This is a genomic window from Spongisporangium articulatum, from assembly GCF_044465595.1.
Lineage (GTDB): Bacteria > Actinomycetota > Actinomycetes > Actinomycetales > Kineosporiaceae > Spongisporangium > Spongisporangium articulatum.
On sequence record NZ_JBITLV010000004.1, the window covers coordinates 1 to 56,052 of the forward strand.

Genomic DNA, 56,052 nt, shown 5'->3' on the forward strand with positions numbered 1-56,052 from the left:
GGGCCCGGGGGCCGGGCCGCCGGTCGGGGGGGGGGGGGGGGGGGGCGGGCGGGCCCGGGGGGGGGGGGGGGGGGGGGGGGCGGGGGCCCCCCCCCCCCCCCCCCCGCCGCCGTGTCCCGGCATGTGCCCTAAAATCGCAGGGCCCGCCCGCGTAGCTCAGAGGCCAGAGCAGCTGATTTGTAATCAGCCGGTCGCCGGTTCGACTCCGGCCGCGGGCTCCGTTCGGTCACGGTCCATCAGGGCTCTGACCTGCTAGGACTCGGCGCCTCCCTTCCCGCTCTCGGAGAGGGAGGCTGCTGATTCGGCCTCCTTGCTCACGGATTGCTCACGCCGGTGCTTCGTGACGGCCTCCGAGGCGGCCTCCACCTGAAGCGCCGTGGCCTTCTTCAGGACGTGCGCGTACACCTGGCGGGTGATCGCCGGCGACGAGTGGCCGAGGATCATCTGGACGATCTCGATGGGCACGCCGCCCGACAGCAGCAGCGAGCAGGCGCCGTGCCGGGTGTCGTGCAGCCGGATCCTCGGGAGCTCGCAGGCCTTGATGTGGGCCTCGAAGTCACGGCTCAGGCTGCCGGGCCGCAGCGGGTTCCCGTCGACCTCGCAGAACACGAGGTCGTGGTCGGCATAGTCGTCGCCGAACGGCTTGCGCTCGGCGAGCTGCATCACCCGGTGCGCGGTCAGCGCGGCCTGGGCGGCGCCGACGAGCGGCACCCACCGGCGGCCGGCCCGGGACTTCGGCTCCTTCAGCAGTCGCCCGCCGTGGTCGCCGCCGCAGACCTTGCACTCACGGTCCTCGGGGCGGATCGCCTTGCTGCTGACCTCGATGAGGGTCTGGCCGATGGTGATGCCGGCGCCGCCCTCGTCGATGTCCGACCAGCGGAGCCCGCACAGCTCGGCCCGGCGCAGCCCGGCGTAGGCGGCCACCTCGTACAGGGCGGAGAGCCGGTCCTCGGAGACGTGGTCGAGGAACCGGGCGGTCTGCTCGGGCTCCCAGACGGTGAACTCGTGGTGCTCGGCCTTCGGGATCGAGTCCATGCGGCCCTGGGCCGGGTTGACCGTGATGAGGCCACGGCGCTGGGCGGCGGCGAGTGCGGCGCGGAGGGTGCGCCGGTAGGCCGCGACCGTCGACGCGGAACGCTTCTCGACGCGCTGGCCGACGTTGCCCTTCGGGCGCTCACCCGTGATCGGCTTCGCCACCTCACGGATCGCGTTCTCGACATGGTGCCGGCGGACGGCGCGTAGACGCATGTGCCCGAGCAGCGGCTTCCACACGTCCCGGACGTGCCCGGTGTAGCTGATCATCGTCTTGACGGCGAGGCGCTCGCCGGACTCCTCGAGCCACTGGTCGAGCCACGCCCCGAGAGTCATCCCCTGGTCGTTCGACCATGAGCCGTCCTCGATCTCGGAGAGGACGACGTGCATGGCGGCCTCGGCCTCGCGGCGCGTGGAGAACCCGCCCTGGGTGGTCTGCTTGCGCTTGCCGGTGGCCTGGTCGCGGCCGGCATCGACTGTGTAGCCCCACGAGCCATGTGCCTTCCGGCAGTCCTTCACCCTCTTGCCGTCGGCGTCGCGGCACTGGCACCTCTTGGAGACGCTGCCCTTAGCCATCAGTCGACCTCGAGCCGACGTGGTAGGCCAGCGAACATGCGCCTCTGCTGGGCGTTGGGGGAGTCTGACGTGAGCCAGTGGTTCGGTAGGTCGGTCGCTTCGCGCTCGGCTAGGTCATCGGGCAGGTCGGGCAAGGGGTCGCCTGCTGCGCGCATCTGTGCGCGCACTACCAGCAGCTGCTCCCACGCGGCCGTCCGAATCTCGGGGAGGCTCATGAACTGCTGCACGAGGAAGTCCTGATGCCGAAGCAGCCGCGCCAACCGGCCGGCGGGTTCGTCCGGCTCCGCGTCGTCTGACCACGGGGATCGCGACTCCGGGCTGGACCACCAGGCCAGCGCTTCCCCGGTCGTAACCCGACGTCCGGGAAGAACCTCGACCGACAATCCTGTCTCGTCCTCGGCCGCCCACTCTGTGATGGGAGAACCGTCCAGGGCCGGAGGGTACGGCAGAAGGAGGCCGGTCGGCGGGACACGCAAGATCGCAGCGAAGAGCATCAGCTCGGAGACACTTACGTGGGGGCGACGGCCGGTCTCGAAGTTGGCGAGGACCTGGCGCGTGATTGGAACGCCGGCGGCGCTCATGGCGTCGGCCAGGGCTTGGGCGCTCATCTTCCGATCGAGCCGCCAGTATCGAACGTTGCTGGCCACGACACGCGCAGTGTCTTCGCTCCACGTCGCGTCATCCGCCATGAAGCAGAACTGTAGAGCCGTCGTGCCGTTGTTCTCCACAAGAACAGATAGTTGCATCAGTTGACAGCATCACGCAATACCGAGCACGCTTCAGTCTGTTCCTGTAGAGCGCGGACTAGTACGGAAGGTGTTCTCCATGAGCACAACCCGCATCACGCAGACCTTTCCGGACCAGCCGTTGATCCCCGTGCTGGCCGCGTTCTCACATCTTGGGATCAGCAGATCGACGGGATACGAGCTGCTCCGGACCGGGGAGTTCCCCTTGCCCGTCGTCAAGGTCGGCAAACGGACGAAGGTCCGTCGCGTCGACCTGGCGCGGTACCTCGGCGTAACGGTTGGTGGTGACGCGGTGTGAAGAAGTCGCGAGAGGCAGCAACTTCAGCGGGCGCTCCAGCAAACGAACGCCGCCCACAGCCTGGCAGGGCTGGGGCGGCCGAGGAGGTCGTGCAGCTGGGTGGCGGCGCGGACTCAGAACTGAGCATAGACGCCGACCGGATCGGCTGGCGGGCGGACATCGACGCCCTGATCGAGGCGAGGGCTCGGACCGGCGTGCCGTTCACCGCGGATGACATCCGGACCGACGCCCTCAACAGCGGAATCCCGCTGCCGTCGCACCCCTCGGCATGGGGTACCCGCTTTCGGCTTGCCTGCGACCGTCACGTCATCGAAGCCGTCGGGGTCGGCGTCTCCTCGCGCCCCGTCCGGCGAGGACTGCACCACCGGTGGGTAGGCACCAGGTTCTGGCGTGACCAGAGGTCGGCGGGATGAGCGTCGAGGCGATCTCCCTTGCACTGCACCACTCGCGTGCCACGGGGACGGTGAAGCTCGTACTGATCGGCATCGCCAACCATGAAGGCGACGGCGGCTCCTGGCCGTCCATCGCGACGCTGGCCCGCTACGCCAACGCCTCCGAGCGCACCGTCCAACGAGCCATCCGGCAGCTCGAAGAACTAGGCGAGGTCGTCGTCGCCATCCAGGCCGGCGGACTGGCCGATCTTGACCACCGGTACCGGCCGAACCGTTACGAGGTGACCCTCCGCTGCCCACCCGACTGCGACGGCACCACACGCCACCGGATCAGGGGTGACGCAGGTGTCACCCCCAGGGGTGACGCTGGTGTCGCGGCGGGGGTGACGCTGGTGTCACCCAAACCGTCCTTGAACCATCCTTCTGAATCGTCCATGGCCTCACGGCAGGGCTCACCCGCTCCGCGGCCGAGCGCGATCCAGCAAGACGACCGCGAGTTGCTGGCCGAGATCGCCGCGGCGCACGGCCTCGAAGACGACCTCGGCGACATCGCCGCCTGCCTCCGCAGTTGCTACGGCGCCCGCTTCCCCGGGCGATGGCTCGCAGCACGCCACGATGCCGGTGAGCTCGACGGGCTACTTCACGCCCAGGGCATCGCATCAACCTGCTGGCGCCACGAACGCCGAGCCTGAAAGGACACCACCTTGGACGAGCCCACACCCATCGGCCCCCTCGTCGAGTTCCTCACCGCCGCGGCCCTCGAGCGCGCCAAGCTCCGGGACCAGATCATCGACGGCGACCCGAACCACCCCGTCCAGCGTCAGATCCTCCACTGGGCGACCGAGCGCGTCGAACGCGCCCGTGAGGCGCTCCTGGCCGTCGGTTACCCGGCGGCCAGCGTCGACCAACTCATCCGAGACGCCGACCCCCGAACATCGACAGCTGACACCGCAGAGGACGTCGACACCGAAGGGCAGCTGCCCGACTTCACCGACTGGGTCGAGCAGGAGGCAGAGAGGAATACCGCCACCGTCACCCCGCTTCGGCGGCCTACCCCGTCGACGGACCCCATGGAGGAGCCGCATGGCCAGTGACCCCATGGAAGGCGCTCGCTGCGGCGCCACGACCCGAAATGGCGGTGCGTGCGGTAGACCAGCCGGCTGGGGCACCGGGCACAACGGTCAAGGCCGCTGCAGGCTGCACGGTGGGGCAGCTCCCCAGGTTGAGGCCGCCGCTGAGCGGCGACGCCAGGCCGGGGAACTCGAACAGGCGATGGTCACGTACGGGCTGCCGATCGAGACCGACCCTGGAGACGCGCTCCTGCAGCTCGTCGCGCTGTCCGCCGGGCACGTTGCCTGGCTGGCTCAGGAGATCCGCCAGCTTGCCCCTGAGGCGTTGACCTGGGGTGCATCCAGGCGCTCGCACGAAGCTGGGTACAACAGCGAGGGGCGCGTGGACGTCACTACCGAGATCGAAGCCTCGGGAATCAACGTGTTGCTGGAGATCTATCACCGCGAGCGCGACCTTCTGCGGCGCACCGCCACCGACGCGGCTCGTCTTGGGATCGCTAAGAAAAAGCTGGAGCTAGCGGAGCAAGCTGGGGAACGTGCGGGCGAGTTCCTCAGGCTTGCGCTGGCGCCACTCAGGTTGCCGCAGGACCAGATCCGGGAAGTCATCCGGGCCGGCGCCCCGCACCTTCATTTGCTGGCCGGTGGATTCTCTGCGGGGTAGAGCGCCTGTTCGGCGGCCCAACTGCTACGGAAATGGGCACCTCCTACGACAGAGCCCCTTCGGTGACCTAGCGTTGAAGGGTTGGCGAAGCCGCCCAGGTTCCCAACTCGGGTGATGCCCCCGGGCATCGAGAAGTGAACCTGCTGGCGGCCCGCCAACCTCACTGCCGGCGAGCCGACGCCGCGCTTCTGCCGTTCCAGGCGAGGCACTACCAGTTCTTGGAGGTCAACGGTTGGCCCGACGGGGGCGTCGGCGGATCCTGCGCGGGTCGTCCCAAAGCCCCGGGGCCATTCCGGTAAAGGCGCTGCCTCCAGGTCTGCTTGAAGGCGCCATCGGAAACTCTGCGGAGGCGATAGTCGGTCTGCTGCACGATCCACTCGCCTCGGCGGACCTCGCCCGGGAAGCCGTACTCTCGGCGGCCTTCCAAGGCTTGGTCGACGATCAGCAAGTCAACGAGCCGGCTACACGTCACGCCCGTGGGTAGCCACGCCGCGATGGCAGCGTCGTTGTCTCCGGTGAATTGGATAGCGGCGAGCGCCCCCATGACCATGCCGGAACAGTACGCCGCGAGGAGTGGTGGTTGAACATTCCGGACCGAGTACGAGAGGTGACCGGTTCATGCGCCTTCGGGCAGCGGCGGCTCGTTCTTCGGCTGCTTGCCAAGCCAGTCGTCAGGTCGATCAGCAACGCCGAGTTTCACCGGTTTCAGGTCTAGCTGGCGGGCCTCGAAGGCCATGTTCGTGTCGAACGTAACCAGCTTGACGTTCCGTCCAGAGCGGCCCTGCAGGCGCACTGCCTCAGCCAAGATCTCCGGGTCGCCTTCGGCGGTCGCGCCTGCGACCGGCGACGGAAACACGCGAACACGGACGTCTTTCGTTCCAGGGAGATCCGGTACGTGTTCGGTTACCTTGCTGGCGCCGAAGAGACGCTCGATGCTGCTGAGGGTGTAGGCGGCTCGCCATCGTTGGTCGCGGCTTCTCTTGCGGCGGTCGAGTTCTCGGATGACGGCCATCGGAATGCCGATGATGACGGGCTCGTACTCGCGGGCTTCGACCATGGCCCTCCAGTCGATCTTGTCCCATGTACGGCGGTGGCCGACGAAGACACTCGTGTCGGGCAAGACCAAGTGTCCGCTCATGATGCTCCAGAGCCCGAACTCGACCCTGAGGTCACGGTGAAGACCGTCGAGGATGCGCTGCTGACTGGCGACCTCGTGGTTGATCATTAGGCGCTGGGGTGCCGGTGTGTCTTGCGCGAATGACCAAGCTGCCGCCGACTCGATCGCGTAGTACCGCCGCGTCATGATCAGCTGCTCGACGTCTCCGCTGTCGAAGCAGTTGCTCAGCAGGCCGACTTGCTCCAGTGCCCACTGCAGGTAGGCGATGTGGCTGCCGTTGACCGTGGTCAACTTGGCGGCTGCGTTGGCCACCGCCTGCAGCGCCTCGTCGGGCTCGACTCGCGGGCGTACCGAGATCATCACGCCGAGAAGTCTGCTCTGTTCCGGCTGCCGCTTTCCAATCGATTCCGAGTCTCGCGTTGCTTCGCAAGGTCGGCCGCGATGGCTTGGCCGGGTAACATGTACTTGGGGTCGGGTATCGAAAACTACTGATACCCAGGGAGATCCCGTTGACTGGTGAAGGTCGCGACCCGATCGCCCGCGCCTACATCGAGATCAAGGCCCGCCGCGACCATCGGATGCGGGACGAGCTGCGGCGCGAGGGCCAGCAGGCCGGGCAGGCCGCAGGCCAGGCGGCCGGGCAGTCCTACGGCGAGCAGTTCTGGCGCTCAGCGGACGGCCGTTTGCGCGACAGCAAGGGCCGGTTCGTCAAGGTCGGCACCGAGATCGGCGCCGACATGGGGGCGGCCGCGGGGAACAGCTGGAGCCAGAAGTTCTGGACCGCCTCGGGCAGCGGGCTGCCCGGCGCCAAGGGACGTCACGTCCGGTCCGCGGCGGCCATCGGCGGTGACGCCGGGAAGGCGTGGTCGCAGTCGTTCAACGACTGGGCGTCGAAGGGGACGTCGAAGGTCGGCGGGCTGATCGACGGTCTCGGCACGAAGATCGGGAAGATCAAGCCGCTCTGGGCGTTCGGCGGCGCGGCGGCGGTCTCCGGCATCGGTCCTCTGGCTGGGGCTTTCGCGACCGCCGCCGTGAACGCCGGGCAGTTCGCGGTCGAGGTCGCTCCGCTGGTGGCCACCCTGCCGGCGGTGGCGGCCGGCGGATTCTTGATCAGCAAGGCTCTCGGCGCGATCGGCCCTGCCATGTCGAAGGAGTTGTCGCCGGTCACCAAGGGCTTCAAGGCTGCGACCGACGAAGCTGCACGGCTGGCCACGGTCGGAATCCGCCCGCTGGCCACTGAGTTCGACCGCGTCAACATGCCGTTCGTCGAGAAGGCGATGCGCCGCATCGGCTTGGCCACGAACTTCGCCACGTTCTCGTACCTCGACTTCCTGAACAGCGTCGAGGGGACGAAGGCCGTGAAGGAGGTCACCGGGGAGACCGCGGGGTTCTTCGAGCGGCTGGCCCCGGACATCGAGGCGGTCGCCGAGTCCGCGACCCGGCTGGCCGAGCGCGTGGCAGGGGTGACGTTCGACAAGCTGGGCGACGGCGCCGACTGGGCCGCCGAGAAGATCACGAAGTTCTTCGACTCGATCACCGATAAGGACGTCGAGAACGCCTTCGACCGCGTCGGTGGCGTCGTCGGGGACGTGCGCGACGGCGTGCTCGGCGTCGTCCACGCCCTGCAGTGGCTGGACGACCACCGCGCCGAGATCAGCAAGGCCAGCGACGTCATCTCGCTCGGGCTGATCGGGATCGGTCTCGCCACCGGCAACCTGCCGCTCGCGGCCGGCGCCGCCGTCACCTTGACCATCCGGCACTGGGACGACCTGAAGGAGGCGTGGCGGGGGGTACAGGACGAGTTCGAGGGCAACAACTCGCTCACGGACACAGCCGACTCGCTCCAACGACTCTGGGGCCACGCGAAGCAGGCATGGAACGACTTCAAGGACGACGTCGGCCCAGAGATCGGCCCGTTCCTCGACCGGCTGGCCGATGCCTTCCGCGACATGCAGCCCGCCATCGTCGGCTGGTCCGAAGTCCTCGGGCCGGCCGTCGAGGTCCTCGGCGACCTACTGGCGTCCGACGCGGGACACATGCTCATGTCCCTCGGCCTGCTTGCCACCGCGATGGGGAAGGTCGCCTACGCCAGCGCGTCCATGTCTGCTCAGGTCCTGGACGCCTTCGCGGCCATGACGGAGCCCCTGGCCGCGCAGGCGCAGAGACTTCACCTGCCGTTCGCCGACTCGATGGCGGCCTTCGCGCAGGACGCCCGCACGGCCGCCGACCGGGTGCAGATGTCCCTGGACGACGTGAAGGCCGACCAGGCCCGCGACGAGATCAAAGATCTCCAGGGCACGATCAACCGGCTGAAGGGGCGAAAGGTCAAGACGGAGGCCGACAAGCAGCTGCTGGCCGACTCAAAGGCTCGTATCAGGGAGCTGCGTCGTGAGATCGCGGAGTTACCGGCCAAGAAGGCGGTCGGGATCGTCGCCACCTACCGGCTGAACATCATCGCCGCGCTGAAGAACGCCGCGAGGGAAGCCGGGTACGGCTTCGGGTCTGTGCCGTCGTACAAGCGGGCCGCGGGTGGCCTGATGGAGGGACCGGGGACCGGGACGTCGGACTCGATCCCGGCGATGCTGTCGCACCGCGAGTACGTGCAGAGCAACGCCGCGGTCGAGCACTACGGCGTGGCCGCCATGGACGCGATCAACCAGCGGCGCGTGCCCAAGGCGGCGCTGCGGCTGGCCAGCGGCGGCCTCGCCTCCCTGACCCGGGACGCGACGATCGCCATGGGCGAGCTGTCCGAGTCGAAGCCCGCCCGGATCGCTCGCGCGGCCGCCGCCATGCAACCAGCCGCCGGAGGCATCGATGCCGACGCGCTTGGCGCGGTCATCGCCACAGCTGTCGAACAGGGGATCAAGCGGGGCATGAAGCGGATGGCGATCAACATGGACGGTGCGCCCGTCGCTCGCGTAGTGGAAAAGTACAGCGGAAGGCTCTTATGAACTGCAGCAGTGGTTTTCACCCGCCAAGGGAGCGCCAGTACGTCGTCGACTCGGGTGCGCTCGCGTCTAGCCTCGACGAGGCCGGTGAGCTGATGAGCAACGCGCTGGCCCTGATCCGACGGGGCCTCGGGGACGAAGACGGTGAAGTCCTCGTCCCCGAGGCAACCGCACGGATACAGGCCATGCTCGACGTGCTGGCCTTGTGCCCGGATTGCTCGACCAGGGCCATGACTCTGGTCGCCGGAATGCTCGTTTCAGCCTTGACGGACCGGATCGCGCTCCGCGCCCGCATTGAGGCCAGGCTCCTGGACCTAGCCCAGAACGGCCTCCAGGAGGATTGAGCCCCGCTACCCGCAGGTCCAGGCCTCGACGGCCTGACGCACGTGATCCGACCGGAACCGGCGCCGTCGTCCGGCGCTCGCTGACTTGTCTCGCTCCACGCCGACTTCCGACGGCAGGAGCACGTAGGGCAGCTGGCCGCTGTAGGCCAGGTTGTGAACGTAGTCCGGGCTGCAGCTGAACCGTTCGGCTACCTGCCTCGCCGTTAGCAGCGGGAACATCTCGTCGTCTTCTCCGTCCAGCTCTACCGGTAGAGCCGGCTGCTTCGATCGGGGCATATGCGCCTCCAGGTGATCGAGGTCCGCTGGCGGTCGCGGCGGACTTCCAGATGCCCGAGACGTTGTCCGGGGCTCGTAGGCTCGAGGATGACTTACCGGACCGGGCATGCCCGACCCCGAGCGCCTCCGCCCGGTCCGGTAGTCACGTCAGGTCAGGGCTCGGACCTGAGCTCGGCGACCGCCCACGCCGTCCGGCGCTGCCGGGCCTCGATCTGGTGGCGCTCACCCACCGCGCTGCGACTCCCCGCGGTCCAGCGCAGGGACTGTTCATCGTCGCCGCGTGAGGTCTCGATGCCCGCGTAGGCCAGGCGTTCGGCGCGGGAGATCAGCGGGCCGTGGATCACGTGGGGCTCGACCTCATCGGCGCAGATCTCGAGAGCGCGGACGGCCTCGCGCACGACACGGTCGGGAAGGTCTGACACCCACACCGCCCGCTTACCTGCTGGGGTCATCGTGGTGAAGTGTGCGAGGACGTCGCACGATCGCTCGACAGGGTAGATCTTGATGACGGTGGCGACAGTTGCCACAGTGGCCTCCTCGGGTTTGTGAGTAGCCAACTTGTAGTTGGGCGGACCCCATTGCGTCGCGGGGTGCTGTGTGCGTCCGGTCCGGAACGGGCTCGCTGCTGTGGACCTGTCGTTGGCCCCGTTGGTCGGGCCTGTCATTGGACCCGTGGTTGGGCCTGCTAGTGGGCCTGGGCGGGGCCACCGACTGGACCTGGCCGGGTGTCGCGAAGAAGGACCATCCGATCCTGACCGACCTCTTCGATGTCCCAGCCGGGCACGGTCCCATGGCTCCCGAGGGCCCTAGGTCCCCGGCGCGGAGCAGATCTCAGCTCGCCATGGATGGGCCAGCCCGCCAGACGAGGCTGATTTGATGGCCGGCCCGGAGCGGCCCCCATGTCGGTATCGCCGGAGGTCTGCGATGGATCCCGCAACAAGGTGCTTTCTTCTCAGCGCGGAGCGTAGTGAGCGACATAAGCGAGTGGCGTCTTGACTCTTCGGAGTACTAGAAGCAATGCTGTCGGCACCGGTCAGATGCTTGACGACCGGTCGAGAAAATTCCTGAGTAGGCACCGAGGGTCGCACCTGGAGCACTCAGAGCGGGGCCCTCTGGCCGTCGGCCAGGGGGTCCCGGCCCGTTTGGACCGAGACGCGATTGTGCTCTGTGACATAAGGCGTTCGTCGTGCGTGCCAACGTCGGCGACCTACACTGCAAGAACCGGGGTGCCTGACGACGCCGATTGGGGGTTTGGGATTGAGATACCTCCAGACCCTGCATCGAGCGGCCGAAGGCACTACACGGAACGCTGTGTATCGGCACCGGAGAGGGACGAGTGGGTACCAGGCCGGGGCAACGAACCGGAGGTTCGCGCCCCGACCCGGCAGAGGAAGACCTATCAGGCGGCCACCCGATACGGAGTCCTCAGGGCGCACTCACCCTTCCGGCCGATACACGGCGGGAAGGTGCCACCCTCCTCGTGGTGCGACGTGACACCGTACTGATCGACGTAGGTGTCGGTCTTGGGCACACGCTGTCCCGTCTTCCACTGGCCACCAGGGCCAAGCGGGGTCCTCTTCAACTTCATCACCTCCTCGGAGGAGTCGGATGTCTGCTGTGATCGACTTGGCCGCACACCGGAGTCGCGCGGTCGCCTCGGCGGCCGACAGCCTCGTGTGCAGCTGTGGATCTGAATGGTTCACCCTTGTGGGGCGGCCCTCTGATCCGGCCGGGACGCCGGCCGCCGTCACGATGAGAAGCGACGGGGCGATCACTGGGCACACCGGAGTTCCCTGCTGCACCGAGTGCGGCAAGGTTGTAGAAGAACTCTAGGAAGACGCAGGGAATAGAAGGGGCCCGGAGCGGACAACGGGTCATCCGCTGACGCAGCCCACCGTGGCGGGCGCTCGTCGGTATCTCCCTTCCTGAGTGGCATCACGGTCCGTCACATCCATCCCCGAAGGGACGAACGACTAGGCCGTCTGAGGGTCGCAGAAGACATGGTAGCGGTCGGCCCGGGATGTCGGCGTGGACGACACTCGGCTGGCGTATCGACCCAGGTCGGAGGGCGTGTCCGCCCCGACCGAACCCCACCCTTCGAACGCCTGTTCGGATTCCGGTTTCACGGGGCTGAGACCGTGGCAATGAGGGTCAGGCGAGCCCAGAACTTTGCGTCCGCCGTTCTGCCGAGGATGGGCCTGATTGACCCGAGGGGCACGCTGACGGCCCGGTCCCGGTCTCCGTCGCTGGGTTGTCCCGCGTGTCCAGTCCTGGCGCGGTCTGGCGAGCGCGCTCCTACTCGGGGCGGTGGGCCCGATCCCTGGTGGAACTGAAGGTGTTGAGGACGTGTCGGCCGAGGCGCAGCCGGCGGCCGGTGCCTTTGCAGCGCGGGCAGGTGCGGAACCTCTTGCCGCTGGGGGACGGGAGCTTGCCGGTGCCGTTGCAGCGCCAGCAGGCGGCGTAGGGCCAGAACCGGCAGGCGAACCAGTAGCCGGCGACCAGGCCGAGCGCGGCTAGGGCTAGGAGCACGTCGGTGGGCATGAGGGGCCTCTCTGGGTTCTTGGCGGGTGGCGCCGGGTGGTGTCCTAGTCCCTAGATGCCTGGTCAGAGGCCCGTGCAGGGTCTAGGGATGCTCCTAGGGCTAGTGGTGGCAGCTCCTAGGGCTCTATGGCGTCCTGGGGTTCGTCAGCGGCTGCCGCGAGCACCCTGCGGGCCCTGCGGACGTCGGCGAGTGCGTACCCCTGGCGGTTGGTGTTGTCGCGGAACACCTGGATCGAGGGGACGCCGCGGGGCTTCAACATGCGGGTGAGCGCGGCCTCATCGAGCTGCGGGTAGCGGTCGCCGAAGTGCTCGCGCAGGCGCTCCACGATCTGCCAGGCCTGGACCTTGGCCTGGTCACCCGGCCACACGGCGTCGACGTCCTCGACAACCATCGCCTCGACCACGAACTCCTCCCGCTCGCCGGCAGCCTGGCCCCGCAAGGTCCCGGCGTCGATACGCCTCTGCCGTCCGATCGCGCAGGCCTTCGTGAAGTCCGTCGGCGTGAACAGGTCCGTCCGGGCCACCTGCAGGTCGCCGCCGCGGCCGGTCGAGATCCCGCCGATGACGGCGGCGCCCTTGTGGGCCTCGTCGAAGCGGTCGGTCCGGAACCCGGTCGCGGAGATATCGGTCCCGAGGATCGCGTCGGAGTTCTGTCGGGTCCGGGTCCGTAGGGCGATCCGGACCGTCATGACGTCGCGGAGGTCCGCAGGGATGACCTCGGCCGCCGGGCGCTGGGTGATGGCCACGAGGCTGAAACCGGCCGCGGGCGCCGACTTGGCGAGCCAGGTGAGAACGTCGAGCGACTCCTGCCGGATCTCCTTGCTGGCCGCCCTCAGCAGGTTCTGGATCTCGTCCACGATGATGATATGCGGGCGCATTCCGGCCCGAGCCAGCTCGCGGGTCAGCTTGTCCTCGGGCATCTCGAGGTCGGACAAGTCCCGGAACTGAGCGAACCGGGCCCGGGCCGCCTGCTGCAGCTGGCGCAGGATCGCGACGGCCCGCGCTAGGTCCTCCTCGTCGTCGCCGGTCTGGAAGTGGGTAGCGACCTCGGACAGGGCCAGCCAGTCCCGCCCGCCCTTGCAGTCGATCCCGGTGACGTCGCAGTAGGGGTCCAGCACGGCCGGGGCGGTGAGGCATTTCGCCGCGAAGCTTTTCCCGGCCCGGGGGACGGCGCCCACGAGATAGGAGGCGAACAGCAGCGGCGCCTTCACCTCGCGACCCAGCGGTGTGCGAGCGATCGGGTGCTGGTCCCAAACCGACACCTTCGGCATGCGGGCCATCGGCGAGCGGTGCGGGGTCCGCAGGAACGGGTCGTCGTCGGCGACGTAGATCGCTACCCGACGCTCGCTGCCCTTCACCGGCTCGACGAACACCTGAGCCGCGGCGACGTCCATCGCGGACGCGAGCTTGCCGAGGTTCTCGGCCGCGTCGCCGGCGGTCTTACCGTACGTGACGTCGACGAGGATCTCTGTGCCACGGCCGTTTGCCGAGCGTGCGATCGGCGCCGCGAGGGTGGCCAGGGTCGACTCGGCGGTCACGTTGCCGTCCTTGTCGACCTTGGCCGGCTGCCCGGCCAACCCGGCGGCACGCAGAGCCCGCATCACGATCGTGTCGGTGATCTCCCGGTGCCCGGGGGTCGCCGTCATCGTCTGGCCGATGAGCGGCTTGCCCGGGTCGGAGCCGATGATGGCCAGCACCAAGAACGTGGCGACCGAGACAGCTGCCTGAACAGCTGGCTCCTGGCCGCGGTAGATGATCACCCCGCTGGTAACGAGGATGCCTAACACCACGGCGACGACGAGGGACCGCCACTTGATCCGGGCGGAGCGGTTCTCGCGCAGCTGCCGGAACTCCTTGGAGTCGGCCTTCGTGCCGGTGGCCAGGTCCTGCTCCAGTCCGTCGGCGCGGGTGTCCAGTGCCCACCGGACCGTGCCGGCCACGACACGGCAGGTGCCTCGGGGCGCTCGGATCAGCGCGCGAACGGCGTACGTCGGAAGCCGGAACATGTGGAAGCGGAAGGCGTGCCACTGCACTCGCAGCCACCACCGGGTGGTGCCCTTCCAGCCGTCCCATGACCGCATCCAGCCGGGCACGATCGGCCGCAGTTCGCCAGCGCCTATGGCCGGCGGCCCGGTCACGACGGTGGCGGTCACCGTGTCCATACCGGGTCCTGTGACCGCCTGGGGCGGGTCGTACGGCTCAACAGGACGGGCCTCGCGCTGGGCGACCTCGCCGCCGTCTCCGGTCTTGGCCGCGGGCTGCTCGATGCGGTCGACGACCCCGTCACCGTTGACGTCCAGGTGAACGACGCCGCCCTCTGCACGCCGGGCCGTGGAGGTGTCGGGATGCGAGGTGCTCTGGCTCATCTCGATCTCCCTCCTCACGCGGCGTTGAGCTGGCGGAGCAGCTCCTTCGCCTTCTCCGTGCCACAGCCGTGACCCCGAGCGCGCAGCCCGTCGATCAGAGTGCGACGGCTCAGACGCGAGCCGTTGCGGGCGAACTCGGCCTGCACCGCCTGCGCGGCCAGCAACAGGTCGCCCGCGTCGACGTGCGGTCGCTGGCGGTTCGGGCCCTTGGACCGGCCGCCGCCCTGGCCGCCGCTCTTGGCGTCGCCGCCGTCGCTAGACGACGGGACGGTCTCGGCACGTGATGCCGGTCGGGCCCTGGCCGGGCGGGCCGGGGAGGTGATGTCGAGGACGTGCTTGCGCCAGGCCCGGAACGTCGAGGCTGGCGCCAGAGCCAGCCGGATCAGGCGGGGTGCCGTCACGACGACGGGCGGCTCTTCCCCGCGGCGGCGGTGGACGCCCTTGCGGAGTTCGGCCAGGAGCGTCTCGAAGGCGATCGCCGAGGCGAGTGGGACGCCGGCGGCCAGGACAACGGTCACGACGTCGCCGCCGGTGCGCGAGGCCGCCCAAGTCGCGTTCGATGTTGCCGACGCGGTGATCGCGCCGAACGTGCCGATCCGGGCCAGGCCGGCGGCGCGGCCGTCGAGGGCGGCGGACCAGGCGACGACGGCAAGCGACAGGGCGAGACCGTCGAACGTCAGGGGCAGCAGGATCGGGATGTCGAAGTGCTTGGCCGCGGCGAAGTCTCGCTGCTCGCTGAACGACCACACGGCGCCGGCGAACCACACGCCTGCGACTAGGAGCAGGCCGACGGTGATGGGCAGGGTGCGGGCGAGGCGCTGCATGGGCGTGACCGTGGCCAGCGCCTCGTCGGGCGTCGTGGTCGTGTCCATCGGGGTCTCCTCGGGTCAGAGGGGCGTTCGCGGGTGGGTGGGTCAGTCGCTGATCGGGTACACGGCGCCGGCCTTGCCGGTCAGCTCCCACACGCCCGGCGGCAGGTACAGCGGCCGGTGGTGCGCGGTGCGGCCCTGGTGCTCCAGACGGGCCGTCGAGCCCTCCGGGACCAGGACGGTGAACGACAACTGGCCGTCGATCAGGTGGCGACGGACGCCGACGGGCCCGGCCGGGACCAGGACGTGGAGGTTCGGGTCGGGGCGTCGCAGGAGCCGGGCGAGCACCGAGGCACGACCGCCGAACAGCGGGTCGGGCACGGTGATCGGGACGACGGCCCGCCGGCTGTCCCGGTGCCCGGGCGCCGGCGGCAGCTGCTGCGGTGGGCCGACCCGCTTCACGCGGATGTCGCCCTGGCGGCGAGGCTTCCCGAAGGAGACCGGCGCCACCAGCTGCTGGACCTCGTCGACCAGGACAAGGGGCGTGCGGGTGAGCTCGGCGGTGAGCCGGTCCAACGCGGCGTCGTTCTCGGCGGTCGGCAGGTCGAGGGTGTCGGGGTGGGCGCTGGGCTTGGTCTCGGGCCGTGCCATGATCGGGTCTCCTTCGGGTCAGGTTGCGTAGCTGGTCGCGGCGTAGTCGGAGGGGGCGTCTCGCCAGCCGGCGGCTTGGCCGGCCAGCGGGTCGGGGGTGGTGACGATCTCCCCGTACAGGGAGTAGAGGCCGCCACGTTGGGGGTCGGGTGAGGCGTCGACCATCACCAGCAGCCACTGGTCGGTGTCCTGCCAGGAGGCGGGCAACGTGTAGGTCGCGAGGATCCGGCCCGGGTTGCCGGGGTCGTCGCACGATCGGACGCGGGTCATGCCCTTCCGTGTGGCCCACGCCTCGAACTCGGTTCCGAAGGCGAATGTGTCGACGTCGACCGCGAACCGGCGCACCTCCTGTTGGAGTCGTTCCCCGCGAGGCCGGAACGGCAGATCGGCGCGACGGACCCAGACCCGGTTCGCCAGACGGACCGCGAGGTCCGCGACCCGGGCCAGCAGCAGAGCCAGGACAAAGGCCAGGGCGCCGCAGACGATCCAGGTGACGACCCGGACGTAGACGGTGGCCCACAAGCCGATCAGGGCGGCGTGGATGACGAGGAGCTGCGGCCGTGCAACGGCCGCCATGACTCCGGTCGCCGCGAAGGCACAGGCCGCGAGGAAGGCGACGCCGCTCACGAGGCGCCCACCTGGTGTTCGCGGTCGACCTCGTCGCTGGGCTCGTCCGAGTCCTCGACGCGAGGAAGGTCGAGCGTGTCCGCGAGCGAGCCGGCCTCGGCCTCTCGCCCCGGATCAGCCTCTGGTTCCGAGACTGTCTCGCTGGCCGCCGCCAGGTGCGCTCGCCGCAATGGGGCGCCGAGGCTCTCCTGCCGGGCGGTGTCGCGAACCGTGAGGAACCAGGTGCCGCCGAAGGCGGCGACCATCAGCGCGGCGGTCACCGCCCCGGGCAGGCTGTGCACGTACCGGACCGCGAACACTGCGAACATCAGGATCAGCGCGGCCCAGATGATGAGCCCCGGCGACCGCATCACGAGCCGGGCCATCAGGCCTGCTCCGCGCTCGCGTGCATCTCGCCTGCGGACGGCCGGCGGGGCGGGGCCACGCCCAGGGACACCGGACCACCGGCGGTGGCGATCAGCTCCTGCAGCGCGTTCACCAACCACACGGCGTCGGTGATCGCGAGGACGCCGTCGCGGGGCGGGTCCAACAGGACGATCCGGGTCGCCCCGTCGTACTGGGTGAGGAACACGGCACCTGCGGGGGTCTCCAGCAGACGGCTCGTGCAGTCGCTGCAGTTGCCGTCCCTGTGCTCGGCGGGGTCGCACCACGGGGCGTGGGCGATAGGCGAGTCCGGCTGGGCGTCGTCGATAATGAGGGTCATGACTCGGGTACCTCCGGGTCTTAGGCCCCGGCCGGCGTGTGGAGCGTCGAGCCGGGGCTGTTGGGTTCGGCGTTCGTGTTGCTCGCCGATTGCTCACGGACGAAGCGGTCTGCTCACGTCCTGAGCGGTCTGAATGACCACCCCGGATGACCCATGACCTGGGAAAACGCGCTATCTGCGCACGATCCGACTCAGATCAATACGCTTGGAACCCGATTTGTAATCAGCCGGTCGCCGGTTCGACTCCGGCCGCGGGCTCCCCGTCCGACGGTCCTCGCCGAACCGTTTAGGGTGCTTGTCCATGAAGGCGACCCTGCTGCACGGCGAACGTGACATCCGGTTGGAAGAGGTCCCCGACCCGACGATCAAGTCGCCGACCGACGCCGTGGTGCGGGTCGTCGCGGCGTGCGTGTGCGGGTCGGACCTGTGGGGCTACCGGGGCATCCAGCCGACGCACGAGCCGCGCCGGATCGGGCACGAGTTCGTGGGCATCGTCGAGGAGGTCGGCGCCGACGTCCGGACGGTCAGGAAGGGCCAGTTCGTCATCGCGCCGTTCATGATCAGCGACGGAACCTGCCCGAACTGCCACAACGGTGTGCAGACGTCGTGCCTGAAGGTGTCTGGCTGGGGGCACCCGGACCGCGAGGGGTTCCTGGCCGACGCCGGGCAGGGCGAGTGGGTGCGGGTGCCGCTGGCCGACGGGACGCTCGTCGCCACCCCCGAGGTACCGGACGCCGGGCTGGTGCCGAGCCTGCTGACCCTCTCCGACGTGATGGGCACCGGGCACCACGCGGCGCTCGCGGCCGGGGTGGGCAAGGGCAGCACCGTCGCGGTGGTGGGGGACGGGGCCGTGGGCCAGTGCGCGGTGATCGCCGCCAACCGGCTGGGCGCCGAGCGCGTCGTCGTCATGTCGCGGCACGCCGACCGCCAGAAGTTGGCCAAGGAGTTCGGCGCCACCGACGTCGTGGCGGCCCGCGGCGACGAGGGGGCGGCCGCCGTTCGCGAGCTCTTCGACGGGATCGGTGCCGACGCGGTGCTGGAGTGCGTGGGCACCAAGGAGTCGATGGACCAGGCGATCGGGTCCGTCCGACCGGGCGGGACGATCGGCTACGTCGGCCTGCCGCACGGCGTCGAGCTGAACGTGCCGGGCATGTTCTACCGGAACGTCAACCTGCACGGCGGCGTCGCGCCGGTGCGCGCGTACCTGGAGGAGCTGCTCAGCGACGTGCTGCACGGCAGCATCAACCCGGGGAAGGTCTTCGACCTGAACCTGCCGCTGACCGAGGTGGCCGAGGCCTACGCGGCCATGGACGAGCGCCGGGCGATCAAGAGCTTCCTGAACATCGGCTCGGTGTAACGGTTCTCAGCGGGCGCGCGACCCGCGCAGCAGCCAGAACAGCCCGACGATCGGCAGCACCAGCGGGATGAATCCGTACCCGGAGCCGTAGCCCGACCATACGGTCGCGTCGGGGAACGCCTGCGCGTCGAACAGGCTCGCGGTGCCGACGGCCAGCACGCCGCCGAGCTCGAACCCGATGGTGCCCAGCGCCACCCGCCGCGCGGTCTCGCCCGGGCGGGCCAGCGCGACGGTGGCGACGATGTAGATCACCCCGGCCAGGGCGGACAGCAGGTAGGCCAGCGGCGCCTCGTCGTACTTGGTCGAGATCTGCACCAGCGCGCGCGACGTGGCCGCGATCGCGAACAGCGCGTAGACCGCGACCAGCAGCCGGCCCGGCCCGTGCCGGCGGGCGTCGGTCGCTCCGTCGGTCGCGTCACCGGTGGTCGAGGGCTCAGGCATGTCCGCTCCAGATCTGCGCCATCCGCAGGGTCATCACGCCGACCGCGACGCAGGCGAGGGTGATCACCAGCGTGCTCGAGCGGGACCGTTCCATCGACGACCACACCGCGCCCACCGGGATGATGAACGGCAGCGCCGCGGCGTAGGAGACGAACGTCGCGACCGACACCGAGCGGTCCGTCGTGGCCACCGCCGCCACCCCCGCCACCAGCTGCGCGAGCGTCAGTACCTCGGCGACCAGCAGGACGACGAGCAGTCGGTTGCTGGGCCGCGCGTCCCGCACCGCCGTCGCCACGCTCCACCCGGCGCCCAACAGGCACGCCGCGAGCAGCGGCCAGGTCAGGACGGCGAACACGTCGCCGACCCTACGATCACCGCCCTGCCGTGAGTGCGGCGGGGCCACCCCCCTCAGGTCGTGATCATGGAAACTTCTACTCTCTCGTGCCGGAGCGGTGCGGGTGTGGCGGCGCCGACAGAGTAGAAGTTTCCATGATCACGGCTGGGTGGGGGCGCGGCCCGGCGGGAAGCCGCCCGTGGCGATCGGCCCCCACCGGGTCGGGGTGATCCGGATCAACGACTTGCCCTGAGCGACCATCGCCGCCCGGTACTCGTCCCAGTCCGGGTGCTCGCCGGAGATGCAGCGGAAGTACTCGACCAGCGGTTCCAGCGCCTCCGGCAGGTCCAGCACCTCCGCGGTCCCGTCCACCTGGACGTACGGCCCGTTCCACTCGTCCGACTGCACGACCAGCGAGACCTCGCCCCGGCGGCGGATGTTCGCGACCTTCGCGCGCTGCGGGTAGGTCGAAACGACGACCCGGCCGGCGTTGTCCACCCCGCACGTGACCAGCGACAGCTGGGGCGAACCGTCCGCCCGGTACGTCATGAGCGTCGCCCGGTGCCGCGGGCGCAGGAACTCGAGCAACTCCTCGCGCGAGACGCGCGTCGCGGTAGCGATCGTCACCATGCGGCCATCAAACCTCAGTGGGCCAGGAACGTCGCGGCCATGTCCAGCTCGCCGTGCCCGGCCTCGGCGGCCTTCGCGAAGTAGGCCCGCGCGACCGACACCACCGCCGGGTCGGCGCCGGCCTCGCGGGCGGCCTCCTCGATCAACCCGGCGTCCTTCAACGCCCCGCTCAACGCGAAGGCCGGGTCGTACGCACCGGACAGCATCGCCGCGCCCTTGAGCTGCACGTAGGGGGCGTCCATCGCCCCGCCCTTGACGGCCTCCAGGAAGAGCGCCGGGTCGACGCCGAGCGCCTCGGCCGTCCTCAGCGCCTCGGCGATGCCCTCCAGGACGGTGAACACCCACCCGTTGCAGACCAGCTTCAACCGCGTCCCGGCCCCCGCGTCGCCGACCCACATCGTGCGCGCCCCGACCGCGTCGAACAGCGGCGCCACCCGCGGCGCCAGGTCGCTCGGCCCCGAGGCCAGCACGACGAGCTGTCCCTTCTCGGCCGGCTGCTTCGTGCCCAGCACGGGGGCGTCGACGAACGGCAGGCCCTGCCGCTCCGCGTGCGCGGCCAGCTCGGCGGTCCCGGCGACCCCGACGGTGCTCGACTGCACCCACACGGTGCCGGACGCCGGGGCGGCCGCCTCGATCGCGGACCGCACGCTCTCGAGGTCGAACAGCATCGTGAGGACGACGTCCGCCCCCGCCGCCGCCTCGGCGGCGGTCCGCGTCACCTGGCACCCGTCGTCCGCCAGCGGCGCGGCCCGTTCGTAGGTGCGGTTCCAGACCCGGGTCGGGAGCCCGGCGGCGGCCAGGTTCCGCGCCATGCCGGCGCCCATCGTCCCGGTTCCCAACAGCGCAACGGTAGGAGTGCTCACCCTCCGCAACCTACGTGCGGTGTCCGTGTGCCGCGAGAGGTGTCGCACCGAGACCCGTACAGGCGCGTCGGTGTCCGGACACCTAGGGTGGTCGCGTGACCAGTGTCGACACAGGCGACGCACGACCGCCGTCCGAGCCGCCGAAGAACGGCCACCACGACCTCATCGTCGTGGCCAACCGGCTGCCCGTGGACCGGAAGGTCGCCGCCGACGGGACCACCAGCTGGGTGCCCAGCCCGGGTGGTCTGGTCACGGCGCTCGAGCCCGTCATGCAGCGCAACGCGGGCGCGTGGGTGGGCTGGTCGGGCAGCGCCGGCGAGGCCCCGGAGCCGTTCGAGGCCCGCGGTATCCGCCTGATCCCGGTGATGCTCGACGAGCGTGAGGTCGAGGAGTTCTACGAGGGCATGGCCAACTCGACGTTGTGGCCGCTGTACCACGACGTCGTCGCCCGCCCCCAGTTCCACCGCAGCTGGTGGGAGAGCTACGAGCAGGTCAACCAGCGCTTCGCCGACCGGGCCGCCGCCGAGGCCGCACCGAACGCGCTGGTCTGGGTGCAGGACTACCAGCTGCAGCTCGTCCCGCAGATGCTGCGCCGGTTGCGCCCCGACCTGCGGATCGGGTTCTTCAACCACATCCCGTTCCCGCCCTACGAGCTGTTCGCGCAGCTGCCGTGGCGCCGCCGGGTGCTCGAGGGGCTGCTCGGGGCCGACCAGTTGGGCTTCCAGCGCCCGGCCGACGCGAACAACTTCCTGCGCGCCTGCCGGCGCAACGGCCTGTCCACCCGGCGGGGCATGGTGCAACTGCCCGGTGAGCCGCGGTTCGGCAGCCCCGACCACCATCCGCGGCGCGAGGTCAACGCGGCCGCGTTCCCCATCTCGATCGACGCGCGCGCGGTCCAGGAACTGGCCGAGCGGCCCGAGATCCAGATGCGGGCCAAGGAGATCCGGCGCGAGCTCGGCGACCCGCGGGTCGTGCTGCTCGGCGTCGACCGGCTCGACTACACGAAGGGCATCCTGCACCGCCTCAAGGCGGTCGAGGAGCTGTTCGAGGACGGCGACCTCGAGGCCCAGGACGCCGTCCTGGTGCAGGTCGCGACCCCCAGCCGCGAGCGCGTCGACCAGTACCAGAAGATGCGCCAGGACGTGGAGGTCACGGTCGGGCGGATCAACGGCGACTACGGCAAGATCGGCCACCCCGCCGTGCACTACCTGCACCAGGCCTACGGGCGTGACGAGCTGGCCGCGCTGTACCTCGCGGCCGACGTCCTGCTGGTCACGGCCCTGCGCGACGGCATGAACCTGGTCGCCAAGGAGTACGTCGCCACCCGCTACGACGAGGGCGGCGCGCTGGTGCTGTCCGAGTTCGCCGGCGCCGCCAACGAACTGCCGCAGGCGTTCCTGATCAACCCGCACGACATCGACGGCATGAAGGCACAGATCATGCGGGCCGTGCACGTCACGCCGAAGGAGGCGCAGCGCCGGATGCGGGCCATGCGTCGCCGCGTCTTCGACCACGACGTCGCCCGCTGGGCCTCGACGTTCCTCAAGGTGGCCGCCTCGGCCGTGGAGCCGAACGCCGTCGCCTCGGTCAGCCCCGGCGATCTGCCGACCGACACCGGCGCGATCCGGTTACCGGTCCGTCCCGGCCCGCGCCCCGACGTCCTCGACCGCGCCCGACGGGCGCTACCGCCCGGCCTGGTGGACGACGTCGAGGGCTTCGCGATGCACCCCTCCCTGCTCGTCGCGCTGGACTTCGACGGCGTGCTGGCCCCGCTGACCGCCAAGCCCGAGCTGTCCCGGATGCTGCCCGAGGCGCGCAGCCAGCTCGGCGCGCTCGTGCACGTGCCCGGCGTCCGGCTGGCCCTGGTCTCCGGCCGGTCGCTGGCCGACCTGCGAGCCATCGCGGACCCGCCGCCGGGCACGATGCTGGTCGGCAGCCACGGCGCCGAGTTCAGCGACCCGATCGGCGGCGGCGCCGCCTCGGCCGAGCTGGACGACGACCGGCGGGCCCTGCTCGCGAAGGCCACCGAGGAACTGCAGAAACTGTCCGCCCAGCACGACCGGACCTGGGTCGAGATGAAGCCGACCGGCGTCGTCCTGCACACCCGGCAGGCCGAGGCGGAGGTGGCCGCGGCGGCCACGAAGGCCGCCCTCAAGGGCGTCGGGTCCTGGCCCGGCGTGCACGTCACGATGGGCAAGGAGGTCGTGGAGCTGTCCGTGGTCGAGGTGACCAAGGGGACGGCGCTCGCGGCCCTGCGCCAGGCGCTCGGCGTGGGCGCGGTGATGTACGTCGGCGACGACGTGACCGACGAGCGCGCGTTCGACGTGATGAGCGTCGACAGCGGCGACGTGTCGGTGCGCGTCGGTGACGGCGACACCCTGGCCCGGCACCGGCTGCGCGACCCCGAACAGGTCGCGACCCTGCTCGGGCTGCTCGTCGACCTGTGCCGCGAATAGAGCGCTCACAGGGGACAGGCCCGGGCCGATCCTGGCCAACCGGGCCCTGACGTGGTGAGATAACCCGCAACCGTTACTTGAGGGTTTGTCCTGAAGGTTCGATTCAGCCGGAGGTGGTCCGCATGCAGCTGTGGCTTCTGCTCATCGTGGTGGGTGCGGTGCTCCTGGTCCTCGGGATGATCCTCGGGATCCTCAGCACGCTCTTCGGGTGGCTGGGCGTGCTCGCGATCTCCGCGGGCGCGATCCTGACGCTGACCGGCCCGACCGGCGCCCACAGGATTTAGGGCGTGGCTCGGACACTGAGCCACGCCCTGAAACCGAGCTCGGGGGGCGTTCACCCGGTCGGCCGTCACCCGGTCGGCCTAAAGCCGTCGTCCCGTGGCGCCGATGTCCCCGGTATGCGCCGCAGCCGTCGACTCACCAGCGTCCTGATCCTCCTGGCCGCCCTCGTGGCCGGAGGGCTCGGCGCCGCGGGCCCGGCCGACGCCCGACCCGGCTACCCGAGCGCGGACGACGTGCGCGCGGCGAAGCGGCAGGCCGCGGCGCTCGGCGACGACGTCGACGCGATCCAGAAGCGGCTCGACGGGGCCCAGGCCGCCGCCGACGCCGCCGAGACCGCGGCCAGCCAGGCCGACGAGGACTACAACGTCGCCGTCATCGAACTGGCGCAGACCAAACAGGCCGCGAAGGTCGCGCAGGCCGCCGCCGACGCCGCGCAGAAACGGGTTGACGGCGCCCAGGACGAGATCGGTCGGCTGGCCGCCGACCAGTACCGGCAGGGCGGCCCGATCGCCGACCTCGACGTGCTGCTGTCCCCCGACGGCCCCGACGCCGTGCTCGAGCGGGCCACGATGCTGCAGGCGCTGGCCGCCGAGCGGAACCGCACGGTGCACGCCTACGACAACTCACGGGTCAAGGCGACCGCCCTCCAGCAGGAGGCGCTGGCCGCCCTGGAGAAGCAGCGCCAGGCCGCCGAGCAGATGGCCGCGGCCCGCGCCGCCGCGCAGGCCCGGTCCGAGGCGGCGGCGAACGCGCTGGCCCACACCCGCGCCGACCAGCAGGCCCTGATCGAGCAGCTGGCCAAGGCCCGCAAGACGAGCGTGAAGCTGGAGAAGCAGCGCCAGGCCGGGCTGGAGGCAGCCGCGCGCGCCCGCGCCGAGGCGGCCGCCCGGGCCCGGGCCGCGGCGCAGGCCCGGAACAACGCCCGGAACAACGACGGCGGCGGCAACGACGGCGGCGGCAACGACGGCGGCGGGAACAACGGGGGTGGCGGGGGCAGCTCCAGCGGGACGGCCCAGGGCGGCCGCATCGCGGTGGCCTGGGCCAAGACCCAGCTGGGCAAGCCGTACGTGTGGGCCGCGGCCGGGCCGAACAGCTACGACTGCTCGGGCCTGGTGCTGCGCGCCTGGCAGAAAGCCGGGGTGTACTTCCCGCACTCGTCGCGGATCCAGTACGCGATGACGGAGCACATCTCGTACAGCTCGATGCGCCCCGGCGACCTGATCTTCTACGCCACCAACACGTCGAACCCGGGTTCGATCCACCACGTCACGATGTACATCGGCGGCGGGCGGATGATCGAGGCCCCGCACACCGGCTCCTACGTGCGGATCGTGTCCATCCGCTGGGGTGGGGCCATGCCGTACGCCGGCCGCCCGTAGAAACGCCCTGGACGCGATCAGGCCCCGGATCCGACACGATCGTGTCGGATCCGGGGCCTGATCCGTGGGTCAGTGCGGGTAGACGCCGCCGTTGTCGGCCAGTCGCTTGCGGGACGCGACGATCTCGGCCTCGGCCGCCGCACGGTCGCCCCAGTGCGCCCCCTCGACGCTCTTGCCGGGCTCCAGGTCCTTGTAGGTCTCGAAGAAGTGCTGGATCTCGAGCCGGTAGAACTCGGGGATGTCGGTCAGGTCCTGCACGTTCTCGGTCCGCGGGTCGACCGGCATGCACAGGATCTTGTCGTCGCCGCCCTTCTCGTCGCGCATGTGGAACATGCCGATCGCCCGGGCGCGCACCAGGCACCCGGGGAACGTCGGCTCCTCCAGCAGGACGAGGGCGTCCAGCGGGTCGCCGTCCTCACCGAGGGTGCCGTCGATGAAGCCGTAGTCGGCCGGGTAGCGCGTCGCCGTGAAGAGCATCCGGTCGAGCTTGATCCGCCCGGTCTCGTGGTCGACCTCGTACTTGTTGCGCTGACCCTTGGGAATCTCGATGGTGACGTCGAAGTCCAACCTGCTGCCTTCCGGTTCCGTTGTGGCTGCTCAGACTATTCTCGTCCCGGTCGACTGAGGGAGCGGTATCGGCGTGGCAGGGCTCACCAGCAGGGCGAGCAGGAGAGTGGCGATCGTCACGGCCTTGGCGACCACGGTCGCGGTGGCCGGTACGGCCGGATTCGTCCTGACCCGCCGCGTCGCGCCGCCCCCGACCGTCGCCGACTCGTTCGACCTGGCGGCCGACGTCCCGGGCGCCGTGCAACCCGGCCCCGGGGACACCGTCCTACCCACCCCGGCCACCGACGCCTCGGTCCCCACGGCGGCGGCGCTGGACCGCGCGCTCGGCCCGGCCCTGCGGGCGGCGGGCCTGGGCAAGCAGGTCTCCCTCGACGTCCTCGACCCGGCCTCCGGTGAGCACCTGCTCTCCCAGGCCGTGAACACGGCCCGGGAGCCGGCCTCCACGGCCAAGCTGCTGACCGGGGCGGCCGCGCTCAGCGCGTTGGGCGCGGACACGACGCTGCCCACCCGCACCGTGCAGGACGACGGGGGCACCGTGTACCTGGTCGGCGGCGGGGACGTGCTGCTCGCCAAGGGTTCGGGCGACCCCGAGAAGGTCGACGGCCGGGCCGGCCTGCGCGACCTGGCCGTCGCGACCGCGGCCGCGCTCACCGCGCAGGGCCGCACCACGATCGCGTTGACGCTGGACGACGACCTGTTCGGCCCGCAGACCCGCTCGCCGAAGTGGTCGCCGGGCGACGTGGGCGACGGGTACGTGGCGCCGGTCCAGCCGCTGGAGGTGGACGCCGGACGGGTCGAGGCCGAGCACTACGGGCGCCGGGCCGCCGACCCCGCGGCCACCGCTGCGGCGGCCTTCGCCAAGGAGCTGAAGCGGGCCGGGGTCACGGTCACCGGCAAGGTGAAGCGGGGGGACGCCCCGAAGACGTCGACCGTGCTGGCCGGGGTGAACTCGGCGACCGTGGCCGAGCAGGTCGAGTACGCCCTGACCGAGAGCGACAACACTGTGGCCGAGGCCCTGGCGAGGCTGGTGGCCCGGGCGACCGGAGGCAGTCTGACGTTCGCCGGCTCCGGGAAGGCCGTGCTGGCCCAGGTGCAGGAGCTCGGCCTGGGCATCAACGGGGCCACCCTCACCGACGGCAGCGGCCTGGGCGACGGGAGCCGGCTCCCGGCGTCCCTGCTGTCGGGTGTGGTGGCGCTGGCTGCGGGCGGCGACCACCCCGAGCTGCGGCCCCTGCTCACCGGCATGCCGGTGGCGGCCGTCTCGGGCACCCTGGCCGACCGGTTCCTCGACCGCGACGAGCGCGGGGCCGCCGGGCTGGCCCGGGCCAAGACCGGCACCCTGACCGGGGTCACGTCACTGGCCGGGACGGTCGTCGACGCGGACGGCCGCCTGCTGGTCTTCACGCTGATGGCCGACAAGGTCACCTCGACGCTGGGCGCCCGCGCCGCCATGGACGCCATGGTCACCACCCTCGCGGCCTGCGGCTGCCGCTGACGCTCCCGTACCGTAGGGGGATGGCAGCCCAGCCCGAGACGCCGCCCGGCTCGAATCCGGCCGCCCCCGTCGACCAGGTGGTCGACTGGGACTTCGCGGCGCGCACGGCCGCCCGACTGGTCAGCCCCGGCCCGCAGGTCTCCGCCGACGAGGCCCTGGAGATCGTCGCGGCCCTGCGTCGGGCCGCCGCGACCGCCCACCCGCACGTGCAGTCGGTGACGGGTTTGAGCACCGAGGCCGGGCAGGGCGTGCTGGTGGTGGACCGGCCCGGCTGGGCCCGCGCCAACGCGATGGCCTTCCGCACGCTGCTCGAACCGGTGATCGCCGAGTCGTTCCAGAAGCGCGGCGTCGCGGGCACCCGGTTCGGCCCGGTCAACTTCGGCGCGATCGGCTCCCGGGTGACCGGTGCCGAGGTCGGCGCCCTGCTGTCGGTGCTGGCCAGCCGCGTGCTCGGCCAGTACGACGCGTTCGCCGCCACCGGCCCGCACGGGCAGGGTGGGCGGCTGCTGCTGGTCGCGCCGACGATCGTCTCGATCGAACGCGAACTGGCCGTCGAACCGGCCGACTTCCGGTTGTGGGTCTGCCTGCACGAGGAGACTCACCGGGTCCAGTTCACCGCCAACCCGTGGCTGGCCGAGCACCTCCAGGGCGAGGTCCGGGCGCTGGTCTCGGAGCTGATGCTCGAACCCAGCCAACTGGCCGACCGGCTGGCCGCCACGGCTCGATCGCTGCCCGAGCTGTTGCGCCCGGGCCACGCGGCCGACCCCGACAGCCCGAACTCCGGGATGCCCCTGCTGGACGCGATCCAGTCGCCCGAGCAGCGCCGCCGGCTGGCCGGGGTGACCGCGGTGATGTCGCTGCTGGAGGGCCACGCCGACGTGGTGATGGACGAGGTCGGCCCCCAGGTCGTGCCGACCGTGCAGGTCATCCGGCAGCGGTTCAACCGGCGCCGCTCGGGCCGCGGCGCGCTGGACCAGCTGCTGCGCAAGCTGCTCGGCCTGGACGCGAAGGCCCGGCAGTACGCCGACGGCGCCAAGTTCGTCCGCGGGGTGGTCGAACGGGCCGGGATGGACGGCTTCAACGCCGTCTGGTCGTCGCCCGAGACCCTCCCGCGGCCCGCCGAGATCGCCGACCCGCAGGCCTGGCTGCGCCGGGTCCACGGCTAGGCCCGAGAGGAACGGTCGGGGGCCGGCATGGACGCCGTCGCTCAGGTGGTCGTCGCGGTGCGCGACGCGCTGCTCGACCTGCCCGACGGCTCCCTGGTGCTGGTCGCCTGCAGCGGCGGCGCGGACTCCCTGGCGCTCGCGGCGGCCACGGCCCGGGTCGCCTCCCGCGGCCGGCTGCGGGCCGGCGCGGTGGTCGTCGACCACGGGTGGACGACGTCCGCCAGCCGCGCGGCCCGGCGCGCCGCCGTCCAGCTCAAGGACCTCGGCCCGGACCTCGGGCTCGACCTGGTGGAACTGGTCCGGGTCGACGCGCACGGTCCCGGTGGCCCCGAGGCCTCCGCGCGCACGGCCCGGTACCGGGCGCTGGACGAGGCGGCCACCTGGCTGGGGGCCGACGCCGTCCTGCTCGGCCACACCCTCGACGACCAGGCGGAGACCGTGCTGCTCGGGCTCGGCCGCGGGTCCGGCGCCCGGTCGCTGGCCGGGATGCCGGCCGTGCGCGGGCTGTACCGGCGGCCGTTCCTCGGGTTACGCCGTGAGCAGACGGCCGCGGCCTGCGCCGCGCTCGGGCTGCGCCCCTGGAACGACCCGGCCAACGCCGACCGCCGCTACGCGCGGGTCCGGGTCCGGGAGCTGCTGCCCCAGCTGGAGCGGGCCCTGGGGCCCGGCACGGCGGAGGCGCTGGCCCGCACCGGCGACCTGCTCCGGGAGGACGCCGACGTGCTCGACCAGCTGGGCGTCGAGCTGGCCGGGGCCCCCGTCGACGCCCTGCTCGCGGTGCCGTCCGCGCTGCGCCGCCGGGCCCTGCTGGCCGAGGCCCGCGCCGCGGGCTGCCCCGCGGGCGCCCTCACCCACCGGCACGCGCTGGCGCTGGAGAAGCTGCTGACCGCCGTCCCGGGCACGAGCACCGACCTGCCGGGGGGAGTGGCCGCCCGGCGGGGCAATACGCTGGTGGAGTTCCTGCACAGCCCAGCGATCGACCCGGCGTAGAAGGAGTCGCGTGGAACCGTCCGACATGGGGTCCGACCTGGAGAGCGTCCTGCTCACCGAGCAACAGATCCACGACCGGCTGGCGGAGCTCGCGGCCGAGATCGAACGCGACTACGCGGGCCGTGAGGTCCTGTTCGTCGGCGTCCTCAAGGGCGCCCTCATGGTGATGGCCGACCTGAGCCGGGCCATGACCCACAGCGTCGAGACCGACTGGATGGCGGTCTCCTCCTACGGCAGCGGCACCAAGTCGTCGGGGGTGGTGCGCATCCTGAAGGATCTGGACCGCGACATCTCCGGGCGGGACGTGCTGATCGTCGAGGACATCGTCGACTCGGGCCTGACCCTGTCGTGGCTGATGGCCAACCTGGCCTCGCGCGGCCCGGCCTCCGTCGAGGTCTGCACCCTGCTGCGCAAACCGGACGCCATGAAGGTGGATCTCAAGCTTCGGTACATCGGATTCGACATACCCAACGAGTTCGTCGTGGGGTACGGGCTCGACTACGCGGAGCGCTACCGGAACCTGCGCGTGGTCGGCACGCTCGCACCGCACGTCTACGCTACGTAAGAGGACGCTACGTCCGTGCCGGGCCACGGAACACCGGGCCCGGCGCGCACGTTGCCCATCGCAGGCGGGCGACGCCGCGCCGGAGGGCTTTGTACCACCCGGTGTACGGTCGTCCCATTCGGTGCTAGCAGGAGGGTCGGGGCCTTGTGGGCCCCAGGTGAACACACGGCATGGACGTCAAACGACTGACCCGTGGCCCCATCGTCTGGGTGGTCCTACTCGTCGTGCTCCTCCTGGTCTTCGCGAAGATGCTCGACAGCAACGAGTACAAGAAGATCGACACCAGCGCGGCGCTCAGCCTGATCGAGACCAACCAGGTCAAGAGCGCCACGATCGTCGACCGCGACCAGCGGGTGCAGCTGACGCTGACCAAGGCCTACGACGGCTCGACCCGGGTCATGGCCTACTACGTCGCCCCCCGCGGCGACGACATCGTGCAGCTGCTCAAGCAGCACACGCCGACCGACGGCTTCGACGACTCGGTGCCCAGCACCTCGTGGTGGAGCAGCGTGCTGTTCACGGTGCTGCCGCTGCTGCTCATCCTGGGCGTGTTCTGGTTCATGATGGGTCAGATGCAGGGCGGCGGCTCCCGCGTCATGAACTTCGGCAAGTCCCGCGCCAAGCTGGTCAGCAAGGACACCCCCAAGGTGACCTTCGCCGACGTCGCCGGGGCCGACGAGGCGGTCGAGGAGCTCCACGAGATCAAGGAGTTCCTGGCCGAGCCCGCGAAGTTCCAGGCGGTGGGCGCCAAGATCCCCAAGGGCGTGCTGCTGTACGGCCAGCCCGGTACCGGTAAGACGCTGCTGGCCCGTGCGGTCGCCGGCGAGGCCGGCGTGCCGTTCTACTCGATCTCCGGGTCCGACTTCGTCGAGATGTTCGTCGGTGTCGGCGCCAGCCGCGTGCGCGACCTGTTCGAGCAGGCCAAGCAGAACGCCCCGGCGATCATCTTCGTCGACGAGATCGACGCCGTCGGCCGGCACCGCGGTGCCGGTCTGGGCGGCGGCCACGACGAGCGCGAGCAGACGCTGAACCAGCTGCTGGTCGAGATGGACGGCTTCGACGTCAAGACGAACGTCATCCTGATCGCGGCCACCAACCGGCCCGACATCCTCGACCCGGCGCTGCTGCGCCCGGGCCGCTTCGACCGCCAGATCTCGGTCGAGCCGCCGGACATGAACGGCCGCGAGCAGATCCTGCGGGTGCACGCCAAGGGCAAGCCGATGGCCGCCGACGTCGACCTGCGGGCCGTCGCCCGGCGCACCCCCGGCTTCTCCGGCGCCGACCTGGCCAACGTGTTGAACGAGGCGGCGCTGCTGACCGCCCGCGCCGGCGCCAAGGTGATCGACGACCGCGCCCTGGACGAGGCGATCGACCGCGTCGTGGCCGGCCCGCAGAAGCGGACCCGGCTGATGAACGACAAGGAGAAGAAGATCACCGCGTACCACGAGGGCGGGCACGCCCTGGTGGCGGCGGCGCTGCGGCACACCGACCCGGTGACCAAGGTGACGATCCTGCCCCGCGGGCGGGCGCTCGGCTACACGATGGTGATGCCGCAGGACGACAAGTACTCGACCACGCGCAACGAGATCCTCGACCAGCTCGCGTACGCCCTGGGCGGCCGTGTCGCGGAGGAACTCGTCTTCCACGACCCGACCACGGGCGCCGCGAACGACATCGAGAAGGCCACCGGGCTGGCCCGGCGGATGGTCACCCAGTTCGGCATGTCCGAGCGGGTCGGGGCCATCAAGCTGGGTCGCAGCTCCGGCGAGGTGTTCCTCGGCCGCGACATGGGCCACGAGCGCGACTACTCCGAAGAGGTCGCCGGGGTCGTCGACGACGAGGTCCGCCGGCTGATCGAGGCCGCGCACGACGAGGCGTGGGAGGTGCTGGTGGCCAACCGCCAGGTCCTCGACGACCTCGTGGTGGCGCTGCTGGAGCGGGAGACGCTGAACCGTGAGGAGCTGGCCGAGATCTTCCAGCCCGTGGTGAAGCAGCCCGAGCGTCCGGTCTGGCTGTCCAGCGACCGGCGCCTGGTCTCCGACATCCCGCCGGTGCTCAGCCCGCAGGAGTTGGCCAAGGCCAACGGCAACGGCGCGAACGGCAGCGCGAACGGGTCCGGCCCGCACACCACCCCGACGCCGGCCGGGGCGCCCGAGACCGGTGAGCTGAACTGACCGTCGAGCCGGACCTGCCGCGGATCGAGGCCGCCGTCCGGGAGATCCTGGTCGCGGTCGGCGAGGACCCCGACCGGGACGGGCTGCAGAACACGCCGTCCCGGGTGGCCCGGGCCTACGCCGAGATGTTCTCCGGTCTCCGGCAGGACCCGGCCACCGTGCTGTCCACGACCTTCGACCTGGGTCACGACGAGATGGTGCTGGTCAAGGACATCGAGCTGTACTCGTCCTGCGAGCACCACCTGGTGCCCTTCCACGGCGTCGCCCACGTCGGCTACATCCCGAGCGAGGACGGCCGGATCACCGGGCTGAGCAAGCTGGCCCGCCTGGTCGAGGTCTACGCCCGGCGTCCGCAGGTCCAGGAACGGTTGACCACGCAGGTGGCCGACGCCCTGGTCGAGCACCTCAACCCGCGCGGCGTGATCGTGGTGATGGAGTGCGAGCACCTCTGCATGTCGATGCGCGGCATCCGGAAGCCGGGCGCCCGTACCGTCACCTCCGCGGTGCGCGGGCAGATGCTGAACGCCTCCACCCGGGCCGAGGCGATGAGCCTGATCTTCGCCGGGCGTTCCTGACCTCTAGGGTTTCGTGCCATGACTGCACCCCTCGGCTGGCCGGTCCGCGACGGCGACCGCTGCCAGCTGATGGGCGTCCTCAACGTCACGCCCGACTCGTTCTCGGACGGCGGTCGCTGGCTCGACCCGGACGCCGCGGTCGAGCACGGGCTGCTGCTCGCGCGTCAGGGGGCCGACGTCGTGGACGTCGGCGGCGAGTCGACCCGCCCGGGGGCCGCCCCGGTGCCGGTCGAGGAGGAGCTGCACCGCGTCGTCCCGGTGATCGCCCGGCTGGCCGCCGCCGGGGTCGCCATCAGCGTGGACACCATGCACGCCCGGGTCGCCGAGGCCGCGCTGGAGGCCGGGGCGGTCGTGCTCAACGACGTCAGCGGCGGGTTGGCCGACCCGGACATGCCCAAGCTGGCCGCGCGCGCCGGGGTCCCGTTCATCGCCATGCACTGGCGCGGCCCGAGCGACCGGATGGACTCGCTCGCGGTCTACGCCGACGTGGTCACCGACGTGGTCGCCGAACTGCGGGCCCGGGTGGACGCGCTGGTCGACGCCGGGGTCGACCCGGCCCGGCTGCTCGTCGACCCGGGGCTGGGTTTCGCCAAGCAGGCCGAGCACAACTGGCGGCTGCTGGCCGGGCTGGACCGCGTCGTCGAGCTGGGCTACCCGGTGCTGGTCGGCGCCAGCCGCAAGCGGTTCCTCGGGTCGCTGCTCGCCGGCCCGGACGGCACGCCCGCGCCGGTCGACGCCCGGGACGCCGCCTCCGCGGCGGTCACCACCCTCGCGGCCGCGGCGGGCGCCTTCTGCGTCCGGGTCCACTCGGTGCCCGAGAACCGGGACGCCGTGCTGGTCGCGGCCGCGGTGACGGGGAGGCTTCGATGAGCGACGCAGGAGCGAACCAGACGATGCAGCCCCCGCGAACGGCGAGGTACGAGCCGTGAGCCGGTTCGGCCCGCACCTCGACGCGACGGGTCGCCCCTATGACCAGGTCGAGCTGATCGGCCTGCGCGCCTTCGGCCGGCACGGGGTGTTCGAGCACGAGCGGGCCGACGGGCAGGAGTTCGTGGTCGACGTCGTGCTGCACCTCGACACCCGGCCCGCCGCCGAGACCGACGACCTGACCCGGACCGCGCACTACGGCGAGCTGGCCGTGGCGGTCGCCGACGCCGTCCGCAAGGACCCGGTGGACCTCATCGAGACCCTCGCCGCCCGGATCGCGGACGTATGCCTCGAACCGGGCCCGGTGCGCGCGGTCGACGTGGCCGTGCACAAGCCCGAGGCACCGATCACCGAGGCCTTCGCCGACGTCGTCGTGGCGATCCGGCGGGTGAAACCGCCTGCGCCGCTGGACGTCCCACCGGCGGTGCCGACCCGCGTGGTGCTGGCCCTCGGGTCCAACCTGCCGTCGCGGGCCGGTGACCGGGCCGCGACGCTGCGGGCCGCCGTCCAGGCGCTGCTGGCCGTCCCGGGGCTCGCGGTCACCACCGTCTCGCCGTGGGTCGAGACCGCCCCGGTCGGCGGCCCCGAACAGCCCGACTACCTGAACGCCGTCGTGCTGGCCACCACGACCCTGGCCCCGCGGGCCCTGCTCGCGGCGGTCAACGCGATCGAGGAGTCGTTCGGTCGTCGGCGGGAGATCCGTTGGGGGGCGAGAACTCTCGACATCGACGTGATCACCTTCGGCGACCTGCTCAGCGACGACCCCGAGCTCACGCTGCCGCACCCGCGGGCCCACGAGCGGGCCTTCGTGCTGGCCCCGTGGACCCTCGCCGACCCCGAGGCGGTGCTGCCCGGCCCCGACGGTCCCCGGTCCGTGCCCGACCTGCTGGCGGTAGCCGCCGACCGGCCCGACGTCCGCCCGGGAGGACCCCTGTGAAGGCTGCCCGCCCCCTGCTCTCGCTGCTGATCGGCCTGGTCTCGCTGGCCGTCAGCTGGGTCTTCCTGGACATGTGGACCAAGGGCGGCGGGTCCCGTCCGCCACTCTCGTGGGCCAGTCCGGTCGCCGTGTTGGCCATCGCGGTGGCCGTGGTCGCGGCCGGACTGCCGGTCCGCCGCTGGGTGCACGACGGCCGGGGCGCGGTCGATCCGCTGGTGGCGGCCCGGACGGCGGTCCTCGCCAAGGCGGCCGCGTACGGCGGCGCGCTGCTGGTCGGCTGGTTCGCGGGGCAGGGGCTGGTCCTGCTGCCCGACCTGGTCGGCGAGCGGCAGCGTGACCTGCTGATCGCCGGGTTGACCACGCTGGCCGCGCTGCTGCTGGTGGTGGCCGGCTACGTCGTCCAGCACTGGTGCCGGGTGCCGCCCGACGACCGCGACGAGGACCCGACCGGGGACGAGGGGTGAGGATCCTCCTCGTCGTCGCGACTCTGCTGTTGGCGGGGTGCACCTCCGGTTCGGGCGAGGACGAGCGGCTGACCGTCGGCGGAGGGCCGTCCAGCGAGTCGCAGATCCTCCAGGCGTTGTACGCGAAGCTGTTGTCCCGCGCCGGTTTCCAGGTCGAGGCCGGGTCGCGCGGGGACCGCGAGACCTACCTGCGCCTACTGCGCGAGGGCACGCTGGACGTCGTCCCGGAGTACGCGGCGACGCTGACCGAGTACCTGAACCACGAGCTGAACGGCGACCGGGCCGCGACCGCGTCGACGCACGACGTCGGGCAGACGGTGGCGGCGCTGAGAGAGTTGGCGGACGACCGCGGGCTGGGCGTGCTCGACCCCGCGGAAGCCGCGTCGCAGAACGGGTTCGCGGTCTCGAAGGCGCTCGCCGACGAGCACGACCTGACCACGCTGTCCGATCTGGCCGCGTTGCAGCGTCCGGTGACGCTGGCCGCCTCGGCGCAGTGCGCGCGGCGGCCGCTGTGCCGGCCCGGGTTGGAACGGGTCTACGGGCTGTCGTTCGCGGCGCTGCTGCCCACCGGGTACGGCAGCGCCGCGACGAAACAGGCCGTCGTGTCGGGGAAGGCGGACCTCGCCCTGGTCGGGACCACCGACGGCGCGGTCGCCGGGTTCGGGCTCGTCCTGCTCGCCGACGACCGCGGCCTGCAGCCGGCCGACAACCTGGTCCCCGTCGTGAACGAGCGGTCCGCCGGCGGCGAGAAGGTCGCGGCCGCCCTCCGGCCGCTGGCCGGTGTCCTGACCACGGAGCGGCTGGCCGCCCTGAACGCGCAGGTGGACGGCGGCCGCCGCGACCCCGAGGACGTCGCCCAGGACTTCCTCGAGGCCGCGGACCTGCTCTGATCCGGACCGGTCAGACGGTCTGCTTGGTGGGCTTCAGCTTGTCGGGGTCGTATCCGCTGCGGCGCAGGGCGTCGCGGGCCGCCTCGAGCTTGTCGCCGGTCAGGGTCGGGGTGCGGGACAGGATGTACGCGGACGACCGGCTCGGGTCGCCGACCACGGCCCACGAGTAGTCGTCGGCCAGCCCGATGATCACGTAGTTCGGCGTGCTCCCGGTGTAGACCTGCTTGCCGAGGACCTTCACGAAGCTCACCTGCAGCTTCGCGTTGGTGCCGGGGTCGAGCACCCGGGCCCCGCCGACGGTCTTGATCGTCGAGTTCAGTGGGCCCGTGCACGTGTTCACCACCTTCACGGTGCCGTCGGCGTTCAGCGAGTAGTTCGCCGTCACGTCGCGCACGCAGAGCGCCTCGTACCACTGCGGGATGTCAGCGATCTGCTTCCAGGTGCCGAGGTACCGGTTCACGTCGACCTGGGCGACGGGCACGATCCCGGAGCCGGCGGCGGAGGCCGGCGCGGCGGTCAGGGCCAGTCCGGCCACGGCGGTCAGGGCTGCGAGCTTCCATCTGATGATCACGTCCCGCATTCGGCGCGCGGGCCGGAGTGGATTGGTCGGGAAACGAAGGTTTGCGTCCGCGCGTCGCATACGCCCGTTGCATGACGAACCCTTAACGTACGGCCCATGAGTTCCAGCACCCCCCGTAACCGGCAGCTCGTGGCCACCTGCATCGATGCGGGCATCGTCGCGCTGCCCTACACCCTGGCCGCGTCCGGCCTGCTGCTCGGGGCCGGGGCGCTGGCCACGGGCAGTCCGGTGCCGGGGGCGTGCGGGGCGGTGGCGGGCGTGACGGCGGGCGTGCTGGCCCACATGCGGACGCGGTTCTACCGCGAGCAGGTGGTGTCGATGCGCGAGCGGCTGCGGGTGCAGCGCGTGCAGTCCGACCGGACGGCGACGGAGCTGCGCGCGCGGGTCAGCGCGCTGCAGGTGGAGGTCTGGCAGTACGAGACCCTGCCGGTCCCGCAGCCGCACGTGGTGGTCACGGTCTCGGAGGAGAAGGCCAAGGCTTCGACCAGGTCGGCGCCGAAGGCCAAGACCGACGCCAAGACCGACGCCAAGACCGACGCCAAGGTCGACGCCAAGGTCGAGCCGAAGGTTCCGGTGCAGGCCGAGGTCAAGGAGGAGCTGCCGGCCAACGTCACGGACATCGCGCCGCGCCTGGCGGCCGCTCGCCTGACGGTGCCGCGTCAGGTCCTCGACGCCGCGGTCGCCACGACGACCGGTGGCATCTCGCTGTCCGACATCGCGGCCCTCGCCCAGGCCCGGGAAGCCGCGAAGGAGCCCGTCGCGGCGGTGGCCACCCAGCCGAAGCCGGCGCCCCTGTCGGCCAAGGGCAATCCGCAGGCACCGAAGCCGCAGCCGCCGAAGGCCCGTCCCGCCGTGCGCCAGCCGACGAAGTCGCAACCGACCAAGGCCCAGCCGCAGCAGGCCAAGGCTGAACCGCCCCAGTCCGAGCCCGCCATCGAGGCCAAAGCCGGCTGATCACGCACTGACCAAGTCGCTACTTGTCGACGTCGCCGACCACGAAGAACGTGGAGCCGAGCACGGCGACCAGGTCGGAGACCAGGCAGCCGGGTAGCAGGCGGGTCAGCACCTGCACGTTGTTGAACGACGCCGAGCGCAGCTTCAGCCGCCACGGCACCTTGTCGCCGCGCGAGACCAGGTAGTAGCCGTTGAGGCCCAACGGGTTCTCGGTCCACCGGTAGACGTGGCCCTCGGGCACCCGCAGCACCTTCGGCAGGCGCACGTTGATGGGCCCGGCGGGCAGGGTGCGCAACGCCTCGACGCAGGCGTCGACGAGGTCGAGGCTGACGTGGATCTGTTCGAGCAGCACCTCGAACCGGGCCAGGCAGTCGCCCTCGGTGCGGGTGACCACGCGCCCCGGGCCGCCGGGCGCGAACAGCTCGCCGTAGGCCAGGTACGGCTCGTCCCGGCGCAGGTCGAGGTCGAGGCCGCTGGCCCGCGCGACCGGCCCGCTCACCCCGAACGCGGTGGCGGTCGCCGCGTCCAGCACCCCGACCCCGCGCGTGCGGGCCCGCAGGATCTCGTTGCCGGTCAGCATCGACTCCAGCCGCGGCAGCCGGCGCCGGACGGCGGCGCAGGCGTCCTCGACCCGGGTCAGCCAGCCCGCGGGCAGGTCCTCCTTCAGACCGCCGACCCGGTTGAACATGTAGTGCATCCGGCCGCCGGAGATCTCCTCCATCACGGCCTGCAACTGCTCGCGCTCGGTGAAGGCGTAGAAGACCGGCGTGATGGCCCCGAGTTCCAGCGGGTAGGCGCCCGCGAACATCAGGTGGTTCAGCACCCGGTTCAGCTCGGCCAGCAACGTGCGCGCCCAGACCGCGCGGACCGGCACCTCCATGCCCAGCAGTTCCTCGGCGGCCAGTACCACGCCGAGTTCGTTGGCGAACGCCGACAGCCAGTCGTGCCGGTTGGCCAGCACCACGATCTGCCGGTAATCCCTGACCTCGAAAAGCTTCTCGGCGCCCCGGTGCATGTACCCGACGATCGGTTCGGCGCTCACCACGCGCTCGCCGTCCAGCACGATGCGCAGCCGCAGCACGCCGTGCGTGGCGGGGTGCTGGGGGCCGATGTTCAGCACCATGTCGGTGTCGGCCACGCCGCCGGAGCCCAGCCCGACGGTCAGCTCGCGGCCGGTCGGCGGCACGGTCGGGACGTCGGTCACGAGAGGTGAGTCTGCCACCCGCACCGGACGAGAGACACGGCCTGGGGCATACGGCATGCTGCATGCCATGACCACCGGCCCCGACGTCTTCGACCCCGACGGCGTCGAGTGGTCGCGCGTCTCGCCGCAGCTGGCCCGGTTGCGCCGCGCGGTCCTGCTCGGGACGGGGGGCGGCCTGGTGGTCGCGGCCGCCGCCCTGGCGGTGTTCGTCTCGCCGCTGTTCTGGCTCGCCGAGTTCGTGCCGCTGGTCGGCCTGGCCGCCGGCTGGGGGATCATCGGCCGCCAGGTCGCCGCCTACGGGTACGCCGAACGCGCCGACGACCTGCTGGTCCGGCGGGGCGTGATGTTCCGCAACCTGGTCGTCGTCCCGTACGGCCGGATGCAGTTCGTCGACGTGCAGGCCGGGCCCCTGGAGCGGGCGTTCGACGTCGCGCGGGTGCAGTTGCACACCGCGTCGGCGGGCACCGACGCACTGATCCCCGGCCTGCCGCCGGAGGAGGCGGCCCGGCTGCGCGACCGGCTGGCCTCCCGCGGTCAGGCCCGCCTGGCCGGCCTGTGAGCGGGGAGACCCACGCCTCGGCGGCCCGTGTCCCCGCGCCGGCCGAGCCGGGGCCCTGGCGGCGGGTCCACCCGCTCACCCCGGTCATCCGCTCGTGGCGGGTGCTCGCCGTCGCCCTGGTCGGGTTCCTGCACAACGGCACCGACGACCTGGTCAACGGCCGCCCGCCGGGCCTGCTGGTCGTCGCCGTGATCGTCGGGGTCGCCGTCGGGCTGCTCCTGCTCAGCTCCGGGATCCTCTACGTGCAGTGGCGGTTCACCCGGTTCCGGATCGGCGCGCAGTCCGTCGAGCTCTACACCGGTGTGCTGTTCCGGCAGCACCGGTCCGCCCGGCTGGACCGGATCCAGGCGGTCGAGGTGGCGCAGCCGTTCCTGGCCCGCCTGGTCGGCCTGGCCCGGCTGACGGTCGAGGTCGCGGGTGGCAGCGGTTCGAAGATCGCGCTGCAGTACCTGGGCGAGTCCGAGGCGCTGGGGTTGCGCGCCGAACTGCTGGCCCGTTCGGCCGGTGTCGAGTTCGAGGGCGCCGCGGCCCCGGAGGCCCCCGAGCACCGCGTGCTCGAGGTGCCGACCCCGCGGCTGGTCGCGGCGTTGCTGCTCAGCCCGGCGACCGCCATGGCGGCCGTGATCGTGGCGACCGCGATCGCGGCCGTGGTGGTCGTCGGCGGCCCGGGCCCCCTGGCGGCGCTGGTGCCGGTCCTGTTCGGCGCCGTCGGCGTCCAGTGGGGGCAGTTCAACTCGGGTTTCGGCTTCACGGTGGGCACGTCGCCGGACGGGTTGCGGCTGCGGCACGGCCTGCTGGAGCACCGGGCGCAGACCGTGCCGCCGGGCCGGGTGCAGGCGGTCGGGCTGTCCCAGTCGCCGCTGTGGCGGCCGTTCGGCTGGTGGGCGATCCACGTGAACGTGGCCGGCTACGCGGGCGACAGCCGGAAAGAGGGTGCGGCGCAGCAGGTCCTGCTGCCGGTCGGCACCGAACGGGAGGTGTTCCAGCTGCTCGAGCTGGTGCTGCCCGACCTCGGCACGGAGCCCGACGAGCACCCGGCCGACGTGGTGCGGGCCGGGCTGACGGGCCGGTCGCCGGACCTCGGCTTCGTGGTCGCCCCCCGGCGTGCGGGGTGGGTGGACCCGTTGGGCTGGAGCCGCTCCGGCGTGCGGATCACCCGGGAGGCGCTGCTGATCCGGTCCGGGTGGCTCGTCCGCCGGCTGGCCCTCGTGCTGCACGCCCGCACGCAGAGTCTGGCCCTGGAGCAGGGGCCCTGGCAGCGGCGCCTTCGGTTGGCGCACTTCGTCGTGCACTCCACGCCCGGTCCGGTGCGCCCGGTCGTCGAGCACCTCGACGCGGCGGTGGCGGCTCGGCTGCTCGCCGACCAGGCCGAGCGTGCCCGGCACGCGCGCAGCCGGTCCGGGCCGGAACGCTGGATGGAGCAGCTGTCGGCCGAGGGATCAGACGAGACTGCTCTCCAGCCAGGCGAATCCGCCGAGTGAGCCGGGGTCGAGCAGTTCCGCGTCGGTGACCCCCAGCGCCAGCAGCGCCTCGCGCTGGGTGGTGCGGGACGACGTCCGGCCCGTCGCCGCGTCGGTCGCGGCGGCGACCGCGTCGATCGCCACGTGGGCGGTCACGTCCATGCTGCCGTCCGGTCGTGGCGGCACGGCCCGCCCCGCCCGGAACCCGGTGAGACTGCCCTCGGGGGGACGGTTCTCGCGGGTGTGCGCGTAGTCCACGGCCAGCCCGAGCCGGGCCCCGCCCGCCTGGGCCCGGGCCAGCAGCCCGGCCCACAGTTCGTCCCGGGGCGTCCCGACCTCCACCCGGTCGCCCTCCTCGCCGCCGGGCCACCACCTCGCCCGCCACGCGTCGTCCACCCGCTCGCCCAGCCGTTCCCGCCCGGTGGCGGGCTGCACGAGCACCCGGCGCGGGGCGCCGTCCGCGTCGAGCTCCAGCACCTCGCAGGGGACGACGTCGAGCAGCTCCCAGCCGACGACCAGCGCACCGGCCCAGGCCCCGGGCGCCACGGCGTCCACCCCCGCCGACCAGCCGATCCCGGCCGGCAGCGACGGCGGGCGGGCCACGACGTCCACGCCGTGCCGCCGCAGACCCGACCCCGCGAGGGCGGTGAGCAGCTCACCCCGGCCCGCGCCGACGTCCACGACCGCCGAGCAGCCGTGCCGTCGGGCCAGACGGGTGAGCGCGGCGGCCAGCTCGCGGGGTGCGGCGTGGGTGGCGGTGCGGAAGTGCCCGGCGGGCCCCTCGGGGCGCCGGTAGAAGCCGTCGGGGCCGTAGAGGGCCTGCTGCCAGGCCGCTCGCCACGACGGCCATCCCTCGTCCGGGTGCACGTTGCAACGTTAGAGCTACCGCGAACCTGGACGCTTCATGTGACCTTCCGTAGTACTTCAGGAAGTGACGCCGGAAATCGTCTACGCACCGTTACCTTCATGAGAGTGAGGACACGGATTGTCGCGATGGTGGGTGTGATCACCCTGGTCGCGGTCGCGCTGAGTATCCGGCCCCTGGTGTTCGGCGGGAACTCGGGGGCCGCGTCGGTCGCGGCGGTGACGAGCGCGTCGGCCACGCCGTCGGCGTCCTCCTCGGCGTCGTCCACGAGCAACTCGCTCACGACCCGCGCCCTGTCGAACACCGTGTCCTCGGAGACCGTCGTCGTGGGCCTCGGTGACTCGATCACGTTCCGGCCGCAGTCCTGGTTCCGGCAGACGTGCTCGATCGGGCTGATCGGGGACTGCCTCGACGCGGGCATCGTCGGCAACACCACCCTGCAGATGTACGCGCGGTTCCAGACCGACGTGGTCGGTGCCGGGGCCGACGTGATGGTGCTGATGGGCGGCACCAACGACATGCGGCACGGCGCGAGCACCGCGCAGATCCTCAAGCGGCTCAAGCGCCTGGTCGCCGCCGCGCACGAGAACGGCATCGCCGTCGTCCTGGCCACCGTGCCGGCCCGCGACGGGGCGAAGGCCGGTCAGCAGGTGCTGGCGCTCAACCGGGCGATCCGGAGGTGGGCGGCGGCCGCCGACCTGCCGCTGCTGGACATGTACGGCGCGGTGGGCACCAAGTCCGGCACGTACCAGGCGGGCCTCACCGACGACGGGCTGCACCCCAACGTCGCGGGGTTCACCCGGATGGCCGCGATCGCCGAGGCGAAGCTGCCCGGGCTGCTCCAGGAAGCCCTGGCCGCGCAGTAAGCCTTACTGGGCGGCGGGTTTCCGCAGCACCACGGCGACGTCGGTGACGGAGAACAGGAAGCGGCCCTCGGCGGCGAACGTGGCCAGCCCCTCGACCCAGGCGGTGGCCCGTTTCGTCAGCTCGGGGTCGTCCTTCGCGGCGGCCAGCACGCCCATCGCCACCTTCCAGCTCACCGACCCCTTGTCGAAGCGGCGGTGGCAGTCGGCCCAGGTGTGCACGCCGTCCAGCTCGAACTCGGTGCTCAGCGCGAGCCCGAGCAGCTTGCGGCCCATGAAGCCGTCGGCGCGCTCGGCCCAGCGCGGCACGACGGACACGAACCGGTCGACCAGGGTGCGGGTGAGGACGTCGTCGGGGCTGGCGAAAAGGGCCGTGTCCCAGTCGCTGTGGGCGAACACCAGGACACCGCCCGGTTTCAGCACCCGGTAGCACTCGGCCAGGTGGGCGGCCGGGTCGGCCAGGTGTTCGGCCACGTTCAGCGAGATCGCGCGGTCCAGCGCGGAATCCGGGAACGGCAGCGGCTCGTCGAGGTCGGCGATCACGGAACGGACCCGCGCGTCGTGCAGGATCTCGTCGTCCAGCGACGAGGCCGAGTCGATGGCGTGCACCCGGGTCGGCTCCGGGGCGACGGCCAGCATGGCCCGGACCGTGCGGCCCATTCCGGTCGCGAAGTCGGCGATCTCGAGCCCGGGCCGGTCGAGTTCGGCCAGCTCGGCGATGCGTTCGTGGCGACCCATGCGTGCACCTTAGAGCCGCCGTGCGCCGAGTGTGACGCGCACGCGTCCTTCGAGGCCCGCCGGTCCGCACCGGCGCCACGCGCGGCGCGGCACGAGTGCCCTGCGCACGAAGTCTCTTGACACTCCGCGCACGCAGGCGCGCGCCTCGCGGCGTTGTCGTCCTCGCACAGGGCTCCGCCCTGAGCTTCGCCCTCCGCCTTGCGATGCATCACGCCTGCCCGCGCCCAGTGTCAAGGGACTTCGTGCGCAGGGCACTAGCCTGGGTCCGTGGACAACCCGAGCAAGCGGCCGGGGCGGCTCGGCGTCGGCGTCATCGGGGCCGGGAAGGTCGGCGCCGTGCTGGGTTCCGCCCTGCGCGCGGCCGGGCATGCGGTCGTCGGGGTGAGCGCGGTGTCGGCGCGCAGCCTCGACCGGGCCGAGGTGATGCTGCCCGGCGTCCCGGTGCTCGAGGTCCCGGTGGTGGTCGAGCGGGCCGAACTGGTGCTGCTCGCCGTCCCCGACGACGCCCTGCCCGGGCTTGTCGAGGGCCTCGCCGAGACGAACACGTGGCAGCCGGGGCAGCTCGTCGTGCACACGTCGGGCCGCTACGGCTGGCGGGTGCTCGAGCCCGCCGTCGCCCAGGGCGCCATCCCCTTGGCCCTGCACCCGGCGATGACCTTCACCGGCACCAGCCTCGACCTGACCCGGCTCACCGGTGCCTGCTTCGGCGTCACGGCGCCCGCCGCCGTTCTGCCGATCGCCCAGGCCCTGGTCGTCGAAATGGGCTCCGAACCGTTCGTGATCGACGAGGAGCAGCGCGGTCTCTACCACGCGGCCCTCGCTCACGGCGCGAACCACCTCGTCACGCTGGTCGCCCAGGCCACGCAGCTGCTCGGCCAGGCCGGTGTCGAGAACCCGGCCCGGCTGATCGGGCCGCTGCTGGACGCCGCCCTGGACAACGCGCTGGAACGCGGCGAGCAGGCGCTGACCGGCCCGGTGGCCCGCGGCGACGCCGGCACGGTGCGCGCCCACCTGGAGGCGATCCGCCGGGCGTCGGGCCCGGACCAGGACATCGTCGCCACCTACCGGGCGCTGGCCCGCGCGACCGCCGACCGGGCCCTGGCCGGTGGGCGGCTCCGGCCGGAGCAGGCCGAGAGCCTCCTCGATGCGCTCATGGGACCCAGTGACCTACGAGACGCCGACGAACGCCCGCCGGGCGAGTAGGTTCTCAGGCGTGAGCACCCCGATGCTGGCTCTGACCCGGCCGGAGCTGGCCGCAGCGCGCCAGGCCCTGACGGGCCGGGTGGCGGTGGTGATGACGATGGGCGCCCTGCACGAGGGCCACGTCGAGCTGATCCGCCAGGCGCGCAAGCAGGCCGACTCCGTGATCGTCACGATCTTCCTCAACCCGCTGCAGTTCGGCGCCGGGGAGGACCTGGCCAAGTACCCGCGCACGTTCGAGAACGACCTCGAGCTGTGCACCCACGAGGGCGTCGACCTGGTCTTCCACCCCAGCCCCGACCAGATGTACCCCGACGGCGACCCGGGGGTCCGGGTCACGGCGGGGGCGCTGGGCGAGAAGCTGGAGGGCGCGAGCCGGCCGGGCCACTTCGACGGCGTGCTGACCGTCGTGGCCAAGCTGCTGCACCTGACGAAACCCGACATGGCGTTCTTCGGCCAGAAGGACGCACAGCAGCTGCTGCTGATCCGGCAGATGGTCCGCGACCTCGACTTCGGTTGCGAGATCGTCGCCGTGCCGACGGTGCGTGAGCCCGACCGGCTGGCGATGAGCAGCCGCAACACCTACCTGACCGACCTCGACCGCGAGGTGGCGCTGGCGCTGTCCCGGGCGCTGGCCGCGGGGGAGGACGCCAGCCCGGAGGGGGCCAGCGCGATCCGCCGGGCGGCCCGCGAGGTGTTGGTCCGCGAGCCGTTGCTGCTGGTCGACTACCTGGTCCTGGTCCACCCGGAGACGCTCGACGACGTCCCCGAGTGGTACCGCGGCGACGCGCTGCTGGCCGTCGCCGCGAAGGTGGGTCGCACCCGGTTGATCGACAACGTGCCGGTCGTCGTCGGCCGCCCCGGCGGCCCGAGCGCGTGAGCGTGGCGAACCGGCCGGTCCCGCACCTCGGTACCCGCCTCGCGGCCCCCGCGCCCGGCTGGACGACGCAGGCGGACGTGATCGTGGTCGGGTCCGGGATCGCCGGGCTCACCGCGGCGCTGCGGCTGCGTCGCCGCGTCGACCGGGTCCTGCTGGTCACCAAGACCGTGCTCGACAGCGGGTCGACCCGCTGGGCGCAGGGCGGCATCGCCGCCGCGCTCGCCCCCGAGGACTCGCCGCAGGAGCACCTCGACGACACCCTGGTCGCCGGGGTCGGCCTGTGCGACGAGGACGCCGTCCGCGCCCTGGTCACGGAGGGGCCCGCCCGGGTGCGTGAGCTGGTCGCGCTCGGGGCCAACTTCGACCGGACGCCGGAGGGCGAGATCGCGCTGACCCGCGAGGGCGGCCACCACCGGGACCGGATCGCGCACGCAGGCGGGGACGCCACGGGGGCCGAGATCTCCCGGGCGCTGATCGCCGCGCTCGAGGCGGTGCGGCACGACCCGGGTATCGAGGTGCTGGAGCACGCGGTCGTCCTGGAGATCCTGACCGGCCCGGGGCCGCGCGGGGTCCCGGTGGCCTGCGGGGTCACGCTGCACGTGATCGGCGAGGGCAGCCGGGACGGGGTCGGCGCCGCGCTCGGCCGCTCGGTGGTGCTGGCCACCGGGGGCATCGGGCAGGTGTTCAGCTCGACCACCAACCCCAAGGAGGCGACCGGCGACGGCGTGGCCGCGGCCCTGCGGGCGGGCGTCGAGATCGCCGACCTCGAGTTCGTCCAGTTCCACCCCACGGTGCTGTGGCTCGGGCACGCGGCCCGCGGCCAGCAACCACTGATCTCCGAGGCGGTCCGCGGCGAGGGCGCCCTGCTGGTCGACGCGAACGGCGAGCGGTTCATGCCGGCCGTGCACGAGCTGGCCGAGCTCGCCCCGCGGGACGTGGTCGCCAAGGCGATCGTCCGGCGGATGGCCGCCACCGGCTCCGACCACGTCTTCCTCGACGCCCGGCACCTCGGCCGCGAGTTCCTCGACCGGCGGTTCCCGACCATCGTCGCCGCGCTGGCCGGGCACGGCTTCAACCTGGCCGAGGACCTGGTGCCCGTGGCGCCCGCGCAGCACTACCACTCGGGCGGCATCCGGGTGGATCCCCGCGGCCACAGCAGTCTTTCGGGTCTCTACGCGGTCGGTGAGTGTTCGTGCACCGGGGTGCACGGGGCCAACCGGCTGGCCAGCAACTCGCTGCTCGAGGGTCTGGTGTTCGCGCACCGGATCGCCGACGACGCGGCGCGACGCCTCGACGGGGACCGGATCCGGCAGTACGAGCCCGACGACCCCTCCGCCCGCGCCGGGCGCGAGGTGCTGCTCCCGGCGACGGCGCGGACCGTCGTCCAGAAGCTGGCCAGTTCCGGCCCGGGCGTGATCCGCACGGCCGACGGGCTGGCCCACGCCGCGCAGGCGCTGGCCGTCATCCCGGACGACCCGAAGGGCGTCGCCGTGCCGAGCCTCGCGGAGTGGGAGACCAGCAACCTGCACGCCGTCGCCACGGCCTTGACGCACGCCGCCGCCCTACGCACCGAGACCCGCGGCGGGCACTACCGCGAGGACTTCCCCGACCGCGACGACGAGCACTGGCGGGGTCGTCTGGTGACCCGGCTGGTGGGCGTCGGCGAGCTGGAGACCACCTTCGAACCCCTGACGGGAGAACCGCTTTGACGCACATGACCGGGGTCGATGAGCGCGCCGCCTGGCAGCCGCGGCGATGACGCGCTGGCCCGATGAGGAACGCGCCGCCTGGCAGTCCGGTGCGCGGGAGGCGCTGGTCGAGGCGGGGCTGGACGCGGCCTGGGTGCGCAACCTGGTGCTGCGCGCGCTCGACGAGGACCTCGGCGGCCGCCCCGACGGCCGCGGGACCGGCCCGTCCCGCGGGGCCGGGCACGACGTGACCACCGAGGCGACCGTGGCGGCCGACGCGGAGGGCGAGGCGCACCTGGTGGCCCGCGCGGACGGCGTCCTCGGCGGGCTGCCGCTGCTGCCGGTCGTCCTCGCCGAGGTGGCGGCCTGGCTCGGCCTGCCCGTCCCGTACGCCGACGTGCTGCGCCGCGACGGCGACAGCGTGGTGCGCGGCGACGTGATCGCCGTCCTGCGCGGTCGCACCCGGGTGCTGCTGGTGGCGGAACGCACCGCCCTGAACCTGATCTCCCGCTGCTGCGGGATCGCCACTCACACCCGGGCCTGGGCGCGGGAGCTGGAGGGGACGGGTGCGCGGGTGCTCGACACCCGCAAGACGACGCCCGGCCTGCGGATGCTGGAGAAGTACGCGGTGCGCTGCGGCGGTGGCACCAACAAGCGGATGGGTCTCTACGACGTCGCGATGGTGAAGGACAACCACAAGATCGCGGCCGGTTCCATCAAGGAGGCGTACCGGCTCGTCACCGAGCGGTTCCCCGACGTGGACGTCCAGGTCGAGGTGACCACCCCCGACGAGGCCGTCGAGGCGGTCACCGCGGGGGCCGCCTTCCTCCTGTGCGACAACATGTCCGTGGAGGTCCTGGCCGAGACCGTGCGCCGGGCCCGGGCCGCCGCCCCGGTCGGCGTGGTGGTCGAGCTCGAGGCCACCGGCGGGCTCACGCTCCCGGTGGCGAACGCCTACGCGCGCACCGGCGTCGACTACCTCTCCGTCGGCGCGCTCACCCACTCCTCCCCGATCCTCGACGTCGCCCTCGACCTCGTCTGATCACGAACTGGGGGGCGCGAGCTGTTCGTAGAGGCGGCGCAGGGCCTCGCAGATCTGGACCCGCTCGTTCCAGCGTTCGGTCGGTTCGGCGCGCGTCTCGTGACCGGTCTCGATCAGCGCCGACAGTGCCGCGGCCAGCGACCCGACGTGCGGGATGCCCTCGGCCGTGACCTCGTAGGTGGGCGACTCGCGCTGCACCGACGCGGGCGTGTCCGCCGGCATCAGCGCCGCGGTGCCCAGGTCGTAGCACGCCTCGGGCCAGATCGAGTGCGAACCCGGCAGCGGCGGCACGAACGACGCGTCGAGCGAGAACAGGTGGTCCCACAGCTGGCTGTCGTTCAGCGGCTTGTGGGCCCGCAACACCCCGCCGCCGGCGGAAACCGCCTTCTCCAGCTGGCGGATCGTGGGGGCCGCGTAGCGCGCCGACTCGGGGTCGAGCAGGTGATCGTGCACGTGCGCGACGACGTGCACGCCGTCGACCTGCTTGGCGGCGTCCATCAGCGCCTCGACGACGGCCACCGGGTCGACGGGCGAACGCAGGCTGCCCAACTGGGCGCCGACCAGCAGTGAGCCGGGCCGCCGGTGCGCGCGTTCCTGCCGCATCCGGACGAAGTCGACGACGTGCGGGTGCGGCAGCACGCCGGCCTCGACGCCCCAGCGGCGCTGGATCTCCGCGGCGGCCATCGGCGTCAGCGTGATGACCCGGTCGGCGGACCGCACCAGCACGTCGAGCTGCTCGTCGAACAGCCCGTCGGCGGCCGTGCCGGACAGGAAGTCGGCCGAGTGCGGGTCGGTCAGGTGGTAGGCCGTGAAGACCAGCGGACGACCGGCGGCCCGGACGACGTCCACGGCCTCCTGCACGTCCTGCGCGGTGGCCGGCGGCGGCACGGCCTGGACATGGACGACGTCGAACTCCTCGACGTGCGCCTCGAGCCAGTGCTTGGTGAAGGACGGCGGACGCGGGGAGGGCGGGGCCCCTACCGGGGCGACGGTCGGGCGGTGGACGCCGTCCACACCCTCCGGATGGCTCAGGTGACGGACGTACACACCGCGACCCGGGAGGGCGGCGACGGTGATGACGTCACGACCGGTCCACTCCGGGGAGGCGCGTCGGCGACGACGGGAGGGTGACATCAGGTCGACTCCAGCGGGACTTGCGGTCAGCAGGCCGCTCGCACCGTTTCTGGACGAGATGGTCACCATACGACGATCACCCTCGGCTTCTCGAGATGGACTGGTCAGGGACCGGGCTGTCGATCAAGGGTGGCATCTGGAGTCGCAAACCGCCCGTCGAGGAAAGATCCTCTAGGGGTGACGATCCAGATCCAGGGCGACGGCCTGCTGACCAGCCTCCTCGATTTCACGGTCCGCTCGGTGCCCGGTTGCCTGGGGGCCGGCCTCAGCGTGGCCGGGGCCCCGGCCGAGGTGAACTGCGACCAGTGCGGGGCGGCGGGCACCGACGAGGGGCACGCCACGCACGGCGCCCCGCGCACGGTGGCCGCCGTCGGCGTCGCCAAGCGCCTCGACCCGGCGCAGTGGGACCAGGCGGTCGGGCCGTTGTGGGACGCCTTCCGCGGTGATGCGACGATCAGCCGGCCGGCCACCGACGGCTCGCAGGACCCGGACGACGCCCTCGGCCTCAGTGGGCTGCAGGGCGTTCCGGCCGACGACCTCGGGCCCGTGCAAGGCGTGGTGGTCTCGGCCGGCGAGTGGGGCGGCGACCTGCCGGTGCTGCTGTCCCTGTATCTCGACCGGACCCCCGACGACAAGACGCTGCGCACCGTCGACCGCTGGGAGCCCATGGTCAGCCAGGCGCTCGCGGTCGTGGAGTACTGCGCCGGCCAGGAGCAGGTGGCCGCGCAGATGCTGGAGATGACGCAGTACCGGCGGGTGATCGAACAGGCCAAGGGGCTGGTGATGGGCGCGATCGGCTGCGACGCCCCGGCCGCGTTCTCGACCATCGCCCGGGCCAGCCAGCACTTCAACGTCCGGCTGCGGAACCTGGCCGTCGCGCTGGTCGAACACGTCGGCGACGGCACGGTCGAGCACCCGCCGGACCCCGACCTGCGGATCCGGCCGACCGAGAACGAGAAGGCCGTCGCCCAGAAGGTGTGGGCCGCGCTGTCCACGAGCACGGCGATCCTGCCGGTCGCCGCTCCCTGAGCGACCGTAGGCTGGACCGTGTGAGCGACCAGCCGACGCACGAGACCGACGACGAACCCGACGATCTGCCGGAACAGCTGCGGATCCGTCGGGAGAAGCGGGAGCGGCTGCTCGCGGAGGGGCACGACCCGTACCCGGTCACCGTCGGCCGGACCCACACGCTGGCCGAGGTCCGCGCGCAGTACGGCGACCTCGAACCCGACACCGGCACCGGGCAGGTCGTCACGGTGGCCGGTCGCGTGGTCTTCGTGCGCGTCGGCGGGAAGCTGTGTTTCGCCACCCTGCAGGAGGGGGACGGCTCGCGGCTGCAGGTGATGGTCTCGCTGGACGGCGTCGGCGAGGAGTCGCTGGCCGCCTTCAAGACGGACGTCGACCTCGGCGACTTCCTGGCCGTCACCGGAGAGGTCATCTCCTCGCGTCGGGGCGAGCTGTCGGTGCTGGCCGGCAGCTGGACGATCGCGGCCAAGGCCCTGCGCCCGCTGCCCGTCCTGCACAAGGAGCTGTCCGAGGAGTCGCGCGTCCGGCAGCGCTACGTCGACCTGATCGTGCGCCCGGCGGCCCGCGACGTCGTGCGGACCCGGGCGGGCGTCGTCCGGTCGCTGCGCGAGTCGTTCCACCGGCGCGACTTCCTCGAGATCGAGACCCCCATGCTGCAGGTGCTGCACGGTGGGGCCAGCGCGCGCCCGTTCAAGACCCACATGAACGCGTTCGACATCGACCTGTACCTGCGGATCGCGCCCGAGCTCTACCTCAAGCGGGCCGTGGTCGGCGGCATCGAGCGGGTCTTCGAGATCAACCGCAACTTCCGCAACGAGGGCGCCGACTCCAGCCACGCGCCCGAGTTCGCGATGATCGAGGCGTACGAGGCGTACGGCGACTACGACACCATCGGCGCCCTGACCCGGGACCTCGTGCAGGAGGCGGCCGTCGCCGTGCACGGCTCGACGACGGTCACCCTGGCCGACGGCACGGACTACGACCTGGGCGGCGACTGGGCCACCGTGACGATGTACGGGTCGCTGTCGGAGGCCGCCGGTCGCGAGGTCGGCCCGCAGAGCGAGATGGCCGAACTGGTCGAGCTGGCGGACAAGCACGACGTCCCGGTGCTCGAGCGGTACGGCCCGGGGAAGCTGGCCGAGGAACTGTTCGAGGCGCTCGTCGTCCCGGACCTGTACGCGCCGACCTTCGTGCGCGACTACCCCGTGGAGACGTCGCCGCTGACCCGCGCGCACCGCTCCGTCGAGGGCGTGGCCGAGAAATGGGACCTCTACGTGCGCTCGTTCGAGCTCGGCACCGGTTACTCCGAACTGGTCGACCCCGTGGTGCAACGCGAGCGATTCCTGGCCCAGGCGAAACTGGCCAGCGCCGGGGACGACGAGGCGATGCGCCTCGACGAGGATTTCCTGAGGGCGATGGAGTACGGCATGCCACCGTCTGGTGGAATGGGGATGGGGCTCGACCGCCTGCTGATGGCGATCACGGGCCTCGGAATCCGGGAGACAATCATGTTTCCGCTGGTCAAGCCGGAATAGGTGGTTCGCAATGCTGGCCTTCATCGGGGCGATCATTCCCACGGTCGGCGTCAGCCTGGTGTTCTGGCTGGCCGTGAAGTCCATGACCGAGGCCGACCGCCGGGAACGTGCGGCCCTGGCTCGGGTCGAGTCGCAGAAGAATAGTTCAGGTCCCGCGGAATAGTTTTCCGGACGCTCAATACTTTGGTTTTCCCGAACTTGCGCCGATAATAGGCGTGCGACATTATCTGTCGTCAACCCCACTCATGATCCGAATGAGTGCAGGAATCCGGGAGAATCCATGGCACAGAAAGTCCAGGTCATCCTCGTCGACGACATCGACGGCGGAGAGGCCGAGGAGTCGGTCTCGTTCTCGCTCGACGGTGCCGCCTACGAGATCGACCTGAACGCGAAGAACGCCGAGAAGCTGCGTGAGGCTCTCGCCCCCTGGGTGGGTCACGCCCGCCGGGTCAGCGGCCGCGGTCGCAGCGCTGGTCGTCCGGCCGCCAAGGCCAAGTCCGCCAAGCGGGCCGACCTCGCCGACGTCCGGGCCTGGGCCCGTTCCAAGGGGCATGAGGTCAGCGACCGGGGCCGCATCTCCGCGGAGATCATGGACGCGTACGACGCCGCGCACTGAAGTCCGCACCAATCCGCACCACCTGGTTTCCGACCGTGCTTGTGCCACGGGGGGCACAGCGCACTTTCAGCCCGGCCTGAGCACCGGAAACCCGAATACCAGGGGGATCCACCCGTCGACGTTTTGTCGACAATTCACCGAACCGCGGGTGACTTTTCCTCGCGGTCCCGGGTGGCGATGAGACTGGTCACGGTGACCAGCACCAGGATTCCCACCACCAGCGCCAGGGAAACCATCGTGGGAACCGTCGGGACCGACGGCCAGACGCCGTGCGCCCAGTGCAGGACGAGCTTCACACCGATGACGCCGAGAATGGCCGCCAGGCCGTAACCGAGGTGCACCAGCTTCGACAGCGCCGTGTTCAGCAGGAAGTACAGGGCGCGCAGGCCCAGCAGGGCGAAGGCGTTCGTCGCGAACACCAGGTACGGGTCGCCGGTGATGCCGTAGACCGCCGGCACCGAGTCGATCGCGAACACCACGTCCGTGCCCAGCACGGCGAAGGTGACGACCGCGAGCGGGGTGAGCGCCCGCCGTCCGTTCTCGCGGGTGAGCATGCGCGGCCCCTGGTACTCCCCGGTGACCGGGAAGAAGCGGCGCAGCAGGCGCACGGACCGCATGCGGTCGACGTCCACCTGCTGCTCGTGCCCCTGCACGGCGTCCCGCAGGATCTTGACCGCGGTGGCGATCAGCACGATCCCGAAGACGAGGAACGTGATCGCGAACGCCTGCAGGGCCGCGGCGCCGACGGCGATGAAGACGCCCCGCAGCAGGAGCGCCCCGACGATCCCGTACAGCAGCACCCGCTGCTGGAGCGCGGCCGGCACCGCGAACCCGGCCAGCAGCAGCATGAAGACGAAGAGGTTGTCGACCGACAGCGACTTCTCCACGACGTACCCGGCGAGGTACTCCGAGCCGGGCTCCGTGCCGTACCGCGCCCAGACGAAGGCCCCGAAGGCCAGGGGCAGGGCGATGTAGAACGCCGACCAGGCGGCGGCCTCCCGGGTGGAGACCTCGTGCGGTCGGCGGGTCAGGACGAAGTCGAGTGCGATCAGGGCGATGACGAACCCGATCGTGGCCGCCCACAGGGTGGGCGTACCGATCGAGGAGATGACCGGGTCGGCCGGTTCGGCGGCGGTGAGCGGGCTCGCGACGGTGGTGAACATCGAGCAGGATCCTCCGGTGCATGGTGACGGCACCGAGGTCTCCCTCACCGGCCCCTCCGGGGCCGACCGCCGCCCGGGGAACGCCCATAGGGGACGTTTCCGTACTGACCGGAACGGCGCGTGGAGGTACTCCCCTCGCTGATAGGACTGTACCGGGCGGCTCAGCCCTCAGCGAACAGGGGTCACCCGAAGGCGTGCGTCGGAACAGCTCAGGTACGGCGTGAGTTGGTCGATGCACGGGTGTCGGAACGGTCTCACTCATCAAGCACAGGGTGTTTTCGTTCCGTAGCCCCACGTAGCATCGATAAGGTCGGCAAGACTCGCAGTCCTCGTAGGGGGACCGCCTGGCACGTAAGGAGCGCAGATGTTCGAGAGGTTTACCGACCGCGCCCGCCGTGTCGTCGTCCTGGCTCAGGAGGAAGCCAGGATGCTCAACCACAACTACATCGGCACCGAGCACATCCTCCTCGGCCTCATCCACGAGGGTGAGGGCGTCGCGGCCAAGGCACTCGAATCCCTGGGCATCTCGCTCGACGCCGTGCGTGAGCAGGTCCAGGAGATCATCGGTCAGGGCCAGCAGGCGCCCAGCGGCCACATCCCCTTCACTCCCCGGGCCAAGAAGGTTCTCGAGCTGTCGCTGCGCGAGGCGCTGCAGCTCGGCCACAACTACATCGGCACCGAGCACATCCTGCTCGGCCTCATCCGCGAGGGTGAGGGCGTCGCGGCGCAGGTGCTGGTGAAGCTGGGCGCGGACCTCAACCGGGTGCGTCAGCAGGTCATCCAGCTGCTGTCCGGCTACCAGGGCAAGGAGCCGGCGACGGCGGGCGGTCCCACCGAGGGCACGCCGTCGGGTTCGCTCGTGCTCGACCAGTTCGGTCGCAACCTGACCCAGGCCGCGCGGGAGGGCAAGCTCGACCCCGTTATCGGCCGGGAGAAGGAGATCGAGCGGGTCATGCAGGTGCTGTCCCGCCGCACCAAGAACAACCCGGTCCTGATCGGCGAGCCGGGCGTCGGCAAGACGGCCGTCGTCGAGGGCCTGTCCCAGGCCATCGTCAAGGGCGAGGTGCCCGAGACGCTGAAGGACAAGCAGCTGTACACCCTCGACCTGGGCGCGCTCGTCGCCGGTTCCCGCTACCGCGGTGACTTCGAGGAGCGGCTGAAGAAGGTCCTGAAGGAGATCCGCACCCGCGGCGACATCATCCTGTTCATCGACGAGATCCACACCCTCGTGGGTGCCGGCGCCGCTGAAGGAGCCATCGACGCGGCGAGCATCCTCAAGCCGATGCTGGCCCGCGGCGAGCTGCAGACGATCGGCGCGACCACTCTCGACGAGTACCGCAAGTACATCGAGAAGGACGCGGCCCTGGAGCGCCGGTTCCAGCCGGTCCAGGTGCAGGAGCCGTCGCTGTCGCACGCGATCGAGATCCTGAAGGGTCTGCGGGACCGGTACGAGGCGCACCACCGGGTCTCCATCACCGACGCGGCGCTGGTCGCGGCGGCGACGCTGGCCGACCGGTACGTCAACGACCGGTACCTGCCCGACAAGGCGATCGACCTGATCGACGAGGCCGGTGCCCGGCTGCGCATCCGTCGCATGACGGCGCCGCCGGACCTGCGCGAGTTCGACGAGAAGATCGCCCAGACCCGGCGCGACAAGGAGTCCGCGATCGACGCGCAGGACTTCGAGAAGGCCGCGTCGCTGCGCGACACCGAGAAGAAGCTGCTGGCGGCCAAGGCCGAGCGTGAGAAGCAGTGGAAGGCCGGTGACATGGACGTCGTCGCCGAGGTGGACGAGGAGCTGATCGCCGAGGTTCTGGCGACGGCCACCGGCATCCCGGTGTTCAAGCTGACCGAGGAGGAGTCGTCCCGGCTCCTGCGCATGGAGGACGAGCTCCACCGGCGCATCATCGGCCAGAACGACGCCATCAAGGCCCTGTCGCAGGCGATCCGGCGTACCCGCGCCGGCCTGAAGGACCCGAAGCGTCCGGGCGGTTCGTTCATCTTCGCCGGCCCCACGGGTGTCGGTAAGACCGAGCTGGCCAAGGCGCTCGCGGAGTTCCTGTTCGGCGACGAGGACAGCCTGATCCAGCTGGACATGTCCGAGTTCTCGGAGAAGCACACGGTCTCCCGGCTCTTCGGTTCGCCCCCCGGGTACGTGGGCTACGAAGAGGGTGGCCAGCTGACCGAGAAGGTCCGCCGCAAGCCGTTCTCCGTCGTCCTGTTCGACGAGGTGGAGAAGGCCCACCCGGACATCTTCAACTCGCTGCTGCAGATCCTGGAGGACGGTCGCCTGACCGACAGCCAGGGCCGCTCGGTGGACTTCAAGAACACGATCATCATCATGACGACGAACCTGGGCACCCGGGACATCGCCAAGGGTGTGCAGATCGGGTTCCAGTCCGGCAGCGACCTGAAGACCAGCTACGAGCGGATGAAGGCGAAGGTCAACGAGGAGCTCAAGCAGCACTTCCGGCCGGAGTTCCTCAACCGCGTCGACGACACGATCGTCTTCCCGCAGCTGTCGCAGGAGGAGATCATCCAGATCGTCGACCTGATGATCGCCAAGGTCGACGAGCGCATGAAGGACCGGGACATGGGCATCGAGCTCACCCCGGCCACCAAGATCGCGCTCGCCGTCAAGGGTTACGACCCCGTGCTGGGTGCGCGGCCGCTGCGCCGTACGATCCAGCGCGAGATCGAGGACACCCTGTCCGAGAAGATCCTCTACGGCGAGCTGAAGCCGGGGCAGATCGTCCTGGTGGACGTCGAGGGCGAGGGTGAGAACGCCAAGTTCATCTTCAAGGGCGCCGGCAAGAGTTCCGTGCCGGACGTGCCGCCGATCGAGACGGCCGGGGTCGACTCGGCCGGCGAGACGGCGCCGGAGGGTGGCGCGGCC

The 56,052-nt window shown here is 71.4% G+C and carries 55 protein-coding genes and 1 tRNA gene (1 of these 56 only partly in view); 34 read left to right on the forward strand and 22 right to left on the reverse strand.

Going from position 1 to position 56,052, the window contains the following annotated elements; genetic code table 11:
* Positions 1–145 precede the first annotated feature (145 nt).
* Positions 146–218, forward strand: a tRNA-Thr gene (locus tag ACIB24_RS12490).
* Between the two features lie 34 nt (positions 219–252).
* Here the strand turns inward: ACIB24_RS12490 and ACIB24_RS12495 are convergent.
* Positions 253–1,608: a tyrosine-type recombinase/integrase gene (locus ACIB24_RS12495; protein ID WP_398280459.1), complete on the reverse strand. Its 1,356-nt coding sequence runs from the start codon at positions 1,606–1,608 to the stop codon at positions 253–255.
* Positions 1,608–2,297, reverse strand: a complete 690-nt coding sequence (locus tag ACIB24_RS12500; RefSeq protein ID WP_398280461.1) for a helix-turn-helix domain-containing protein — start codon at positions 2,295–2,297, stop codon at positions 1,608–1,610. The genes ACIB24_RS12495 and ACIB24_RS12500 overlap by 1 nt, the downstream gene beginning before the upstream one ends.
* Before the next feature lie 136 nt (positions 2,298–2,433).
* Between ACIB24_RS12500 and ACIB24_RS12505 the strand changes: the two genes are divergently transcribed.
* The 4 genes from ACIB24_RS12505 (at position 2,434) to ACIB24_RS12520 (ending at position 4,775) form a co-directional block, all read left to right on the forward strand.
* Positions 2,434–2,652 carry a helix-turn-helix domain-containing protein gene (locus ACIB24_RS12505; protein WP_398280465.1) on the forward strand — a complete coding sequence of 73 codons (219 nt, stop codon included), beginning with the start codon at positions 2,434–2,436 and terminating at the stop codon, positions 2,650–2,652.
* Between the two features lie 409 nt (positions 2,653–3,061).
* Positions 3,062–3,736, forward strand: a complete 675-nt coding sequence (locus ACIB24_RS12510; RefSeq protein WP_398280468.1) for a helix-turn-helix domain-containing protein — start codon at positions 3,062–3,064, stop codon at positions 3,734–3,736.
* 12 nt (positions 3,737–3,748) lie between these two features.
* A complete protein-coding gene (locus tag ACIB24_RS12515) occupies positions 3,749–4,138 on the forward strand; it encodes a hypothetical protein (protein ID WP_398280471.1) in 390 nt (129 codons plus the stop codon).
* Between the two features lie 178 nt (positions 4,139–4,316).
* A complete protein-coding gene (locus ACIB24_RS12520) occupies positions 4,317–4,775 on the forward strand; it encodes a hypothetical protein (RefSeq protein ID WP_398280474.1) in 459 nt (152 codons plus the stop codon).
* Positions 4,776–5,391: 616 nt separating this feature from the next.
* Here the strand turns inward: ACIB24_RS12520 and ACIB24_RS12525 are convergent.
* Positions 5,392–6,252, reverse strand: coding sequence for a PIN domain-containing protein (locus ACIB24_RS12525; RefSeq protein ID WP_398281851.1), 861 nt, complete (start codon positions 6,250–6,252; stop codon positions 5,392–5,394).
* 149 nt (positions 6,253–6,401) lie between these two features.
* Between ACIB24_RS12525 and ACIB24_RS12530 the strand changes: the two genes are divergently transcribed.
* On the forward strand, positions 6,402–8,843 hold the full coding sequence (locus tag ACIB24_RS12530; protein ID WP_398280477.1) for a hypothetical protein: 2,442 nt from the start codon (positions 6,402–6,404) through the stop codon (positions 8,841–8,843).
* Positions 8,840–9,184, forward strand: coding sequence for a hypothetical protein (locus ACIB24_RS12535; protein WP_398280480.1), 345 nt, complete (start codon positions 8,840–8,842; stop codon positions 9,182–9,184). Before ACIB24_RS12530 ends, ACIB24_RS12535 begins: the two co-directional genes overlap by 4 nt.
* A 428-nt stretch (positions 9,185–9,612) precedes the next feature.
* On the opposite strand, the gene ACIB24_RS12540 is transcribed toward ACIB24_RS12535, so the two are convergent.
* The 8 genes from ACIB24_RS12540 to ACIB24_RS12575 all read right to left on the reverse strand — a co-directional run bounded on the left by ACIB24_RS12540 (position 9,613) and on the right by ACIB24_RS12575 (position 17,157).
* Complete coding sequence (locus ACIB24_RS12540; protein WP_398280482.1) at positions 9,613–9,912, reverse strand: hypothetical protein; 300 nt, start codon at positions 9,910–9,912, stop codon at positions 9,613–9,615.
* Between the two features lie 1,843 nt (positions 9,913–11,755).
* On the reverse strand, positions 11,756–12,001 hold the full coding sequence (locus ACIB24_RS12545) for a hypothetical protein (RefSeq protein WP_398280485.1): 246 nt from the start codon (positions 11,999–12,001) through the stop codon (positions 11,756–11,758).
* A 116-nt stretch (positions 12,002–12,117) separates the two neighbouring features.
* Complete coding sequence (locus tag ACIB24_RS12550) at positions 12,118–14,367, reverse strand: hypothetical protein (RefSeq protein WP_398280488.1); 2,250 nt, start codon at positions 14,365–14,367, stop codon at positions 12,118–12,120.
* 14 nt (positions 14,368–14,381) lie between these two features.
* On the reverse strand, positions 14,382–15,239 hold the full coding sequence (locus ACIB24_RS12555; protein WP_398280491.1) for a DUF2637 domain-containing protein: 858 nt from the start codon (positions 15,237–15,239) through the stop codon (positions 14,382–14,384).
* Positions 15,240–15,281: 42 nt separating this feature from the next.
* Entirely contained in the window at positions 15,282–15,827 is a 546-nt protein-coding gene (locus ACIB24_RS12560) for a hypothetical protein (RefSeq protein WP_398280494.1), read from the reverse strand.
* 18 nt (positions 15,828–15,845) lie between these two features.
* The gene (locus tag ACIB24_RS12565; protein ID WP_398280497.1) at positions 15,846–16,454 is read right to left on the reverse strand and encodes a hypothetical protein; all 609 of its coding nucleotides are present in this window, start codon (positions 16,452–16,454) and stop codon (positions 15,846–15,848) included.
* Positions 16,451–16,819 carry a hypothetical protein gene (locus ACIB24_RS12570; protein WP_398280500.1) on the reverse strand — a complete coding sequence of 123 codons (369 nt, stop codon included), beginning with the start codon at positions 16,817–16,819 and terminating at the stop codon, positions 16,451–16,453. Before ACIB24_RS12570 ends, ACIB24_RS12565 begins: the two co-directional genes overlap by 4 nt.
* A complete protein-coding gene (locus ACIB24_RS12575; RefSeq protein WP_398280503.1) occupies positions 16,819–17,157 on the reverse strand; it encodes a hypothetical protein in 339 nt (112 codons plus the stop codon). The genes ACIB24_RS12570 and ACIB24_RS12575 overlap by 1 nt, the downstream gene beginning before the upstream one ends.
* Before the next feature lie 301 nt (positions 17,158–17,458).
* Between ACIB24_RS12575 and ACIB24_RS12580 the strand changes: the two genes are divergently transcribed.
* A complete protein-coding gene (locus ACIB24_RS12580; RefSeq protein ID WP_398280505.1) occupies positions 17,459–18,514 on the forward strand; it encodes a zinc-dependent alcohol dehydrogenase family protein in 1,056 nt (351 codons plus the stop codon).
* A 6-nt stretch (positions 18,515–18,520) separates the two neighbouring features.
* On the opposite strand, the gene ACIB24_RS12585 is transcribed toward ACIB24_RS12580, so the two are convergent.
* The 4 genes from ACIB24_RS12585 to ACIB24_RS12600 form a co-directional block, all read right to left on the reverse strand.
* Positions 18,521–18,955, reverse strand: a complete 435-nt coding sequence (locus ACIB24_RS12585) for a hypothetical protein (RefSeq protein WP_398280508.1) — start codon at positions 18,953–18,955, stop codon at positions 18,521–18,523.
* Complete coding sequence (locus tag ACIB24_RS12590; RefSeq protein WP_398280511.1) at positions 18,948–19,310, reverse strand: hypothetical protein; 363 nt, start codon at positions 19,308–19,310, stop codon at positions 18,948–18,950. Before ACIB24_RS12590 ends, ACIB24_RS12585 begins: the two co-directional genes overlap by 8 nt.
* A 138-nt stretch (positions 19,311–19,448) precedes the next feature.
* Positions 19,449–19,919 carry a PPOX class F420-dependent oxidoreductase gene (locus ACIB24_RS12595; RefSeq protein ID WP_398280514.1) on the reverse strand — a complete coding sequence of 157 codons (471 nt, stop codon included), beginning with the start codon at positions 19,917–19,919 and terminating at the stop codon, positions 19,449–19,451.
* 14 nt (positions 19,920–19,933) lie between these two features.
* Positions 19,934–20,830 carry an NAD(P)-dependent oxidoreductase gene (locus ACIB24_RS12600; RefSeq protein ID WP_398280517.1) on the reverse strand — a complete coding sequence of 299 codons (897 nt, stop codon included), beginning with the start codon at positions 20,828–20,830 and terminating at the stop codon, positions 19,934–19,936.
* A gap of 47 nt (positions 20,831–20,877) precedes the next feature.
* Between ACIB24_RS12600 and otsB the strand changes: the two genes are divergently transcribed.
* From otsB to ACIB24_RS12615, 3 genes are all read left to right on the forward strand, one after another.
* Entirely contained in the window at positions 20,878–23,238 is a 2,361-nt protein-coding gene (otsB, locus tag ACIB24_RS12605) for a trehalose-phosphatase (protein ID WP_398280520.1), read from the forward strand.
* A gap of 122 nt (positions 23,239–23,360) precedes the next feature.
* The gene (locus ACIB24_RS12610; protein WP_398280523.1) at positions 23,361–23,522 is read left to right on the forward strand and encodes a hypothetical protein; all 162 of its coding nucleotides are present in this window, start codon (positions 23,361–23,363) and stop codon (positions 23,520–23,522) included.
* Between the two features lie 114 nt (positions 23,523–23,636).
* A complete protein-coding gene (locus ACIB24_RS12615) occupies positions 23,637–24,899 on the forward strand; it encodes a C40 family peptidase (RefSeq protein WP_398280526.1) in 1,263 nt (420 codons plus the stop codon).
* Positions 24,900–24,968: 69 nt separating this feature from the next.
* On the opposite strand, the gene ACIB24_RS12620 is transcribed toward ACIB24_RS12615, so the two are convergent.
* Positions 24,969–25,466 carry an inorganic diphosphatase gene (locus ACIB24_RS12620; protein ID WP_398280529.1) on the reverse strand — a complete coding sequence of 166 codons (498 nt, stop codon included), beginning with the start codon at positions 25,464–25,466 and terminating at the stop codon, positions 24,969–24,971.
* 106 nt (positions 25,467–25,572) lie between these two features.
* Here ACIB24_RS12620 and dacB point away from each other — a divergent pair, with 106 nt between their 5' ends.
* The 10 genes from dacB to ACIB24_RS12670 all read left to right on the forward strand — a co-directional run bounded on the left by dacB (position 25,573) and on the right by ACIB24_RS12670 (position 35,649).
* Entirely contained in the window at positions 25,573–26,961 is a 1,389-nt protein-coding gene (gene dacB / locus ACIB24_RS12625) for a D-alanyl-D-alanine carboxypeptidase/D-alanyl-D-alanine endopeptidase (RefSeq protein WP_398280532.1), read from the forward strand.
* A gap of 20 nt (positions 26,962–26,981) precedes the next feature.
* A complete protein-coding gene (locus ACIB24_RS12630) occupies positions 26,982–28,127 on the forward strand; it encodes a zinc-dependent metalloprotease (protein WP_398280535.1) in 1,146 nt (381 codons plus the stop codon).
* A 27-nt stretch (positions 28,128–28,154) separates the two neighbouring features.
* Positions 28,155–29,117: a tRNA lysidine(34) synthetase TilS gene (gene tilS / locus ACIB24_RS12635; protein ID WP_398280538.1), complete on the forward strand. Its 963-nt coding sequence runs from the start codon at positions 28,155–28,157 to the stop codon at positions 29,115–29,117.
* A 10-nt stretch (positions 29,118–29,127) separates the two neighbouring features.
* Positions 29,128–29,682 (forward strand): hypoxanthine phosphoribosyltransferase, encoded by a 555-nt coding sequence (gene hpt, locus ACIB24_RS12640; RefSeq protein WP_398280541.1) that lies wholly within the window; start codon positions 29,128–29,130, stop codon positions 29,680–29,682.
* 170 nt (positions 29,683–29,852) lie between these two features.
* A complete protein-coding gene (gene ftsH, locus ACIB24_RS12645; RefSeq protein WP_398280544.1) occupies positions 29,853–31,856 on the forward strand; it encodes an ATP-dependent zinc metalloprotease FtsH in 2,004 nt (667 codons plus the stop codon).
* Positions 31,853–32,431 (forward strand): GTP cyclohydrolase I FolE, encoded by a 579-nt coding sequence (gene folE / locus ACIB24_RS12650; RefSeq protein ID WP_398281854.1) that lies wholly within the window; start codon positions 31,853–31,855, stop codon positions 32,429–32,431. The genes ftsH and folE overlap by 4 nt, the downstream gene beginning before the upstream one ends.
* Positions 32,432–32,449: 18 nt before the next feature.
* Entirely contained in the window at positions 32,450–33,301 is an 852-nt protein-coding gene (gene folP / locus ACIB24_RS12655; RefSeq protein ID WP_398280547.1) for a dihydropteroate synthase, read from the forward strand.
* Positions 33,302–33,356: 55 nt separating this feature from the next.
* A complete protein-coding gene (gene folK, locus ACIB24_RS12660; RefSeq protein WP_398280550.1) occupies positions 33,357–34,295 on the forward strand; it encodes a 2-amino-4-hydroxy-6-hydroxymethyldihydropteridine diphosphokinase in 939 nt (312 codons plus the stop codon).
* Positions 34,292–34,759: a DUF3180 domain-containing protein gene (locus ACIB24_RS12665; RefSeq protein ID WP_398280553.1), complete on the forward strand. Its 468-nt coding sequence runs from the start codon at positions 34,292–34,294 to the stop codon at positions 34,757–34,759. Before folK ends, ACIB24_RS12665 begins: the two co-directional genes overlap by 4 nt.
* Positions 34,756–35,649 carry an ABC transporter substrate-binding protein gene (locus tag ACIB24_RS12670; RefSeq protein WP_398280556.1) on the forward strand — a complete coding sequence of 298 codons (894 nt, stop codon included), beginning with the start codon at positions 34,756–34,758 and terminating at the stop codon, positions 35,647–35,649. Before ACIB24_RS12665 ends, ACIB24_RS12670 begins: the two co-directional genes overlap by 4 nt.
* 10 nt (positions 35,650–35,659) lie before the next feature.
* Here ACIB24_RS12670 and ACIB24_RS12675 read toward each other — a convergent pair whose 3' ends face one another.
* Complete coding sequence (locus ACIB24_RS12675) at positions 35,660–36,220, reverse strand: lipocalin family protein (RefSeq protein ID WP_398280559.1); 561 nt, start codon at positions 36,218–36,220, stop codon at positions 35,660–35,662.
* Positions 36,221–36,325: 105 nt separating this feature from the next.
* On the opposite strand from ACIB24_RS12675, the gene ACIB24_RS12680 reads away from it, so the two are divergent.
* A complete protein-coding gene (locus tag ACIB24_RS12680; protein WP_398280562.1) occupies positions 36,326–37,183 on the forward strand; it encodes a hypothetical protein in 858 nt (285 codons plus the stop codon).
* A gap of 19 nt (positions 37,184–37,202) precedes the next feature.
* On the opposite strand, the gene ACIB24_RS12685 is transcribed toward ACIB24_RS12680, so the two are convergent.
* Positions 37,203–38,306 (reverse strand): NADH-quinone oxidoreductase subunit D, encoded by a 1,104-nt coding sequence (locus tag ACIB24_RS12685; RefSeq protein WP_398281857.1) that lies wholly within the window; start codon positions 38,304–38,306, stop codon positions 37,203–37,205.
* Between the two features lie 148 nt (positions 38,307–38,454).
* Here ACIB24_RS12685 and ACIB24_RS12690 point away from each other — a divergent pair, with 148 nt between their 5' ends.
* Positions 38,455–38,946: a PH domain-containing protein gene (locus tag ACIB24_RS12690; RefSeq protein WP_398280565.1), complete on the forward strand. Its 492-nt coding sequence runs from the start codon at positions 38,455–38,457 to the stop codon at positions 38,944–38,946.
* Positions 38,943–40,427, forward strand: coding sequence for a PH domain-containing protein (locus ACIB24_RS12695; protein WP_398280568.1), 1,485 nt, complete (start codon positions 38,943–38,945; stop codon positions 40,425–40,427). Before ACIB24_RS12690 ends, ACIB24_RS12695 begins: the two co-directional genes overlap by 4 nt.
* Here ACIB24_RS12695 and ACIB24_RS12700 read toward each other — a convergent pair.
* The gene (locus tag ACIB24_RS12700; RefSeq protein ID WP_398280571.1) at positions 40,386–41,273 is read right to left on the reverse strand and encodes an SAM-dependent methyltransferase; all 888 of its coding nucleotides are present in this window, start codon (positions 41,271–41,273) and stop codon (positions 40,386–40,388) included. The two genes, ACIB24_RS12695 and ACIB24_RS12700, sit on opposite strands and share 42 nt — an antisense overlap.
* Positions 41,274–41,378: 105 nt before the next feature.
* On the opposite strand from ACIB24_RS12700, the gene ACIB24_RS12705 reads away from it, so the two are divergent.
* Positions 41,379–42,137, forward strand: coding sequence for a GDSL-type esterase/lipase family protein (locus ACIB24_RS12705; protein ID WP_398280575.1), 759 nt, complete (start codon positions 41,379–41,381; stop codon positions 42,135–42,137).
* Between the two features lie 3 nt (positions 42,138–42,140).
* Here the strand turns inward: ACIB24_RS12705 and ACIB24_RS12710 are convergent, their stop codons facing one another.
* Positions 42,141–42,872 (reverse strand): methyltransferase domain-containing protein, encoded by a 732-nt coding sequence (locus ACIB24_RS12710; RefSeq protein WP_398280578.1) that lies wholly within the window; start codon positions 42,870–42,872, stop codon positions 42,141–42,143.
* 267 nt (positions 42,873–43,139) lie between these two features.
* On the opposite strand from ACIB24_RS12710, the gene ACIB24_RS12715 reads away from it, so the two are divergent.
* The 4 genes from ACIB24_RS12715 to nadC are packed head-to-tail and all read left to right on the forward strand — an operon-like array spanning position 43,140 to position 47,682.
* The gene (locus ACIB24_RS12715; protein WP_398280580.1) at positions 43,140–44,075 is read left to right on the forward strand and encodes a Rossmann-like and DUF2520 domain-containing protein; all 936 of its coding nucleotides are present in this window, start codon (positions 43,140–43,142) and stop codon (positions 44,073–44,075) included.
* 22 nt (positions 44,076–44,097) lie between these two features.
* Positions 44,098–44,952 carry a pantoate--beta-alanine ligase gene (gene panC, locus ACIB24_RS12720; RefSeq protein WP_398281860.1) on the forward strand — a complete coding sequence of 285 codons (855 nt, stop codon included), beginning with the start codon at positions 44,098–44,100 and terminating at the stop codon, positions 44,950–44,952.
* On the forward strand, positions 44,949–46,661 hold the full coding sequence (locus ACIB24_RS12725) for an L-aspartate oxidase (RefSeq protein ID WP_398280583.1): 1,713 nt from the start codon (positions 44,949–44,951) through the stop codon (positions 46,659–46,661). Before panC ends, ACIB24_RS12725 begins: the two co-directional genes overlap by 4 nt.
* Positions 46,662–46,707: 46 nt before the next feature.
* Complete coding sequence (gene nadC, locus ACIB24_RS12730) at positions 46,708–47,682, forward strand: carboxylating nicotinate-nucleotide diphosphorylase (RefSeq protein ID WP_398280586.1); 975 nt, start codon at positions 46,708–46,710, stop codon at positions 47,680–47,682.
* Here the strand turns inward: nadC and ACIB24_RS12735 are convergent, their stop codons facing one another.
* Positions 47,683–48,816 (reverse strand): glycosyltransferase family 4 protein, encoded by a 1,134-nt coding sequence (locus tag ACIB24_RS12735; RefSeq protein ID WP_398280589.1) that lies wholly within the window; start codon positions 48,814–48,816, stop codon positions 47,683–47,685.
* 177 nt (positions 48,817–48,993) lie between these two features.
* On the opposite strand from ACIB24_RS12735, the gene ACIB24_RS12740 reads away from it, so the two are divergent.
* The 4 genes from ACIB24_RS12740 to ACIB24_RS12755 all read left to right on the forward strand — a co-directional run bounded on the left by ACIB24_RS12740 (position 48,994) and on the right by ACIB24_RS12755 (position 51,993).
* Positions 48,994–49,845 carry an ANTAR domain-containing protein gene (locus ACIB24_RS12740; RefSeq protein ID WP_398280592.1) on the forward strand — a complete coding sequence of 284 codons (852 nt, stop codon included), beginning with the start codon at positions 48,994–48,996 and terminating at the stop codon, positions 49,843–49,845.
* Between the two features lie 20 nt (positions 49,846–49,865).
* Complete coding sequence (gene lysS / locus ACIB24_RS12745) at positions 49,866–51,377, forward strand: lysine--tRNA ligase (protein ID WP_398280595.1); 1,512 nt, start codon at positions 49,866–49,868, stop codon at positions 51,375–51,377.
* Positions 51,378–51,387: 10 nt separating this feature from the next.
* Positions 51,388–51,540, forward strand: a complete 153-nt coding sequence (locus tag ACIB24_RS12750) for a hypothetical protein (RefSeq protein ID WP_398280598.1) — start codon at positions 51,388–51,390, stop codon at positions 51,538–51,540.
* Between the two features lie 117 nt (positions 51,541–51,657).
* Positions 51,658–51,993, forward strand: a complete 336-nt coding sequence (locus ACIB24_RS12755; RefSeq protein WP_398280601.1) for an Lsr2 family protein — start codon at positions 51,658–51,660, stop codon at positions 51,991–51,993.
* A gap of 134 nt (positions 51,994–52,127) precedes the next feature.
* Here the strand turns inward: ACIB24_RS12755 and ACIB24_RS12760 are convergent, their stop codons facing one another.
* Complete coding sequence (locus ACIB24_RS12760) at positions 52,128–53,156, reverse strand: TerC family protein (RefSeq protein WP_398280604.1); 1,029 nt, start codon at positions 53,154–53,156, stop codon at positions 52,128–52,130.
* Between the two features lie 364 nt (positions 53,157–53,520).
* Here ACIB24_RS12760 and ACIB24_RS12765 point away from each other — a divergent pair, with 364 nt between their 5' ends.
* Positions 53,521–56,052: the 5' portion of an ATP-dependent Clp protease ATP-binding subunit gene (locus ACIB24_RS12765; protein ID WP_398280607.1), read on the forward strand. 9 nt of this gene lie beyond the right edge of the window; the window shows 2,532 of its 2,541 coding nt (coding positions 1–2,532); its start codon is at positions 53,521–53,523; its stop codon lies beyond the right edge, outside the window.

Excerpts from the sequence above, each read along its gene's own strand:
- ACIB24_RS12550 (WP_398280488.1), bottom strand. The coding sequence starts at position 14,367 with ATGAGCCAGAGCACCTCGCATCCCGACACCTCCACGGCCCGGCGTGCA.
- ACIB24_RS12580 (WP_398280505.1), top strand. The coding sequence starts at position 17,459 with ATGAAGGCGACCCTGCTGCACGGCGAACGTGACATCCGGTTGGAAGAG.
- ACIB24_RS12755 (WP_398280601.1), top strand. The coding sequence starts at position 51,658 with ATGGCACAGAAAGTCCAGGTCATCCTCGTCGACGACATCGACGGCGGA.
- ACIB24_RS12615 (WP_398280526.1), top strand. The coding sequence starts at position 23,637 with ATGCGCCGCAGCCGTCGACTCACCAGCGTCCTGATCCTCCTGGCCGCC.
- ACIB24_RS12545 (WP_398280485.1), bottom strand. The coding sequence starts at position 12,001 with ATGCCCACCGACGTGCTCCTAGCCCTAGCCGCGCTCGGCCTGGTCGCC.
- ACIB24_RS12495 (WP_398280459.1), bottom strand. The coding sequence starts at position 1,608 with ATGGCTAAGGGCAGCGTCTCCAAGAGGTGCCAGTGCCGCGACGCCGAC.
- ACIB24_RS12575 (WP_398280503.1), bottom strand. The coding sequence starts at position 17,157 with ATGACCCTCATTATCGACGACGCCCAGCCGGACTCGCCTATCGCCCAC.
- ACIB24_RS12760 (WP_398280604.1), bottom strand. The coding sequence starts at position 53,156 with ATGTTCACCACCGTCGCGAGCCCGCTCACCGCCGCCGAACCGGCCGAC.
- ACIB24_RS12520 (WP_398280474.1), top strand. The coding sequence starts at position 4,317 with ATGGTCACGTACGGGCTGCCGATCGAGACCGACCCTGGAGACGCGCTC.
- folP (WP_398280547.1), top strand. The coding sequence starts at position 32,450 with ATGACTGCACCCCTCGGCTGGCCGGTCCGCGACGGCGACCGCTGCCAG.
- ACIB24_RS12505 (WP_398280465.1), top strand. The coding sequence starts at position 2,434 with ATGAGCACAACCCGCATCACGCAGACCTTTCCGGACCAGCCGTTGATC.
- ACIB24_RS12500 (WP_398280461.1), bottom strand. The coding sequence starts at position 2,297 with ATGGCGGATGACGCGACGTGGAGCGAAGACACTGCGCGTGTCGTGGCC.
- ACIB24_RS12560 (WP_398280494.1), bottom strand. The coding sequence starts at position 15,827 with ATGGCACGGCCCGAGACCAAGCCCAGCGCCCACCCCGACACCCTCGAC.
- ACIB24_RS12680 (WP_398280562.1), top strand. The coding sequence starts at position 36,326 with ATGAGTTCCAGCACCCCCCGTAACCGGCAGCTCGTGGCCACCTGCATC.
- ACIB24_RS12735 (WP_398280589.1), bottom strand. The coding sequence starts at position 48,816 with ATGTCACCCTCCCGTCGTCGCCGACGCGCCTCCCCGGAGTGGACCGGT.
- panC (WP_398281860.1), top strand. The coding sequence starts at position 44,098 with ATGCTGGCTCTGACCCGGCCGGAGCTGGCCGCAGCGCGCCAGGCCCTG.
- ACIB24_RS12690 (WP_398280565.1), top strand. The coding sequence starts at position 38,455 with ATGACCACCGGCCCCGACGTCTTCGACCCCGACGGCGTCGAGTGGTCG.
- ACIB24_RS12750 (WP_398280598.1), top strand. The coding sequence starts at position 51,388 with ATGCTGGCCTTCATCGGGGCGATCATTCCCACGGTCGGCGTCAGCCTG.
- ACIB24_RS12570 (WP_398280500.1), bottom strand. The coding sequence starts at position 16,819 with ATGGCCCGGCTCGTGATGCGGTCGCCGGGGCTCATCATCTGGGCCGCG.
- ACIB24_RS12710 (WP_398280578.1), bottom strand. The coding sequence starts at position 42,872 with ATGGGTCGCCACGAACGCATCGCCGAGCTGGCCGAACTCGACCGGCCC.
- ACIB24_RS12610 (WP_398280523.1), top strand. The coding sequence starts at position 23,361 with ATGCAGCTGTGGCTTCTGCTCATCGTGGTGGGTGCGGTGCTCCTGGTC.
- ACIB24_RS12555 (WP_398280491.1), bottom strand. The coding sequence starts at position 15,239 with ATGGACACGACCACGACGCCCGACGAGGCGCTGGCCACGGTCACGCCC.
- ACIB24_RS12630 (WP_398280535.1), top strand. The coding sequence starts at position 26,982 with ATGGCAGCCCAGCCCGAGACGCCGCCCGGCTCGAATCCGGCCGCCCCC.
- ACIB24_RS12510 (WP_398280468.1), top strand. The coding sequence starts at position 3,062 with ATGAGCGTCGAGGCGATCTCCCTTGCACTGCACCACTCGCGTGCCACG.
- nadC (WP_398280586.1), top strand. The coding sequence starts at position 46,708 with ATGACGCGCTGGCCCGATGAGGAACGCGCCGCCTGGCAGTCCGGTGCG.
- ACIB24_RS12685 (WP_398281857.1), bottom strand. The coding sequence starts at position 38,306 with ATGGTGCTGAACATCGGCCCCCAGCACCCCGCCACGCACGGCGTGCTG.
- ACIB24_RS12595 (WP_398280514.1), bottom strand. The coding sequence starts at position 19,919 with ATGGTGACGATCGCTACCGCGACGCGCGTCTCGCGCGAGGAGTTGCTC.
- ACIB24_RS12585 (WP_398280508.1), bottom strand. The coding sequence starts at position 18,955 with ATGCCTGAGCCCTCGACCACCGGTGACGCGACCGACGGAGCGACCGAC.
- ftsH (WP_398280544.1), top strand. The coding sequence starts at position 29,853 with ATGGACGTCAAACGACTGACCCGTGGCCCCATCGTCTGGGTGGTCCTA.
- ACIB24_RS12540 (WP_398280482.1), bottom strand. The coding sequence starts at position 9,912 with ATGACCCCAGCAGGTAAGCGGGCGGTGTGGGTGTCAGACCTTCCCGAC.
- ACIB24_RS12535 (WP_398280480.1), top strand. The coding sequence starts at position 8,840 with ATGAACTGCAGCAGTGGTTTTCACCCGCCAAGGGAGCGCCAGTACGTC.
- tilS (WP_398280538.1), top strand. The coding sequence starts at position 28,155 with ATGGACGCCGTCGCTCAGGTGGTCGTCGCGGTGCGCGACGCGCTGCTC.
- ACIB24_RS12525 (WP_398281851.1), bottom strand. The coding sequence starts at position 6,252 with ATGATCTCGGTACGCCCGCGAGTCGAGCCCGACGAGGCGCTGCAGGCG.